General features: G+C 71.7%; 41 protein-coding genes (1 of these 41 running past the window's edge). 20 read left to right on the plus strand and 21 right to left on the minus strand.

Translation table 11 applies throughout. The annotated features are described in order from the left end of the window. Positions 1–124: 124 nt before the first annotated feature. Together ACZ7GJ_RS20100 and ACZ7GJ_RS20105 are read right to left on the minus strand one after the other, a co-directional pair. Positions 125–331, minus strand: a complete 207-nt coding sequence (locus ACZ7GJ_RS20100) for a tautomerase family protein (protein WP_393819669.1) — start codon at positions 329–331, stop codon at positions 125–127. Positions 332–386: 55 nt separating this feature from the next. Then, positions 387–1121 (minus strand): SDR family NAD(P)-dependent oxidoreductase, encoded by a 735-nt coding sequence (locus tag ACZ7GJ_RS20105; protein WP_470753373.1) that lies wholly within the window; start codon positions 1119–1121, stop codon positions 387–389. 115 nt (positions 1122–1236) lie between these two features. Between ACZ7GJ_RS20105 and ACZ7GJ_RS20110 the strand changes: the two genes are divergently transcribed. Further along, the gene (locus ACZ7GJ_RS20110; RefSeq protein ID WP_470753375.1) at positions 1237–2145 is read left to right on the plus strand and encodes a LysR family transcriptional regulator; all 909 of its coding nucleotides are present in this window, start codon (positions 1237–1239) and stop codon (positions 2143–2145) included. Here ACZ7GJ_RS20110 and ACZ7GJ_RS20115 read toward each other — a convergent pair. The 3 genes from ACZ7GJ_RS20115 to ACZ7GJ_RS20125 form a co-directional block, all read right to left on the minus strand. Continuing rightward, entirely contained in the window at positions 2142–2693 is a 552-nt protein-coding gene (locus ACZ7GJ_RS20115) for a DUF6817 domain-containing protein (RefSeq protein WP_470753376.1), read from the minus strand. The two genes, ACZ7GJ_RS20110 and ACZ7GJ_RS20115, sit on opposite strands and share 4 nt — an antisense overlap. A gap of 120 nt (positions 2694–2813) precedes the next feature. Then, on the minus strand, positions 2814–7091 hold the full coding sequence (locus tag ACZ7GJ_RS20120; RefSeq protein ID WP_470753378.1) for a ricin-type beta-trefoil lectin domain protein: 4278 nt from the start codon (positions 7089–7091) through the stop codon (positions 2814–2816). A 450-nt stretch (positions 7092–7541) separates the two neighbouring features. Then, a complete protein-coding gene (locus ACZ7GJ_RS20125; RefSeq protein ID WP_470753380.1) occupies positions 7542–7712 on the minus strand; it encodes a hypothetical protein in 171 nt (56 codons plus the stop codon). 94 nt (positions 7713–7806) lie between these two features. On the opposite strand from ACZ7GJ_RS20125, the gene ACZ7GJ_RS20130 reads away from it, so the two are divergent. From ACZ7GJ_RS20130 to ACZ7GJ_RS20140, 3 genes are all read left to right on the plus strand, one after another. Continuing rightward, the gene (locus tag ACZ7GJ_RS20130; RefSeq protein WP_470753381.1) at positions 7807–14703 is read left to right on the plus strand and encodes a polymorphic toxin-type HINT domain-containing protein; all 6897 of its coding nucleotides are present in this window, start codon (positions 7807–7809) and stop codon (positions 14701–14703) included. Between the two features lie 27 nt (positions 14704–14730). Further along, complete coding sequence (locus ACZ7GJ_RS20135) at positions 14731–15123, plus strand: hypothetical protein (protein WP_470753383.1); 393 nt, start codon at positions 14731–14733, stop codon at positions 15121–15123. A 1199-nt stretch (positions 15124–16322) separates the two neighbouring features. Further along, positions 16323–16898 (plus strand): helix-turn-helix domain-containing protein, encoded by a 576-nt coding sequence (locus ACZ7GJ_RS20140; RefSeq protein ID WP_470753385.1) that lies wholly within the window; start codon positions 16323–16325, stop codon positions 16896–16898. A gap of 537 nt (positions 16899–17435) precedes the next feature. On the opposite strand, the gene ACZ7GJ_RS20145 is transcribed toward ACZ7GJ_RS20140, so the two are convergent. The 4 genes from ACZ7GJ_RS20145 to ACZ7GJ_RS20160 all read right to left on the minus strand — a co-directional run bounded on the left by ACZ7GJ_RS20145 (position 17436) and on the right by ACZ7GJ_RS20160 (position 23428). After that, complete coding sequence (locus ACZ7GJ_RS20145; RefSeq protein ID WP_470753387.1) at positions 17436–19331, minus strand: tetratricopeptide repeat protein; 1896 nt, start codon at positions 19329–19331, stop codon at positions 17436–17438. Between the two features lie 90 nt (positions 19332–19421). Beyond that, the gene (locus tag ACZ7GJ_RS20150; RefSeq protein ID WP_470753389.1) at positions 19422–20693 is read right to left on the minus strand and encodes a vWA domain-containing protein; all 1272 of its coding nucleotides are present in this window, start codon (positions 20691–20693) and stop codon (positions 19422–19424) included. Then, entirely contained in the window at positions 20690–21931 is a 1242-nt protein-coding gene (locus tag ACZ7GJ_RS20155; RefSeq protein WP_470753629.1) for an AAA family ATPase, read from the minus strand. The genes ACZ7GJ_RS20150 and ACZ7GJ_RS20155 overlap by 4 nt, the downstream gene beginning before the upstream one ends. Before the next feature lie 93 nt (positions 21932–22024). Next, complete coding sequence (locus ACZ7GJ_RS20160) at positions 22025–23428, minus strand: hypothetical protein (RefSeq protein WP_470753392.1); 1404 nt, start codon at positions 23426–23428, stop codon at positions 22025–22027. A gap of 161 nt (positions 23429–23589) precedes the next feature. On the opposite strand from ACZ7GJ_RS20160, the gene ACZ7GJ_RS20165 reads away from it, so the two are divergent. Then, positions 23590–24657, plus strand: a complete 1068-nt coding sequence (locus ACZ7GJ_RS20165) for a hypothetical protein (RefSeq protein WP_470753394.1) — start codon at positions 23590–23592, stop codon at positions 24655–24657. On the opposite strand, the gene ACZ7GJ_RS20170 is transcribed toward ACZ7GJ_RS20165, so the two are convergent. Genes ACZ7GJ_RS20170 through ACZ7GJ_RS20180 form a run of 3 tightly spaced genes read right to left on the minus strand, consistent with a single transcriptional unit; the run spans position 24654 to position 27768 of the window. Next, the gene (locus tag ACZ7GJ_RS20170) at positions 24654–25493 is read right to left on the minus strand and encodes a sugar phosphate isomerase/epimerase family protein (protein WP_470753396.1); all 840 of its coding nucleotides are present in this window, start codon (positions 25491–25493) and stop codon (positions 24654–24656) included. The genes ACZ7GJ_RS20165 and ACZ7GJ_RS20170 overlap by 4 nt on opposite strands. Continuing rightward, complete coding sequence (locus ACZ7GJ_RS20175) at positions 25490–26647, minus strand: dihydrodipicolinate synthase family protein (RefSeq protein ID WP_470753398.1); 1158 nt, start codon at positions 26645–26647, stop codon at positions 25490–25492. The genes ACZ7GJ_RS20170 and ACZ7GJ_RS20175 overlap by 4 nt, the downstream gene beginning before the upstream one ends. Then, positions 26644–27768, minus strand: coding sequence for a Gfo/Idh/MocA family protein (locus ACZ7GJ_RS20180; protein WP_470753631.1), 1125 nt, complete (start codon positions 27766–27768; stop codon positions 26644–26646). Before ACZ7GJ_RS20180 ends, ACZ7GJ_RS20175 begins: the two co-directional genes overlap by 4 nt. A gap of 286 nt (positions 27769–28054) precedes the next feature. On the opposite strand from ACZ7GJ_RS20180, the gene ACZ7GJ_RS20185 reads away from it, so the two are divergent. Together ACZ7GJ_RS20185 and ACZ7GJ_RS20190 are read left to right on the plus strand one after the other, a co-directional pair. After that, a complete protein-coding gene (locus ACZ7GJ_RS20185; protein WP_470753400.1) occupies positions 28055–29134 on the plus strand; it encodes a LacI family DNA-binding transcriptional regulator in 1080 nt (359 codons plus the stop codon). After that, positions 29131–29934 (plus strand): sugar phosphate isomerase/epimerase family protein, encoded by an 804-nt coding sequence (locus tag ACZ7GJ_RS20190; protein ID WP_470753402.1) that lies wholly within the window; start codon positions 29131–29133, stop codon positions 29932–29934. Before ACZ7GJ_RS20185 ends, ACZ7GJ_RS20190 begins: the two co-directional genes overlap by 4 nt. Positions 29935–29999: 65 nt before the next feature. Here the strand turns inward: ACZ7GJ_RS20190 and ACZ7GJ_RS20195 are convergent, their stop codons facing one another. Then, complete coding sequence (locus tag ACZ7GJ_RS20195) at positions 30000–31151, minus strand: LacI family DNA-binding transcriptional regulator (RefSeq protein ID WP_470753404.1); 1152 nt, start codon at positions 31149–31151, stop codon at positions 30000–30002. A 206-nt stretch (positions 31152–31357) separates the two neighbouring features. Between ACZ7GJ_RS20195 and ACZ7GJ_RS20200 the strand changes: the two genes are divergently transcribed. Both ACZ7GJ_RS20200 and ACZ7GJ_RS20205 read left to right on the plus strand, forming a co-directional pair. Further along, positions 31358–33154: a glycoside hydrolase family 35 protein gene (locus tag ACZ7GJ_RS20200; RefSeq protein WP_470753407.1), complete on the plus strand. Its 1797-nt coding sequence runs from the start codon at positions 31358–31360 to the stop codon at positions 33152–33154. Positions 33155–33248: 94 nt separating this feature from the next. Continuing rightward, the gene (locus ACZ7GJ_RS20205; protein WP_470753410.1) at positions 33249–34196 is read left to right on the plus strand and encodes an aldo/keto reductase; all 948 of its coding nucleotides are present in this window, start codon (positions 33249–33251) and stop codon (positions 34194–34196) included. Between the two features lie 59 nt (positions 34197–34255). Here the strand turns inward: ACZ7GJ_RS20205 and ACZ7GJ_RS20210 are convergent, their stop codons facing one another. After that, entirely contained in the window at positions 34256–35131 is an 876-nt protein-coding gene (locus ACZ7GJ_RS20210; protein WP_470753411.1) for an ABC transporter permease, read from the minus strand. After that, positions 35128–37851: an alpha/beta fold hydrolase gene (locus ACZ7GJ_RS20215; RefSeq protein ID WP_470753413.1), complete on the minus strand. Its 2724-nt coding sequence runs from the start codon at positions 37849–37851 to the stop codon at positions 35128–35130. Before ACZ7GJ_RS20215 ends, ACZ7GJ_RS20210 begins: the two co-directional genes overlap by 4 nt. A gap of 189 nt (positions 37852–38040) precedes the next feature. On the opposite strand from ACZ7GJ_RS20215, the gene ACZ7GJ_RS20220 reads away from it, so the two are divergent. Next, complete coding sequence (locus ACZ7GJ_RS20220; protein WP_470753417.1) at positions 38041–39570, plus strand: ATP-dependent DNA ligase; 1530 nt, start codon at positions 38041–38043, stop codon at positions 39568–39570. 19 nt (positions 39571–39589) lie between these two features. Here the strand turns inward: ACZ7GJ_RS20220 and ACZ7GJ_RS20225 are convergent, their stop codons facing one another. Next, on the minus strand, positions 39590–39955 hold the full coding sequence (locus ACZ7GJ_RS20225) for a DUF1801 domain-containing protein (RefSeq protein WP_470753418.1): 366 nt from the start codon (positions 39953–39955) through the stop codon (positions 39590–39592). An 85-nt stretch (positions 39956–40040) separates the two neighbouring features. Here ACZ7GJ_RS20225 and ACZ7GJ_RS20230 point away from each other — a divergent pair, with 85 nt between their 5' ends. From ACZ7GJ_RS20230 to ACZ7GJ_RS20245, 4 genes are read left to right on the plus strand one after another with little or no spacing between them, the layout of a single operon-like run. Next, positions 40041–40688, plus strand: a complete 648-nt coding sequence (locus ACZ7GJ_RS20230) for a helix-turn-helix domain-containing protein (RefSeq protein ID WP_470753420.1) — start codon at positions 40041–40043, stop codon at positions 40686–40688. A 16-nt stretch (positions 40689–40704) separates the two neighbouring features. After that, positions 40705–40959: a DUF6126 family protein gene (locus ACZ7GJ_RS20235; protein ID WP_470753422.1), complete on the plus strand. Its 255-nt coding sequence runs from the start codon at positions 40705–40707 to the stop codon at positions 40957–40959. 54 nt (positions 40960–41013) lie between these two features. Next, positions 41014–42096 (plus strand): NAD(P)H-dependent amine dehydrogenase family protein, encoded by a 1083-nt coding sequence (locus ACZ7GJ_RS20240; protein ID WP_470753425.1) that lies wholly within the window; start codon positions 41014–41016, stop codon positions 42094–42096. After that, complete coding sequence (locus ACZ7GJ_RS20245; protein WP_470753427.1) at positions 42093–42572, plus strand: carboxymuconolactone decarboxylase family protein; 480 nt, start codon at positions 42093–42095, stop codon at positions 42570–42572. The genes ACZ7GJ_RS20240 and ACZ7GJ_RS20245 overlap by 4 nt, the downstream gene beginning before the upstream one ends. A gap of 118 nt (positions 42573–42690) precedes the next feature. On the opposite strand, the gene ACZ7GJ_RS20250 is transcribed toward ACZ7GJ_RS20245, so the two are convergent. The 4 genes from ACZ7GJ_RS20250 to ACZ7GJ_RS20265 all read right to left on the minus strand — a co-directional run bounded on the left by ACZ7GJ_RS20250 (position 42691) and on the right by ACZ7GJ_RS20265 (position 47832). Next, positions 42691–44334 carry a GMC oxidoreductase gene (locus ACZ7GJ_RS20250; RefSeq protein ID WP_470753429.1) on the minus strand — a complete coding sequence of 548 codons (1644 nt, stop codon included), beginning with the start codon at positions 44332–44334 and terminating at the stop codon, positions 42691–42693. 91 nt (positions 44335–44425) lie between these two features. Then, on the minus strand, positions 44426–45067 hold the full coding sequence (locus ACZ7GJ_RS20255; RefSeq protein ID WP_470753431.1) for a DUF6629 family protein: 642 nt from the start codon (positions 45065–45067) through the stop codon (positions 44426–44428). Positions 45068–45087: 20 nt separating this feature from the next. Continuing rightward, positions 45088–46218: an agmatine deiminase family protein gene (locus ACZ7GJ_RS20260; protein WP_470753432.1), complete on the minus strand. Its 1131-nt coding sequence runs from the start codon at positions 46216–46218 to the stop codon at positions 45088–45090. A 123-nt stretch (positions 46219–46341) separates the two neighbouring features. Beyond that, positions 46342–47832: an MFS transporter gene (locus tag ACZ7GJ_RS20265; protein WP_470753434.1), complete on the minus strand. Its 1491-nt coding sequence runs from the start codon at positions 47830–47832 to the stop codon at positions 46342–46344. Positions 47833–48052: 220 nt separating this feature from the next. On the opposite strand from ACZ7GJ_RS20265, the gene ACZ7GJ_RS20270 reads away from it, so the two are divergent. From ACZ7GJ_RS20270 to ACZ7GJ_RS20295, 6 genes are all read left to right on the plus strand, one after another. Continuing rightward, complete coding sequence (locus tag ACZ7GJ_RS20270) at positions 48053–51619, plus strand: S8 family serine peptidase (protein ID WP_470753435.1); 3567 nt, start codon at positions 48053–48055, stop codon at positions 51617–51619. A gap of 128 nt (positions 51620–51747) precedes the next feature. Beyond that, complete coding sequence (locus ACZ7GJ_RS20275) at positions 51748–52515, plus strand: serine hydrolase (RefSeq protein WP_470753436.1); 768 nt, start codon at positions 51748–51750, stop codon at positions 52513–52515. Positions 52516–52586: 71 nt separating this feature from the next. Continuing rightward, a complete protein-coding gene (locus ACZ7GJ_RS20280) occupies positions 52587–53102 on the plus strand; it encodes a protein-tyrosine phosphatase family protein (RefSeq protein ID WP_470753437.1) in 516 nt (171 codons plus the stop codon). A gap of 84 nt (positions 53103–53186) precedes the next feature. Next, a complete protein-coding gene (locus tag ACZ7GJ_RS20285) occupies positions 53187–54425 on the plus strand; it encodes a cytochrome P450 (RefSeq protein ID WP_470753438.1) in 1239 nt (412 codons plus the stop codon). Between the two features lie 31 nt (positions 54426–54456). Next, positions 54457–55446, plus strand: a complete 990-nt coding sequence (locus tag ACZ7GJ_RS20290) for a hypothetical protein (RefSeq protein WP_470753439.1) — start codon at positions 54457–54459, stop codon at positions 55444–55446. Positions 55447–55486: 40 nt separating this feature from the next. After that, positions 55487–57175, plus strand: coding sequence for an FAD-dependent monooxygenase (locus ACZ7GJ_RS20295; protein ID WP_470753441.1), 1689 nt, complete (start codon positions 55487–55489; stop codon positions 57173–57175). Here ACZ7GJ_RS20295 and ACZ7GJ_RS20300 read toward each other — a convergent pair. Then, on the minus strand, positions 57172–57671 hold the end of the coding sequence (locus ACZ7GJ_RS20300; RefSeq protein WP_470753442.1) for a GntT/GntP/DsdX family permease. 898 nt of this gene lie beyond the right edge of the window; only the last 500 of its 1398 coding nucleotides appear in the window; its start codon lies beyond the right edge, outside the window; the stop codon is at positions 57172–57174. The genes ACZ7GJ_RS20295 and ACZ7GJ_RS20300 overlap by 4 nt on opposite strands.

Below are 57671 nucleotides of genomic sequence, written 5' to 3' on the forward strand. Positions count from 1 at the left end.
CCCCCCCCCCCCCCCCCCCCCCCCCCCCCCCCCCCCCCCCCCCCCCCCCCCCCCCCCCCCCCCCCCCCCCCCCCCCCCCCCCCCCCCCCCCCCACTGCCGTACGTCGGACGTCGCGCTCACGACCTACGCACGGTTGCGGCGGCGGTACTCCTCCGTCGGGACGCCGCCGACGCCCCAGTCCTCCAGGTCGACCTCGTCGATGAGGACGAAGGTGGTCGCCGGGTCCTTGTCGAGGACCTTGACCAGCAGATCGGTGACCCCTGCGATGATCTCGGCCTTCTGGGCGGCGGTGGCGCCTTCACGGGTGATCTTGACGTTGACGTACGGCATGGCGGTGAATGTCCTTCTGGAGGAGGTGGGTCGGGGGTGCGTGGGCTGATGGGGCTTACGCGCGGCCGGTGACGTGGCCGCCGTCCACGCGCAGGGCGTGCCCGGTGACGAACGTGGCGCCCGCGAGGTAGAGCACCGCATCGGAGATCTCGGCGACCTCGCCGACCCGGTTGAGCAGGGCGAGCCCGCCGAAGGAGTCCACGTCCGAACCCGCGTGCAGCGGGGTGCGGATGATGCCGGGCGATACGAGGTTGACGCGGATGCCGTCGGCCGCGAGCTCGGCGGCCAGGCTCGTGGTCAGCGCGTGCACGCCCGCCTTGCTGACCACCGGCGCGGAGGCCGGGAAGCCCGCCAGCGCGTGGTCCACGAGGACGGTGCCGATGTTGACGATGCTGCCGCCGCGGCCCTGTGCGCGCAGCGCCCGTACGACCGCCTGGGTGGTGACGTAGGTGCCCTTGAGGTTGCCCGTCAGGAACCCGTCGAGCTCCTCCTCGGTGACCTCGGTGAAGGGCTTGGAGGCGAACGTACCGGCGTTGTTGACCAGGACGTCGATCCCGCCGAAGCGGTCGAGGGCGGTGCGGACGAGCGACTCGCCGGTCTGCGGATCGGCGATGGCGCCCGCGACCCACGCCGTCCGCTCGGGGTGGCCGAGGTCGGCCGCGGCCTTGGCGAGGCGGTCGGGGTAGCGGCCGTTGAGGACGACGTTGGCTCCGCTCGCCAGGAAGGCGCGGGCGATGTCGAGGCCGATGCCGCTGGAGGAGCCGGTGACGAGGGCGGTGGTGGCAGTCATGGGTGTGTGCCTTTCGGGGCGGATGGATCAGTCGTCTCTGGGCGACACCAGGAACCTACGAGCCCTCAGCCCATAAGACCACGACGGAAATTGGAGCATGTCATAATCCAGGGTTATGGATGTGGATCTGCGTGACCTGGAACTTCTGCACGCCACCGCCGACGCGGGATCGCTGACCGCCGCCGCCGAGCGGCTCTACGTCAGCCAGCCCGCGCTCAGCCAACGCCTGACCCGGCTGGAAGCCCGTCTCGGCATGCCCCTGTTCGACCGCAAGGGCCGCCGCCTGATCCCCAACGCGGCGGGCCGCCGGCTGCTGGTCGCGGCTCGCCAGGTCATCGGCGAACTGGAGTCGGCCTCACGCGACTTGATGGAGATCCGCGACGGACGCGACCGGCGGGTCCGCTTCACGGCGCAGTGCAGCACCACCTTCCCCTGGCTGCCGCCCGTACTGCGCGCCTTCCGCGAGCGCGAGCCGGACATCGACGTACGCATCGAAACCGTCGCCGACGACGCACCGATCCCGGCGCTGCTCGCCGACCTCGTGGACGTGGCACTCGTCACCAAGCCCGACCTGCAGATGGAACGGGTCTCCCTGACGCGGCTGTTCGAGGACGAGATGGTGGCCGTGGTGCCTGCCGGACACCCGTGGGCGTCCCGCGAACACCTGACAGCCCGCGACTTCGACGGCGCCGACCTGGTCCTCTACGACTTCTACGACCAGAAGCGCGTCCCGTCGATGCCACTGCCGGTCCCCGCCGGTGCCCGGCCCGGGCGGATCACCACCATGCCCGTGGTGACCGACCTGGTGGTCGAGATGGTGGCGGGCGGCCAGGGCGTGACGGTACTGCCCAACTGGGTGGCCGCCCCGTACGTGACCTCGCACGCCCTCGCGCTGGTCCACATCGGCGCGCAGCCGCTGACCCGCACCTGGTTCTGCGCCACCCGACAGGGCCCCCGGCCGCCGCATCTGGACACCTTCGTCGAGGAACTCATCACGAACCTGACGGCCCCCCGCAGCAGTTAGTGACGCGTCAGCACGCCCGTGCAGTCCTGCCAGGCGGAGGGGCTGAGCAGCGGCTTGAGCGACGTGAACAGCGCGAGGAGGTCGGCGCCCCGGGCTGCGCGGAAGCCGGCGTCGATGCGCGCGATGTCCAGCTCGTTGGCGGCGGTGAGCTCGGCGAAGTCCTTGCGCTGCTGGAGGGTGGGCACGAACGTACGGCCGCTGAACCGATCGCGGAAGCCCGAGCCGGGCCGGGGGAGCCCGGGGTAGGAGGCGCCGCGGTCGCAGCTGGCGTAGAGGTACACGATGGATTCGGCCTCACCGCCGATCACGTCCACGAGCCGGCCACGCTGCGCGAGGGCCAACGGCGCGACGGCGAACCCGTCGGTCCCGTAGAACGCGTGGCACAACCCCGCGAGCTGAAGCGCGGGACGAGCCCCCCACTCCTCCAACTGCCCCCGCACCCGCCGCAGATGCGCCCCAAGCGTCCCCCCGGGATGCTCCACACCCGCACCCCCGAGCTCATCGAGCAGACACAACGCGGCGGCGACATGGTCAACCGGCAGCACCATGATCCCCCTCCCTCCTCGAAGCGCCCCAGCCTCACAAAGCCGCAACCCCCAGGTCAATCCCCGCTCCCGCTTGCCCACCCCCAAGCCCCACCTTGGGCCCGTCCGGTCTCGGATGGTGGGTTACGGGGTGGGGAGGGGCAGCGGGGCCGCGTTCAGGGTGGGGATGGTCCAGCGCTGGGGGCTGGTGCGGTTGCAGTCCCAGAGGTAGAGCTGGGTTCCGTTGCTCATGTTGCTGGCGTCGACGCAGCGGCCGGAGGCCGGGTTGTAGATGCTGCCGTCAGCGCGGGGCAGGAACTGCTGCGCCGGGTGGTTGTGGCAGGTGGTGAGCTGGATCAGGGTGCCGTTGGCAGTGCCGGCGTTGGAGGCGTCGAGGCACTTGTCCTGATGGCGGATGGTGCCGTCGGCGCGGATGTCGAACTTCTGGGCGGTGCCTCCGCTGATCTCGTTGCAGTCCCAGACCTGGATCTTGTTGCCGTCGGTGGTACTGCCGCGGTCGTTGTCGAGGCACTTGGCGGCCGAGGCGGTCAGGCTGATCTTGCTGGTGGTGGCTGGGGCGACGACGGGGGCAGTGTACGGGTAGACGGCGAGGTTGCTGATCCCGCCGGTGAAGCCGCCGAAGAGGTCGGGCCTGCCGTCGGACTGGTATCGGCCCATCACGAGCGGGCCGACCGGGGCCGGGCTGGTGGAGGCCTGGTGCTGGCCGGAGGCGGCGAGGACGCCGTTGACGTACAGGCTCATCAGGCCGGTGTCGGCGTTGTAGACGGCGGTCAGGCGCTGCCAGATGCCCGGGGTGTAGCGGGCGGCATCGTTGACGGCGTCGGCCCAGTCGTAGGGCCAGCCTCCGTCGTCGGCCTTGGCGAGGGCGAAGCGCCAGTTGTTGTTGGCCGGGTCGGCGTACAGGGTGAAGGCGCTGTTCCTGGCGCCGTCCTGGCTGGCGATCAGCCCGCCCTGGGCGCCGGGCTTGGCCCAGGTGCTGATGGTGAAGCTCTTGCGGGTGTCGATGGCGGCCTTGCCGGTGGTGATGGCGGACCCGGCGCCGTTGAAGGCGGCGTACGCGGCGTCGCGCCCGCCGATCTTCTCGGTGGGGAAGGTGATGCTGGTGGCTGTGGCGGGGTTGCTGCCGTTCGGGTTCGCAGCGGTGGCGCCGACGGAGTCAGGGGTGGTGGTGCCGCTCTGGCCGGTCAGCTTCCACTGGGCGGTCGGCATGTTGAGGTTGCCGAGGACGACCACCGCCGGGTCGATACCGGTGACGGCCGGGAAGGGCGCGGCGCTGCCGGTTCCACTGAAGGAGACGAGCTGCTGGTTGGTGTCGACGGCCCACAGGTCGGGGATGCCGTCACCAGTGAGGTCGCCGTCGGAACCCACGCGCGGGTAGGCCTTCGGGTCCAGCTTGCCGGCGATCAGGCCGGCGGCCGGGTCGGTGAAGCCGGTGAGGTCGGGTGCCTGAGCAGTGCCCTTCACCGAGAAGGCGTGCAGAGTGCCGTCCGTCTTCGAACGGGCCCACAGCGTCGGGAAGTCGGTTCCCTGCGCACGACCCGGGTTGATCAGGTCGTAGCCGTCCCAGCGGGTGTCGTTGGCGGAGAGCAGGATCGCACGGGTGGAGAGCTGGTTGGTGGTGCCGGACGTGCTCAGCCAGAGGCGTCCGCTTTCGACGAAGAGCAGGGACGTGCGAGGCAGGGTGTCCGGGGTGGGGCCGCTGTCGCCCGTGATGGAGCCGAAGGCCGCGATCTGGGTGACCTTGGACCAGTCGGTGCCGTAGCCGTTGGTGGCGCAGTCGATCGCGGTGTAGCTGGTGGTGACGCATTTGGCAGGCTTGTTGACCTGGTTGGGGTCCTTTCCGGCGAACCAGCCGCCATTGTTGTCGTTGGTGTAGAGGTAGAGATTGGGCCGCAGCGCTTGGTGGGCGAAGAGGTCGTCGACGGTCTTGCGCCCCGGGCTGCCGCGATGGCTGATCTGGATGTCGTTCCAGTTGTTGGAGTTGTCGGGGGCGGCTTGCATCTCCGCTGTGGGCGCACGGTGGGGGTCGTCGCCACCCGCGATGTTGCGCAGGTTTCCGGCTGAGTCGGGCAGGACGACGTCAGACTTCCGGTCGTTGTTGATGTCGCCGAAGATCGGGGCGGGGCTGTTCGGGTTGGAGGGGGCGTAGTAGCTGTAGACGACGGGCTGGGACATGTTGCCCGCCACGTCCTGGGTCTGCAGGTACACGTAGTTGGTCCCCCAGCGCGGCGGGGTGACCTTGATGGTTTCCGTGCCGCCGGTCAGCTTGACGATGCCGGGTGTGGCGTCGGTGCACTTCCAGCCGGTGGCGGCGGCCTTGACGGGGTCGGTCGTCCAGCGGGCGCAGGCGATGCCGGAGGTCCGGCCACCCGCGACCGGCGCCAGGTCGGTGCCGGTGAGAGTGAACGTTCCCTCTTGGCCGACGAGCTTGGGGTGGGCGCCGATGGTGCCGGATTCGGGGAAGTCGGTGGAGGTGACGGCCGCCGTGGGCGGGGTGCTGTCGACCCGGAACATACACGGATCGGTGGTGGCGCTTCTGAGTGTGCCGTCCGAGGTGTTCGACCACCAGCCGTAAAGGCGGCCGTCGGTCAGCCGCCCGATGTCGACGGTGTGGTCGCCGCTGTTCAGCCAGCCGGTCTGGGCGAACACGGCCTGGCCGTTGTTGTCGACGTCCCAGTACTGGAAGTTCGTCTGGAGCTGCTGACCCACGGCTGAGTTGGCGGCCACTGTAAGGGTGACATTGTTGTTGGCGCCGACCCAGCCCGCGTTGTCGGCAGGGTTCGGAACGCCCGGAGTGTTGCAGGCGGCGTAGGACGCGGTGTTCGCGAAGCCGGGCGTCGGGCGGGTGCGGGGCGAGCCGATCGTGGGGGTGACGTCGTACGTGACCGTGATGCGCGGGCTGTTGCTGAACCGCTGCCGGTAGTCCCTGTCTGATTCGTTGTCCGGCGCGAAGGCGAAAGTGAAGTCACGCCACCGGTCCCTGGCCGCGTTCCTCATCTGGGTCGTGACGTCGTACTGCACGTCACCGGTGCCCGAGATGTTGATACCGCCGATCTTGGTGCAACCGCCCATGTGGGAGAGGCGGTCACAAGGCTGGTTCCGCCAAGTGGTGGGGTTGCTGATGGGTCCTGTCCAGTAGAGGCCCATCGGAGTGGCCGTGGTCGGGCTGGAGGAGGAGACGACCGTGGCGTTCAGCCTGGCGTCGATGACCTCGGCGCCATGGATGGCGGAGTTGATCCCGACCTGGAAGTAGGCGCGCTCCTTGCCTTTCCTCTCACAGTTCGAGTAGCCGCAGTACCCGGCGGCGGGCTTGTCCTGACCGTCGACGGTGCCGTTGTACTCGTTGGTGTCCTCGTAGGCCTCCTGGACCTGGGACCAGGCCTGGGTCCCGTTGTCGGCCGTCGGGTTCCAGCCCGGGTCGATGTACCAGGGCCCGGTGCCCTGACTGAGCAGAGCGGCGTCAGGGACGAGCTGGATGCTGTTGGCAATGACGCTCGTGGCGATCCGTTCGACGGTGGCACCGGAGCCGGGCCCGTCGGAGCTGGAGGTGGCAGGTGCTTCCCCGGCCGCTTGGGCTGCCGCCGGGGCCGACTGCAGGCTGCGTGCACCCGCTGACTTCGCGGCCGATGATGGTGCCGACGTCGAGGTGCTCGCGGAGTCCCACATGATCGGAGTGGGGGCCGAGAACCGCGTCTTGCCCTGGGAGTCAGCGGCCTTGAGATTGCCTGCGGTGTCCGCGGAGACGGTCAACCCCTGGGTCTCGAAGGAGAGCTGGAGCTTCTTCACCGCAGGGTTCGCAGCGGCTGCAGTTGTCCGGACGATCAGGACCTGGCGCCAGCCGCCGACCGGGGTGGCGGTCAACTCGAGGTCCACGTCAGGGAGGACGGCCTGGTAGAGCGCGCTGTCCTTGTTGAGCACCGGCTTGGGCAGCGAGAAGGGGGCCTTGAGGGCCAACTGCTTGCCGTCAGCGGTGGTCATGGTGGCCATCGGACCGCTGCCGCCGCCGGAAAAGCTCACCTTCGAAGCCGCCGCTGCGGGAATCACGGTGCCGTCGGGGTTGGCGTGCAGGGTGGCGTCGAGTTTGCGCCAGTTCCCGTCCGCGCCCTTGACCCGTTCCGGCACGGGCGTGGTGTCACTGGTGAGGGTGCCGTCGGGGTTGGCGAGCGTCTGGGAGTGGCCCGTGGTCAGGTGCCCGATGGCCACGGGCTTGCCGGTGCTCCCGGCCTGGGCCCGGGCGTCGTCGACTGCCTTGTCCTCGGCGCTGGGAGCGGGCTTGGCCGTAGGAGCGGGCCAGTTGGTGGAGGCCGGGCCGTAGGCGCCCGTGCCATCGGCGAACGCCGGTGGACCGGTGAGGAGGCCAGCTCCGAGGGAGAGCACGGCGGCTCCGACGGTGGGAAGCACCAACGTTCTGGCGACCCGCCGCTTGCGGGGGGCCGCCAGCCTGGGCAGGAGTGATGGGAGTTTCGGCCTCATGGCGGAGGTCCTCGCTGTGAGCGGTGAGTGATCAGAAGTCAGGCGCACAATCCATTGCTGTCTGCAAAGTTGTCAACGGATTTTCAGATCCGGGTGTCCGATTCATGGCATGAAATGCCAACTTGTCAAAGGGGTGACATTGGTCATGTAGGCGGGTTTTGAGAATCCCCATGCGTTCCGAACGAGCGTTCCCATAGGGTGCGTTCGATCCGGTCTCACAGGTCCGGTGTTCATGTTTCCTGTGTCCTGTGGGGGGATTCAGTTGTCTCGTAGGGTTCGGTTCGCTGTGCGCTCCAAGCGCCGGCGGGCGAGTGTCGCGGTGGTCGCCGCGTTCACGGTGATGTTCTCTGGCCTGGGGCTTCCCATGGTCGAGGCGGCTCAGAAGCCGCCCAAGGTATGGGTGCCACCGAAGACGCCGCTGCCGGCCTCGAAGTCGGTGAGAGGCTCGGACGCGAAGGTCGCCGCCAAGCAGGCGCCGACTGGCCTGAGGTGGACGCCACCGGCGAACGCGAAGGCTCCGTCCGGCAGCGCCACCGTTGATCTGAACAACCAGGTCACATCCTCGACCGTGTTGGGGCCGCGTCCGGTTCAGGCCGGGTCTCTGCCTGTATGGCTCGCATCCGGGAATGGCGCAAATCATTCGGTGAAATCGTCATCCTCTCTGGCGGCCGGTGACAGCCGTGCCGCCGCCGACCGGGGCACACTCAAGGTCGAGGTGAAGGACGCGGCCAAGACCCGGTCCGCCGGAGTCAACGGCGCGCTCGTTGCCCTCATCGACGACGCGGGTACCGCCCCCGCGGGCAAGGTGCAGGTCGGCTTCGATGTCTCCTCCTGGGCGAAGTCCGCGGGTGCCAACTGGGCCGACCGCGCCCGACTGGTCCAACTGCCCTCCTGCGCCCTGATCACGCCGGGCGCTGCCGGCTGCACGACCCGTACGCCGGTCGCTTCGCACCGGGACACCACCGGACGCCTGGTCGCCGAGGTCGACGTACCGAAGAGCCCAACGGCTTCCACCTTCGCCCTGAAGGCGCAGCCCGGGGCGAAGTCCGCTCCTGCGGCGGCCCCGCAGATGCTGGCCCCGCAGGCCGTGGCCCTCGCTGTCGAAGCGGGCCCGTCCGGCTCAAGCGGTGACTACACCGCCACGCCGCTACCGCCCTCCGCCTCCTGGCAGGCAGGCGCCAACGCCGCGAACTTCACCTACGGCTACACGGTGGAACTCCCCTCGTCCATCGCCGGCGGCGCACCGAGCCTGGCTCTGAGCTACGACTCCTCCTCCATCGACGGCCGCACGGCGTCCGCCAACGCTCAGGCCGGCCTGTTCGGTGAGGGCTGGGATTGGAGTCCCGGCTCGATCTCGCGGTCGTACAAGGGCTGCAAGGATGCCGGTATCGCGGGCTCCGGCGACGAGTGCTGGTCCGGCGACATCCTCTCCCTGAACCTCGCCGGGCACGCCGGTCAGATCGTCCGGGACGACACGACCTGCGTCTACCGCCTCCAGGGCGAGGACGGCACGAAGATCGAACGCCTGACCGGCCAGCGCAACTCGGCCTGGAAGGGTGAGGCCTTCAAGGTCACCACCAGCGACGGCACGCAGTACTACTTCGGCTCCAACCGTCTGCCCGGCGGTGACGGTACCGACCCGGAAGCCAAGTCCGTCTCCACGGTCCCGGTGTACTTCAACAGCGGCCAGGACAAGTGCCTGGGCGCCGAGACTCCGGCGAACGGCTCATGGGCGCAGCTGGGCTGGCAGTGGAATCTCGACTACGTCGTGGACCCGCACCAGAACCTGATCACCTACCGGTACGAGCAGGAGGACAACCACTACGGGCGTGGCGGCGGCCAGAACAACGGCACCGGCACGACCACGAAGTACCAGCGCGCCGGCTACCCGACCTGGATCGGCTACGGCCAGCGCCTGCCCGACCAGATCGCTGCCAAGGGTACGGCCGAGCCCGCCGCCCAGGTGTGGCTGCGTACCGAGGAGCGCTGCTTCCCCGAGGGCTCCACGTGTGCCCCGGCCCAGCGGACGAAGGCGAACGCCACCCTCTGGCCGGACACCCCGGTCGACCAGGAATGCCCTGCCTCCGGCCAGTGCCTGAACCTGTCTCCGACCTACTTCACCACCAAGCGCATCAAGGCGATCGACACCGAGGTCCGCGACGGCACCAAGTGGCGCCCCGTCGACTCGTACGCCCTCAACCAGCGCTTCGAGTCCCCGGGTGACGGAACCTCGCCCACCCTGTGGCTCGACTCGATCGTGCGCACGGCCTCCAACGGCAAGACGCCGCTGTCGCTGCCGCCGGTCACCTTCGCACCGCTGCAGATCGCCAACCGTGTCGACGGCGTGGTCAAGCGCCCCGACGGCACCGAGGCCTCCGCGCCCCGCTACAACCGGCCCCGCATCCAGACGATCACCACCGAAACAGGTGGCCGGATCAACGTCGTCTACAAGGCTGCGGAGTGCTCGCGTCTCGCGGGCACCATGCCGTCCTCCGAGGACGGCAACACGATGGCCTGCATGCCGGTCAAGTGGTACCTGCCGGGCCAGTCCTTCCCGGACCCGGTCAACGACTGGTTCAACAAGGTCGTCGTCCAGTCCGTCACCCAGCAGGACACCGTCGCCGGCCAGGTCGCCGTCGTCACCGACTACGAGTACGGCGGCGGCATCGCCTGGCACCGCAACGACTCCGAGTTCACCGACCCCAAGACCCGCACCTGGGACCAGTTCCGAGGCTTCGCCACCGTCACCACCCGTACCGGTAGCGCCAACGCCGCCGACGCCCCGCGTACCAAGTCCGTGGCCACGTACCTGCGGGGCATGGACGGCGACACCCTCGCCAACGGCAGCAAGCGCAGTGTCACCGTCTCGGACGCCCAGGGCGGTTCCATCAAGGACGAGGACGTCCTCTCCGGTTTCGTCCGCCAGACGCAGACGTACGACCGGGATGGCGGGACGGTCGTCTCCGACGAGGTCACCACCCCCTGGATCGGCGCCGTCACCGCGACCCGCGCCCAGTCCGGCGGCATGCCCGCCATCACGGCCCGTGCGATGAACACCCTCAAGGTCACCAGCCGGGCGAAGCTGGCCAACGGCACCTGGCGCACCGGCGAACGCAGCTCGAAGTACGACGACACGCTGCTGTCACGGCCGACACAGGTCGATGACCTGGGAGATGTGTCCCGCCCGGCTGAGCGCCTGTGCACCACCTTCGAGTACGCCACCGGCCCCGGGGGCGCGCTCACCGAACTCACCTCCCGCACCTTGGTGATCTCGGGTGGCTGCGGGCAGACCCCGACCACGGCGAACACCGTCGGTGACACGCGCTCGTACTTCGACAACCTGCCGTACGGGCAGACGGGCGCGACCGCCGACGGCACGGGCACAGAGGTCCTGGAGAAGTACGACGGTGCCGGCAAGCCGGTCTACCGCCTCAACTCCACCTCGACGTACGACGCCTACGGCCGTGTCACCAGCAATACCAACCAGACCCGCAAGGACGCGGCCCACCCGGGCGGCGCCGTGACCAAGACGGAGTACACCCCGGCTACCGGTGCCCTGGCCAAGGAGGTCACCCACACCAACCCGCTCGGCTGGAAGTCCGTCAACACCCTCGACATCGGCCGCTCCCTGCCACTGAAGACGACCGACGAGAACGGCCACGTCGCGGAACGCGACTACGATGCCTTCGGCCGAGTCATCTCCGTGTGGCAGCCGGGTCAGAACCGTACGAGCAACGACCCTCCGGTTCGCAAGTTCTCATACGCCATGAACGGCACCAACGCACCGAGCTTCGTTCTGAGCCAGACGCTCATGAGCAATAACTCGTACATCTCCAGCTACACCATCTACGACGGCCTGGGCCGTGTCCGCCAGACCCAGGCGCGTACCCCCTCCGGTGTCGCCGGAAGGATGATCACCGACGCACTCTTCGACTCGCACGGGTACCAGGTCAAGACCAGCTCCGCCTATTACAACAACAGCCCTGACGGGCCGTCCGGCGCCCTGTTCCTGCCCAACGGCGGAGTGAACCCCGACAGCCAAATCCCGTCCCAGACCGTGTCCGTCTTCGACGGCCTGGGGCGCACCACTGCCTCCGTGTTCCAGTCCTACGGTGTCGAGCAGTGGCGTTCCACGACCGAGTACGCGGGTGCTGACGAGGTCCGCCAGATCCCGCCGAACGGCGGTTTCGCGAAGGCCACCATCACCAACGGTCTGACCACCGCCGTCCGCCAGTACAAGAGCAACACCCCCACCGGCGAGTACGACGAGACGACCTACCTGAGCAACACACAGGGACAGGAGCTCTCCCGCAAGGACTCCGCCGGCAACGAGTGGACCTTCACCTACGACCTCCTCGGCCGTGTCGTGAAGACCACCGACCCGGACGTCGGTACCGGTACCACCGTCTACGACGACAGCAAGAACCTCACCACCGCTACCGACGCCCGAGGCAGGAGCACGACCTCTGTCTCCGATCTCCTCGGTCGGCCTGTCGCTAGCTATGAGGGCGCGGCCGTCGACCCTGCCAAGCAGGTCAGTGCCACCACCTACGACAGCAAGGCCCTCGGCAAGCCGACCACCACCACCCGTTACGTGGGTGGGGCGGCAGGTGCTGCTTACGTCTCGGAAGTCACCGGCTACGACGCCGGCTACCGCCCCCTCGGTACCAAGGTCACCATCCCCGCGGCCGAGAAGGAACTGGCCGGCGTTTACACGACCACGAACACCTACGACAAACACGGCAAGCTCACGAGCAGTGACCTGCCTGCCATCAGCGCCGCCGGTCTGGACACGGAGACGCTGACGTTCGGTACCGACATTGCCGGCAACCTCACGTCGCTCGACGGCACGACGGGGCCCTTCATTACGCCCTACCTCGTGGACGTGCGCTACGACCCGTACGGCCGTGCCGTCCGCTCCACCCTTGGCGATACCGGCCTTCAGATCGTGTCGACCGTCGACTACGACGAGGCCACCGGCAAGGTCATCCGCTCCACCCTGGACAAGCAGACCGCGGCTACTGCCAGCGTCGACGTCAACGACTACACCTACAACCGCGCCGGCCAGATCACCTCCATCGGCAACACGCAGGACGGCGCCACGCGCGACCTGCAGTGCTTCACACACGACTACCTGGGCCGCCTCACCCAGGCGTGGACCGACACCGGCACTCAGGCCACCGAGCCCGAGCCCTCCGTCCGCGGTATCGGCAACTGTGCCAACACCGGTGGCCCGGCGGTCGACAGCGCTGGAAAGCCGAGCGTGGGCGGCCCCGCCCCGTACTGGCAGCAGTACGAATACGACAAGCTCGGCAACCGCAAGAAGCTGGTCCGCAAGGACGTCACCGGCGACGCGGCCAAGGACACTACGATCACCCAGACCTTCGGTATCGGCCCGAACGTCCCCTCCTCCGACCCGAAGACGGGCGGTGGTACGGGCGGCCCGCACGCCCTCATGACCTCCACGGAGACCGGGCAGGCCGGCACGAAGGTCACCTCGTACACCTACGATGCCGGCGGCAACACTGCCTCCATCACCAGCACTCCTGGTACCAAGACGCTGACATGGAACGCCCAGGGCAAGCTCGACAAGGTCATCGGGACCGGTGAGAGCGCCGGAACCAGCTACCTGTACGATACGGGCGGCAACCAGCTGATCCGTCGAGACCCCGGCAAGACCACCCTGAATCTGGGTCCCGACCAGATCGCCCTCGACACGGCCACCGGCAAGGTGTCCAACGTCCGTTCGTACGGCGCCCCGGGCGGCCTGTCCGTCACGCGCACGACCACCGGCGGCAACTCGACGCTCACCTACCAGGCCTCGGACCACCACGGAACCAACGGCGTCCAGTTCAACGCCACTGACCTCGCACAGGCCCGCCGTCCCGCGGACCCGTTCGGCAACGAGCGCGGCCCCCAGCCGACCCCGGGGACATGGGCAGGAGACAAGGGCTTCGTCGGCGGCACCAAGGAGAAGGCCACCGGCTTCACACTCCTCGGCGCCCGCGAATACGACCCCACCACCGGCCGCTTCATCAGCCCCGACCCGCTCATCGACGCAGGCGACCCCCAGCAATGGAACGCTTACAGCTACGCGAACAACAGCCCGATCAACAAGTCCGACGCGACGGGTCTGGCGCCTACGTGTGAAGGCTCGCAGAACTGTGCATCGGAACGGAACTGGTGGAGGGCGAGGCAGGGGTACGCGCCGGCCAATGTGACGCCTCCCCCCACCGGGGGCGACGACGCCGGCCAGGCTCTGGTTGACGAGGCCAACAAGAAGGTCAACGAGGCCAAGAAGAAGCGCGACCACCTCATAAGCCAGGTCGTCGACCTGATCGGCGACCTGATCGGCTACAACGACGCCCGGGACTGCTTCACCAAGGGCGACGTGATGGCCTGCATCAACACGGCCCTCAACTTCGTCCCGTTCGGCAAGATCGCCAAGGCCATCAAGGTCGGCATCAAGGCCTTCAAGATCTACAAGGAAGTCAACAAGGCCTACGACGCCGTACACGCGGCTGAACGAGGGGCCAGCGAGGCACTCAGCGCCTACACGCGCAGCAAGAAGGCGATAGCCGAAGCCCGAGCGGCGGAGGCCAAGGCAAGCCAGGCGGCAGCGGAGAAGGCCGGCGCAGAGTCGGCCACCGACGCGGCGGGCACCGAGGCCCAAGCGGTCAGATCCGAGGCCGACGACGCTGCTGCCGAGGTCGGGGTGGCATGCGCGAAGAAGAACAGCTTCCCCACTGGTACCCGAGTCCAGATGGCCGACGGCACGACCAAGGCAATCGAGGATGTCAGGGTCGGCGACAAGGTCCTGGCGACCGACCCTCAGACGGGCGAGACCGCACCCAAGACCGTAACCGCCACCATCACCACCCCTGACGACAAGGAATTCACCGACCTCACCCTCACCGACGAGGCCGGCCCCCGCGGCCCGCCGGTCGAGATCACCTCGACCTACCACCACCCGTACTGGAGCGAAAGCCGCCACCAGTGGGTCGACGCCGGCGAACTCACCCCCGGCGAGCAGCTCCGCCAGCCCAACGGCGACACGCTCACGGTCCGAAGCGCCCGCAACTACCCGCGAGCCGTCACCACGCACAACCTCACGGTCGACGACCTCCACACGTACTATGTGCTCGCTGGCAGCACCCCAGTACTGGTTCACAATTGTGACACCCGGCCGGACTTCAACTCAGATCAGTCCGCTGGCGCTCACTACGCAAAGCACGTCAAGGGCGTTGATTTCAGAATAAAGAAGGGTGTGCCGCGCGAGCCGCGCGCGACGGTTATCGACATGCCCGAGTTCAATGGCCCCGGCGGGCGTAAGGCATATCGTGAGGCCGCAAGGGATTTCATGGCTGGGGATGGCCCGGACGGGGCTATCAGTGTCACAACCAGCAGTGGGGGAATGCATCGCTTTGATCCGGCCACCGGATACTACGGATACCTCAATAGCGGTGGAACTATCTCCACATTCTTCCGCCCCGAGGAAGGCCTTTCGTACTTCCGTCGCTCGGTAATGAAGTACCGCTAGCAAGCAGGTCTGCCAACGGAGGTCAAGTTGCTGCTCGTCGAGCTGTTCACAGAGGCACTTAGGGGCTCCGGGCGGCGCCACCCAGAGACCCCGGGGCGTGCACTCGAAATATGGTCCGATTTCGTGGAGGACTGCGAGGAAGGCTACTCGGCAAGCCTCTTCGAATACTGGGACGATCTGTCAATCAGGAGATTCCTGCAGACTGTAATTGAGGTTCCGGGCGCCAAGGACTCACCTGATGTTGCATGGTTTATCGCGGAGGTGCTCGAAATCGATCTACGCTTCAAGGCGGTGCTGGAGGACGGCTTCACCGTCCCTGGGGGCTGGGGATGGTGGGACCAAAAGATTCCAAGGTTCTCAGGCGAGGACATGGCGCGCGATGTAAAAGATCAGTACCGTTTCGAGATGGAAGTGATCTAGCGTTCCACGAATCTCGATACTGAGGATATTTGAGGCAGTGATTAGTTAGATCTCCTGACCAGGGGCCCCGCTGGAATGATTCAGGCGGGGCCCCTGCAGTCTCTGACGGCAGTAGTTGACGGCAGCGCCATAGGACGAGTGCTGATGCGGCCAGGTGATGGGAGTCGTGAGGAACTCCGCAGCAACCGCACCACCAGTCCGGCCAGCAGCGGAGCTGTTCAGAGTTTCTTTACTTGATCAAGGCGGCTCGCTGACGCGGCCCGCGCGCGCTCCGGCCCCTCGGGGCCGCCGTCCGCTCCTGTCTCCGCCCCGCCTGCCGGAGGCCCCGCTGGTCCGGGCGCGCAACAGCCGGCAGCGTGGGTTGTTCTGGGGCGCTGCCGCAGGCCCCGGCCCTCTCTCCAATAGCCCGTACACCTCGTGGACGACTAGTCCTGAGGTTGCGCGAAGTTCGCCATGGGGATGCGTGAAGGGGAAACTCCAGGCGTGATTCTCAGAATTTCACTTCCAACCCCAGGCAATTCACTCCGCCAAATGGCCCTATATGGAGAAGGTAAATGGGGCGAGAGTGAAGTTCTCCTGGAGAATCTTGTGCAAGGTGCCAAGGTATTCGATCTGCGCTGACTATCGATCAGGTAGACATCAGGGACGGGAGTCACATGTCGATGGAGATTGACGGGCCCGCGGCTCGCCGCATGCTAGGCACACTTGCTGGCTCGGGTTGGGTCTCTGCCCGACGCGGGCTAGAGATCTTGGCCCGCCTGAACGGGTTCTCCTAGCACGCTGCCTCGGCAGCGAGGCGCGATGTGGAGGCGCTCTATTCGTCCCGTGCGGCAGGACTCCAGGGAGGGGGTAGTGAGCCGGAGGAACTCGACAGGTTCTTTGAGGCGATTCGAGGTAGCTCCCTGACGGAAGTTCAGGTCTTCTCGGTCTCACGTGGCGACTGGTCGTGTGTTTGTATTGTCGCGCCTAACCTGAGAGATGTTGTCGGATCGACCGCAATTCGCATTGGGCAGGCACCCTGAAATGGTCTACGAATAATGGGCTGGCGCCTATGATTCACCCGAAGCCCCTAGGGGATTCCTGATCAAAAAGCGTTTCGTTGAGGCTTCGAGTTCAGCAAGTCTTGAATAGAAAAATGTCGCCGGGGAGTGCATGAATGCACTCCCCGGCGACGGCTGTCATATGGTCAGGAGGGGGCCTTGACGCTGACGTTGAAAGGGCAGGGTGACAGCGGGCGTTGGCGGTGCTACATCCTCGTCATGAGGTATGCGGATGGCGGCGGTTTGACCGACGTGGGGCGGGCGAAGCGTGAAGCGGTGCGCTTTGAGGCCGCGGAGATATTCGGGCAGGGGGTGCGGCCGCCGGAGGTGGCCTCCCGGTTACGGGTGACGCGGAAGTCGGCGTACGCCTGGCACGCAACCTGGCGCTACGGCGGCAAGTCGGCCCTGTGCTCCAAGGGGCCTGGCGGCTTTCCCTGTCAGCTCAACGATGACCAGGCAGAACGGCTACAGGCCGAGCTGGATGCCGGCTCTGCAACGCACGGCTGGAGCGAGGACCAGCGGTGGACCCTCGCGCGCGTGGCCGAGCTGATCCACAGGCTATTCGGGTACCAGTACACGCCTCGTGGGAGGTCGTATCTGCTGCACCGGCTGGGCTGGTCACCGCAGGTTCCCGCGCACCGGGCGGTCGAGCGCGACGATCAGGCCGTCGAGCTGTGGCGGACGGAGCAGTGGTCACGGATAAGAGGACGGCCCGGCTCCTGGGCGCGTGGATAGTCTTCGAGGACGAGGCCGGGCAGGACCTGAAACCCGGCAAGGACCGGACCTGGGCACGGCGGGGCAGTGCGCCGCTGGTCAGAGTGACGGGCAAGGGTTCGGCCGGTCCGGATGGCCGGGATGATCTGCGTCAGACCGGGTCGTGAGACCCGGCTGATCTACCGGACGTAGACGTACCGAGGCCGTACCGGAAAGAAGAAGGGCTTCCGGGCGTCACCGTGTTCCCGATCCGCGACTCAGGTGGGGGTGCACAGTGAGCACATCCAGGAGCTACGCGGGCCGCATGCATCGCGGCGTAGGTCGTGGAAGGGGTCTGTCCAGTTGCTTGCGTGATACTCCCGGTCCGGAGGGTGAGTCCGTGCAGCGTGGCGGCGGTTGCCTTGGGCGGTGGTGAGAAGACGGTGGCGTTCGGCGGCTGTGAGTGGTTCGGATCGGGGTGGGGGAGGTGAGCGCAGCGGGGCTGCCTTGTGCGGACGCCGCGGTTGGTGGGGACGCTCTGCTGGGTGAGCTCCCGGCGTGCAGTTGCTGGGCGGGGATTTAGCGGGGGCGGCCGAAGAGGCGGGATAGGAGGGAGCGGGGTTTGCGGGGATGGGGGGTTGTGCGGGAGGCCAGGGCCGCCGTGATTTCTGCTTGGCGGGCTGCGGCGTCCGGGGCGGGTTGGGCGTGGAACTCCGTTGCTGCCGACAGCATTCTGGCGGCCAGGTCGAGGAAGGTCGGCTGGAGCCACGGGCAGGCCAGCACCAGGTGGCAGAGCGAGGCGAGGATCGTCGCGTCGCGGTCCTGCCAGGCTTTGCCCACCGCCATCATGCGGTCGACCAGGCGGGCCCCGATGTCCTCGCGGCTCGTGGGGTCCGTCCAGGCCGTGGCGAGGAGGGCGAAGCCCGCGGCCTCGTTGGTCCAGTCCTCCGCGCCGAAGAGGAGGTCCAGGAGGACGGCCCTGCGGCGGGACTCCGTCCAGGGCTCGTCCGCGCGGTGGTGAGCCAGGCCCAGGCACGCGAAGGTCTGCACCGCCCGCACCCACATCTCGGGCCGGCGGCCCAGCAGGTACGCCCCCTGCTCGTCCTCCCGGGGCAGTGGCGGGTGCACGCACACGGCCAGCAGGTCCTCGGCGGACAGCCCGGCGAGCCGTACGGCGTGGTCGTACGCGGCGCCCGGCGCCGACCAGCTCAACGCGGCGACCTGGCGTACGAGTTCCGCGGCCTCGGGCGACGGCGGGTCGACGGCGGGGCGGGCGTCGAGGCCGTCGAACTGCCACAGGGCGGTGTCGACGCGGTACTGCGCAGCCCGCGGATCCGGCGCGGGCAACGCCTGGTAGTCGAGCTTCGAGCGCGGGAAGCCCATGCGCAGGGCCAGTCGCGTGCTGGGCGCCTCCAGGGCGGAGCCGAGCAGCTCGATCTCGTGGTCGCGGGCGCTCTCGGGGTTGGCGAGCATCTGGTGCAGCACGTTGACGCTCGCTTCGAGCGCGTGGTGCACGTGCCCGAGCCACGGCGCGTCGTCACAGAGCCCGTTCAGGAGGTGGGCGGCGTAGCCGTGGTCGGGGTGCGCGCGCAGGTGGTCGGAGAGGGCGAGCAGATGCTCCGTACCGCCGTCGACGGCGTGGCGCAGGGCGAACGCGGCCGGGGCGGCTTTGGGATGGTCGGGCTCCGCGGCCAGGGCGCGGTCGAGCCAGGCCAGGCCCTCGGCGGGGCGGCCGGTCTTCCCGTAGAGCTCGGCGACGTCCACGTACAGGTGCAGGTCGGAGGGGTCGCGGGCGAGCTCCGCCTCCCAGACGGCGAGGGCGTCGTCGGGGCGACCGGCGGCGTTGAGCGCGGAGCCGAGGATGACGGCCTGCGTGTGGCCCGGCTCCAGCTGCTGGGCGCGCTCGGCCCAGGCGACGGCGTCGGCCGTGTCGCCGAAGCGGCGGGCCAGGGCGGAGGCCATCGCGTGCAGCAGCGGGTGCTCGGGCCGGGCGGCGACGCACGCTCCGACCAGCGCGTAGAACGGCCGGACACCGTCGTGGAGCTGCGGTGGCAGCGGATCTGGCAGGTTGCGGGAGAGCCCGGCGACGGCCCGGGTGACGGCGTCCGGTGAAAGGCGGCCGGGCAGGGCGGGGTCGGCCAGCCAGGCGACCTCCGCCCAGGGGCGTTCGGGGTCGGCGCCGATCACCGCGGTGAGCGCGGCGAGGGCCGGCTCCCACTGCCCGGCGGCCGCGTGGAGCTGGGCCACGCAGGCGATCGAGCCGATGTAGGGCTCGTCCTCGGGGAACAGTTCCAGGGCGGCGACCGGACCGCCGGCGGCCGCGGCGAGTTCGCTCAGGGCCTCGTAGGCGTCGGGACAACGCGGGTCGGTGGTCAGCGCGTTGCCGAGGTGCTTCGCCGCATGCCCCAGGTCCCCGCTGTCGATGGCGAGGCGGGCAACCGCCACTTCGCCTTCGGCTTCGAGCCGCTCGTCCATCTCTCCGTCTCCCCCTGCCGTGGTGATCGGTACGAAGGTAGCTCTTGGCATGTCCGGTTCGAGCAGCGGGTCCGGCCGAAGCCGGGGAGGTCACCGAGCGGCGGGAGCGGACCCGATCTCGACGACCCGTGCCCACTCGGGCGGCCTGTCCGGCACGTAATCGGGATCGTCCTCGTCCCAGGACCCGGCTGTCCGCCGCCGGGGGAACAGGCCCACCACCGTCCGGCACGGCGGCCGCTCGTCCGGCCAGGCAGTCTGGCCGTCCGTCAGCACCACGATCACGTCCGGCCGGGGCCCCGCCCGCAGCGCCTTGGCGAAGCCCGCGCGCAGGTCCGTACCCCCACCGCCCAGCAGCGGGATGCCCTCGCCGCGGCACAGCGGATGCACCACACGGGCCGCCGCGTCACACGGCACCACCGTGATCAGGTCGCGCCGGCCGCCCAGGGCCTGGGAGATCGCGGCGACCTCCAGGAGCGCGCTGCCCAGTTCGGCGTCGCTGACCGACGCGGAGGTGTCGATGACGACGCTGACCCGCGGCGGCTTGCGCCGCAGGCTCGGCAGGACGATGCCGGGCAGCCCCGCGGAGCGCCGCGAAGGCCGGCCGTACGTGTAGTCCTGGCCTGCCCCCGAGCCGGAGGTCGCCGAGCGCAGCGCCGCCCCGAGCAACTCCCGCCAGGGCTGCGGCGGGTGGAACGCCTCCTCCGCCCAGCGCTGCCACGCCTTCGAGGCCCTGCCCGGCCGCCCGGTGATGCCCTGCGCCACCCGGAACCGGACCGCGTCCCGTTCCTGCTCGGTGAGGCCGTGCGCACCGTCCGGCCCCAGGTCCCACTCCCGGTCCAGCCCGTCGGCCCCGCTTCCGCAGTCCAGCCAGACCAGGCCGTGCGTACCCGCCCCGAGGCCGAACCGGGAGAGGTAGTCCTCCATCAGCTCCCCCTCGGGCAGCCCCAACGTCTCTGGCAGGACGGCCCATTCGGGGCAGACCAGCCCGTCGCCGAAGGCGTCGTCGTTGATCTCGCAGTCCGCCGCGATGTTCATCCGCAGCCGTTCCCCCGCCCCGGTGAGCCCGCGCTCGCGCGCGATCCGGTCACTGCGCCCGTGGTGGTCGCGCAGCAGGTGTGACACCTCGTGCACCCACACCGCGGCCAGCTCCTCCACCGACGTACGGTCCACGAACGACGGCGATGCGTAGCACCGCCAGTGCCGGTCCACGGCCATGGTCGGCACCCGCCGCGACGCCACCGTGTGCAGGGCGAACAGGGCCGTCGCCAGGTACGGGCGGACCCGTACGGCGAGCAGCCGCGCGGCAAACAACTTGTCGAGGTCCAGTCCCAGTTCCAGTTCCCCTTGTGCGGCAGCGCTCATCGGCCGGCCTTCGCGCCGACCGCCGCGGACCGGGCCGCAGCCTCGTCCGCCCGCCTCGACAGGGTCACCGCTCCGGCCAGCCGCTCGATCGACGCCGGTACGTCCCAGTCCTCGCGGCGCAGCGAGGCGAGCGTCGTCGCGGGGACGACCACCAGGTCCGGGGCTCCGGTTTCGAGTGCCCGGACCAGCACCGCCCACGCCGCGTCCCAGCGGGACCGGTCCGGGCGCGCACGGACGGCCGCCACCACTGCGTCGAGCACGACCTGGCGCAGATCGCCCCGCTCGGGCAGTTCGGTACCCGCCGGGTCGGCGAGCAGCGTCTCGGGGTCCGGCAGGTCCATCCGGTCCAGGCTCGCCAGCAGCTCCAGCCCCGGACCGTCGCCCACCGTGCCCCTGACCAGCAGCGACAGCACTTCCCGGGAGGATCCGGCCGAGGTCGCGAAGGCGATCAGCCGCAGGGTCATCTCCCAACTGCGCGGGGACGGCCAGGGTCCGCCGCGGCGCGTCTCGCTGGTGGGCAGCTGGTGTACGAGCTTGGGGCGGGCGGCGAGGAGCCCGCACACCGCGCGCCGCGCGAACTCCACGGCCTCCGGCAGCTTCGCCGGGTCGAGCCGCGGGAGGGTCGCCCGGGGCCAGGTCCCGCCGAGGCCGCGTACGACGACCTCGTGGTCGTGCGTCCACTGGAGGTGGACGAACCGGTTGGCCAGCGGCGGGCTCAGCTCCCAGCCGTCGGCCGCCGAGGACCGCGGATTGGCGGCGGCCACGATCCGCACCCCGGGCGGCAGTTGCAGCGAGCCGATGCGCCGCTCGAGTACGAGGCGGAGCAGCGCGGCCTGCACGGCCGGGGGAGCGGTGGACAGCTCGTCGAGGAACAGCAGCCCCCGGCCGGCCCGTACGAGGCGCACGGCCCAGTCCGGCGGTGCCATCGGAACGCCCTGCTCCGCGGGGTTGTCCCCGACGATGGGCAGGCCGGAGAAGTCGGACGGCTCGTGCACGCTGGCGATCACGGTGGTCAGCGGAAGGTCGAGCGCCTCGGCCAGCTGCGTCAGGGCCGCGGTCTTGCCGATGCCCGGCTCGCCCCACAGCAGCACGGGCAGGTCGGCGGCGACAGTCAGGGTCAGGGCCTCCAACTGCATGTCGGGGCGGGGTTCGGTGGTGGAGTCGCGCAGCAGGGCCAGCAGCTCACCGGCGACGTCGAGCTGCGAGGGGTAGGCGTACGCGGTCATGGGCGCAGGCATGGACATCGACATGGATTCGGGCATGGGCATGGGCACGGACACGGGCATGGGCATGTTCGATCACCTTTGGGTTTCGTGGTGGGTGAGCTCAGGTCAGCGAGCGGTCGTGTCGCGCGGATGCGACCGGTGGTGCCGGGGACGGCCGGCGCCGGGAAGGATGCGGTGGGGTGCGCGGCCCGACAGTCCCGCCCGGAACAGACCATGGGTGATGCGCTGCCGCGCAGCCGCCTCCAACTCATCGCGCAGAGCGCCGCTACGCAGCAGCGCCCCCGGTCCCAGCAGGCCCTCCACGACGGCCAGCGCGCCGGCGGTATCCCCGTGGTCCAGGCGTTCGCGGACGCCGGTGAGGCAGTCGGGACGGCGGTGCGCCTCGTCGATGGCCTGTAGGCAGGGGAGCGGGGTGCCGGTCAGCGCGACCAGTAGTTCCTCCCGGCGGATCTCGGCCGGGTCGTGGTCCAGCGGGGCCAGGACCCCGTTGACCAGGCCGATCCGGTGCCGCGCTCCCCGGCACTCCACCAGCCGCGGTTCACCTGCTCGGTCCGGAGCCGGGTACGGACCCCCGGTCGGTGCATGGTCCGGTACGAGGGCCGACGCGACCAGCGGGTGGAGCCGATCGGCCTCGATGGCACCGGCGCGGAGGAGCTCCAGGTCGGGCAGTACCCAGGTCGCGGCGTCGGGCAGCACCGGCAACGCGGCGGTGTTGCCGTGCGTGGGCGCGGCCGAGATCCGTACGGAGGGCGGTTGCCCGGGCTGGTCCGGGTGCACGAGCAGCCGGTGCCGGGACCCGATCCGCACGATGACGGGCCCGGTGGAGCGCCCTTCGGCGCGCAGCAGTATGCCCGCCTCGGCCGCCCACCGGTTCACGGCGCACCGCTGCCCGTGCGGGGCGGCCCCCGGCAGCTCCGGGTCCAGCGGGGGCGGTCCGTCGCCGTGCGGCCGATCCGCCCCGGACCGGATCCGCAGCTCATCTGCCCTGCGGGCGTCCCACAGGTGGCGGTGCAGGTCGAGGCGGAACCGTGGGTTGGGGCGCGGGTGCGGATGCAGGGAGGCGCGGGCCTCGGAGTCGGGGTCGGATGCGTCCCACAGGGCGAGACTGATCCGCTGACCGGCGTCCGCCCAAGCCGGCGCGGTCCGGGCCACGAGGTGCACCGGACGTACGCCGTCATGCCCCGCGGCTTCGTACCGGGCGAGCGTGAGGCTCAGCCCCGGGCGCAGCAGTCCGTCGGGTGCGATGCGCGGCATGTGCCAGCGCAGCAGGTCGGGCGCCAGATGGCGCAGATCGGACCGGACTTGGGCGGCCAGCCCCTGCCCGTGCGTACGTGCCACGAAGCGCAGATTGAAGTCGACGTCGATGCCTGCGGCGGCGCACGCCCCGCCCCAGTCGCCGACAGCGCGGCGAACGGTTGCAGTCTCGATCATGGAAGGCGGGACGGCGAACTCGCGCACGCGCAGCCAGAAGGGAAGGCGGGAATCCCCGTTCACGGTCTCAGTGAGCATCAGCACTCACCTTGCGTGGACGGGACCCCCAATCTGTGAACAGCCTGAGTGATCATCACGGTGACGGTATCGCGCCCGCATACGATCTGCTAGGCATTTTCCGATCAAGTGCTCGTCGGGGTCGGCATGATTCGTGGGTTCAAGAGCGGGGGAGAGAAGGCGTGGCCGTGTTCGCGTGTGCGGGGTGTGGTGCCGTGCTGACCACCTCGGTGTCGCGGATCGCGCTTCCGGTGCAGACCCATCAGCGGTACGGACACGAGATGCTCCCCTCGCTCATGGAGCCGGGGACTTACGCCGTCGACCCGGAGCCTTTCGGTCCGCCGTGGCGGCTGTGGGACGAGATCGGGGTGGAGGAGGCGGAGGCCCGCGGGGTCTTCGCGCCGGTTCACGCCCTGTCCCTCGGGGCGCCGGGCGCGATCGTCGTCGCACCGGGCGACACCCGTGGCACCGTGCTGATCCCCGAGCGGTGCGACGGCTACTGCCTGGGGCTGGACGGGCGGGACGGTCCGAACCTGGCCTGTGCGCGGTGCGGGCAGGCGGTGGCGACCCGCATCGACGACTGCACCCTCTGGCAAGCGGTATGGCTCGACCCGCATGCCGTACGCCGCCTCCCCGCCGAGGCCCCGGTCGGCCGGACGGTGGACTGGGAGGCCCTGGCGCAGGAGGGGCAGGGCACGCCGCCCATCGAGCAGCCCGGGGCCTGGAGTCCGCGATGGGAGGCGGCCGTCGGGGAGGCACTGGCCCACCTGCTGGCGGCCTCGGCCGGCGCGCGCGTGGCCGTACCCGGCGGCCTCGTCGCGGACACCTTCGGCCGCGCGCTCGACGCGCTGCTCCCACCGGGGCCGCCGGAGCCGTCGGCGCGGAAGGTGGCCCTGGCGGGACCGGGTCTGCCCGTCGAAGACCTCGCCCCCGACATCGCCCTGGTTCCGCGGCATCCACGGACGGGGGAGGTCTGGCCGCTGTCCCGGGCCGCTGACGTCGTGCCGGTGGCCGCCGATGTGTGGCTGTATCTGGAGTCCCCCTCCGAAGGGCTGCCGTTTCCCGCGACCGGCGGAATGCCCGACGGCGTGCTGCGCGACGATCCGCTGCCGATGCATCCGTGGAGGCTGTTCCGGCCCGACTCGGGCGTCTTCCTCCGCACGCTGGCACGGTTGCCCGCCGTCCGGCAGCCGTGGCTGCGCCAGATCTACGACCAGGTGATGGAGTTCCCCTACTCCCGCCCCTTCTAGGCGACGTGCTCGCGGTAGGCATCGATCACCTCCCGCAGTACTTCCGCGCCGTCCCGGGCCCACAGCTCCGGCTGGAAGATCTCCACCTCCACCGGGCCCTGGTACCCGGCCGCGTCGGTCAGCTCGCGGAAGCCCCGCAGATCGATGGAGCCCTCGCCCAGCTGGCCGCGGCCCAGCAGTACGCCCTCGGGCAGCGGAGTCACCCAGTCGGCAACCTGGACGGACACGATCCGGCCTCCCTCCCCGGCCCGGCGCAGATCGGCCGGCAGCCGCTCGTCCCACCACAGGTGGTAGGAGTCGACCACCACCCCCACCTCGCGCGCCGGGAACTGCTCGGCGATGTCCAGGGCCTGACCGAGCGTGGAGACCACGCAGCGGTCGGAGGCGAACATCGGATGCAGCGGTTCGATCCCCAGCCGCACCCCCAGCGCCGCGGCCCACGGTGTGAGCTCGCCCAGGATGTCGGCGATCCGGCGGCGCGCCCCCACCAGGTCCCGGTCGCCGGCGGGCAGGCCGCCCGACACCAGGACCAGGACGTCGGCGCCCAGTTCGGCCGCCTCCTCCACGGCCCGGCGGTTGTCGTCGAGGGCGGCCGCGCGGCCCGCCGGGTCGGCGGCGGTGAAGAAGCCGCCCCGGCACAGCGAGCTGACCCGCAGTCCCGCTTTGGCGACCAGCTTCGCCGCCTCACGCACCCCGAAGCCGCGCACCGGATCGCGCCAGAGCCCGATGGCGCCCACCCCGGCGGCCGTGCACCCGGCGACCAGCTCGGGCAGTGACCACTGCCGGATCGTCTCCTGGTTCAGGCTGAACCTGGCCGGAGCCGGGGCCCGGCTCATGACGCCACCCCGTGCACCGCGAGCAGCTGCCGCATCCGGCCCTCGGCGAGCTCGGGGTCCGGGAACAGGCCGAGCCCGTCGGCGAGTTCGTACGCGGTGGCCAGATGGGGGAGTGACCGGGCCGAGTGCAGGCCGCCCACCATGGTGAAGTGGTCCTGGTACCCCGCCAGCCAGGCCAGCAGCACCACCCCCGTCTTGTAGTAGCGGGTCGGCGGGGCGAACAGGTGCCGCGACAGTGCCACCGTCGGATCCAGTAGTTCCCGGAAGCCGGCCGGGTCGCCCAGGTCGAGGGCACGTGCCGCCCGGGCCGCGATCGGGGCGATCGGGTCGAAGATGCCCAGCAGTGCGTCACTGGCCAGTTCCCCGTCACCGGCGATCAGTTCCGGGTAGTGGTAGTCGTCGCCCGTGTAGCAGCGCACTCCCGCCGGCAGCTGCCGGCGGATGCCGACCTCGCGCTCCGCGTCCAGCAGCGAGACCTTGATCCCGTCCACCTTCTCCGGGCATTCGGCAATGATCTTCAGGAAGACCTCCGTGGCCCGGTCCAGGTCCTCGTGCCCCCAGTAGCCGGCCAGCTCCGGGTCGAACATCGGCCCGAGCCAGTGCAGGACGACCGGCCGGGCGCTCTGCCGCAGCAGTCTCCCGTACACCTCCTGGTAGTCCTCCGGGCCGCGCGCCGACGCGGCCAGGGCCCGCGAGGCCATCACTACGGCCCCGGCCCTGCACTCCTCGGTGTGCGCGAGCTGTTCCTCATACGCGGCGATGACCGCGGCCAGGGAGTGCACCACGCCCGCCGCGAGCTGGTCGGTGCCGGCGCCGCAGACGATCCGGCCGCCCACCGACCGGGCCTCGGCCGCCGAGCGGCGGATCAGCTCCGCCGCCGTCGGCCAGTCCAGGCCCATTCCGCGCTGGGCGGTGTCCATGGCCTCGGCCACCCCGAGCCCCTGTGCCCACAACCGGTGCCGGAAGGCCAGCGTGGCCTCCCAGTCGACCGCGGGCCCGGCTTCGGCCGAGGCGGCGAGCGGGTCGGCGACCACATGCGCGGCCGAGTAGAACACACGGCTACGGGCCGGGCCGCACTCCAGCGGCGCGAGCGGTCGGGTACCGGGACGGTACGGGCGGAACCCGCCGTCCGCCGAAGGGAGTCGGATGCTCACAGCGACACCTCCGGCACCGTCAGCCGCCGGCCCTCGGCGGAGGAGAGCAGTCCGAGCTGGGCGAGCTGCACCCCGCGGGCCCCGGCCAGCAGGTCCCACTCCCAGGGCTCCTCCAGCACCACGTGTCGAAGGAAGAGCTCCCACTGGGCCTTGAAGCCGTTGTCGGCGGGGGAGTTGTCCGGTACCTCCTGCCACTGGGACCGGAAGTCGTGGGTCTGCGGCAGATCCGGATTCCACACGGGCTTCGGCGTCGCCCCGCGGTGCTGGATCCGGCAGCCGCGCAGCCCGGCGACCGCCGAGCCGTGCGTCCCGTCCACCTGGAACTCCACCAGCTCCTCGCGGTGCACGCGGACCGCCCAGGAGGAGTTGATCTGCGCGATCACTCCGCCTTCCAGCTCGAAGATCCCGTACGCCGCGTCGTCCGCGGTGGCCTCATACGGCTTGCCGTCCTCGTCCCAGCGCCGGCCGATGTGCGTACGGGCCAGCGCCTGCACCGTTCTGACGCGGCCGAACAGCCCGTGCAGCAGGTACTCCCAGTGGGGGAACATATCGGCGACGATGCCCCCGCCGTCCTGCGCCCGGTAGTTCCACGACGGCCGCTGGGCGGGCTGCCAGTCGCCCTCGAAGACCCAGTAGCCGAACTCCCCGCGCACGGACAGGATCTCGCCGAAGAAGCCGCCCTCGATCAGCCGCCTGAGCTTCAGCAGCCCCGGCAGGAACAGCTTGTCCTGGACCACGCCGTGCTTGACCCCGGCCTCCGCGGCCAGGCGCGCCAGCTCCAGCGAGGACTCGAAGCTCAGCGCGGTCGGCTTCTCGCAGTACACGTGCTTGCCCGCCGCTATGGCCTGCCGGACGGCCGCCTCCCGGGCACCGGTGACCTGCGCGTCGAAGTAGATCTCGACCTCGGGATCCGCCAGCACGGCCGCCAGGTCCGTGCTGACATGCTCCAGCCCGTGCCGCTCGGCGATGGCCCGCAGGGCCTCCTCGCGGCGCCCCACGAGCACCGGCTCCGGCCACAGCACCGTGCCGTTGCCGAGGTCCAGGCCGCCCTGCTCGCGCAGGGCGAGCAGGGACCGGACCAAATGCTGGCCGTACCCCATCCGCCCGGTCACGCCGTTCATAGCGATCTTGATCGTCCTGCGCTCCACGGGGTCCCCCTCTTCAGGCTCGGATCCGGCACCGGATCCAGGATCGGATCGGAAAGCGGATAGAAAGCGCTTTCACTCCGATCAGGCTAGGGTCGCCCATCGATCCTCTGCAAGACCCTTTTGGGTGATAGAAAGCGCTTCCTCAATCCGGGAGCATGTGGAGGGTACGGAGATCCACACACCGGATGAGACGATGAGCCCGAGCAAGCGATGAACGCCCGAGCGAGCACGGCGCGGGCCGGCAGGAGGAGGGGTGGGGATGGCGGTGACCCTCGCCGAGGTCGCGGCGCACGCAGGCGTGTCGCCCGCGACGGTCTCGCGCGTACTGAACGGCGGATATCCGGTGGCCGGCGCCACCCGGACCCGCGTGGAGCAGGCCGTCGAAGACCTCGGCTACATCGCCAACGGCCCCGCCCGCGCGCTCGCGGCCGCCACCTCCGACCTCGTCGGCGTCCTCGTCCACGACATCGCCGACAGCTTCTTCGGAATCCTCGCCGGCTCCTTCCAGAGCGCACTCTCGCCCACCGGCCAGGCGGACGCCCGACGCCTCGCCGTCGTCTGCAACACCGAAGGCGCCGCCGCGACCGAGCTCGCCTACCTCACGCTCCTGGAGGGCCAGCGGGCCGGCGGGGTCGTCCTCACCGGCAGCGCCGTCGAGGAAGCGGAGCATGCCCTCGCGCTCGCCGCCCGGGTCGCGCGGATCGCCGCCACCGGCGCCCCGGTGGTGCTGTGCGGACGCCCCCCGCTGCCCGTACCGGCCGGGCTGCCCGTCGCCACCATCATGTTCGACGACCGCGGCGGCGCCTTCCGCCTGGCCGAGCACCTGCTCGCGCTCGGCCACCGCCGCATCGCCTACGTCGCCGGCCCGCCCGGCCTGAGCACCACCCGGGAGCGGCTCGCCGGGCACCATGACGCCCTGACGCGGCACGATCCCGCCCTGCCCGAGAGCTGCGCCGACCTCACCGTCCACGCCGGCTTCCAGCGCTCCGCCGGGTACGACGCCGCCCGTGAACTGCTGCGCCGCGGGGCCCCCTTCACCGCCGTCGCCGCGGCCAACGACACGGTCGCCACCGGGGTCGCCGCCGCCCTGCGCGAGGCGGGCCTGCGCATCCCCGAGGACGTCTCCGTCGCCGGCTTCGACGACCTGCCCGTCTGCGTGGACACCGCGCCCGCCCTGACCACCGTCCGCGTGCCGCTGCGCGAAGCCGGCGTGCTCGCCGCGCAGTTCGTCACCGGACGCAGACCGCTGCCCCCGGGCGGGATCACCACGCTGCCCGCCGATCTGATCGTGCGCGGCTCCACCGCGCCGCCGCCCTCGGCCGGAGGGAGCCGCCCGTGAGGTACGCGTTCTCCACGCTCGGCCTGCCCGGCACGCCGCTCGCGCGCAGCGCCGAACTCGCCGCCGCCCACGGGTACGAGGGCCTGGAGCTGCGCGCCCACCCCGAGGAGCCGCTGCACCCCGGCAGCCCGGCCGTCGACCGCGCCGCGGGACTGCGGACTCTCACCGCCGCGGGGGTCCGCGTCCTGGGCGTGGCCGGGTACGCCCGGGTGGCCGCCGCCGGTCCGGACGAGCCGGTCCTCGCCGAGGTCCGGGCGCTGATCGAGCTCGCCGCCGACCTGCGAGCCCCCTACGTCCGCGTCTTCCCCGGAGGCGGGGACCAGTCAGCCCCGGCCGCCGACGACCACGCCGTACGCCGACTGCTGGCCGCGGCCCCGTTCGCCGAGCGGCACGGGGTGCGGATCCTGCTGGAGACCCACGACTCGCACCGCACCGCGGCCGCGACGGCCCGCGTGCTCGACCGCGTCGCACATCCCGCCGCGGGCACACTGTGGGACGTACTGCACACCTGGCTCGGCGGCGAGGCCCCGGCCGAGTCGCGGCGCGCCCTGGCCGCGCACTTGGGCTACGTACAGGTGAAGGACGTGGCGTCGGCGGGGGAGCTGACCCCGCTCGGGCTCGGTGCCGGAGTGCTGCCGCTCGCCGAGGCTGTGGCCGTCGCCGCAGCCGCGGAACCGGACGGCTGGCTCTGCTGGGAGTACGAGAAGCGCTGGTACCCCGGCGCCGCCGAGCTGCCGGGGCAGTTGGCCGCGGGCCGGGAGTACCTGGCCGGCCTGGTCCGCGCCCACCGCCGGGAGTGAACGCGCAGTTCGATCGGAACGGTCACCGGCCCTGATCCGCCCCCGTCCATCGGCCCCCCCGCGCTCTACGAGCGGATCGTCAGCCGCGGAAGCAGTTCCAGGTGCTGGCGCGGGCTCTCGTACGAGGTCCCGCCCGCGAGCCGGTCCAGCAGCAATCCCGCGGCCCGCGCGCCCACCTCGCCCTTGGCCGGCGCCACCGCCGACAGCGGGACATCGGCCAGCCCCGCCACCTCGTCGTCGTACGTGATCACCGCCAGGTCCTCCGGCACCCGCACCCCCCGCGCCTGGAGCCGCGGGATCAGCATGATCGCGTCGGTGTCGCTGTGGATCAGGGCGGCGGTCACCCCGCCCTTGGTCACCGCCTCGTGCAAGTAGTCCAGGGTCCGGGCGAACGCGTCCGCGTCGGACAGCGGGCCGGGCCCGGCCGCCGGCCACGCGGGCGCGGGCTCCAGCCCGAGCGCGGCCACGGCCGCCTCGTACCCCGTGCGCAGCCGCGCCGTCGTCGGTGTCTGACGGCTGGCCAGCGCGATCCGGCGGTGCCCCAGTTCGACCAGGTGCTGCACCGCGCATGCCGCGCCGTGCGCGTGGTCCGAGGTCACGCGGTCGAGCGCTGACGCCGCATGCCCCGGCGGGGCCCACCGCTCCACCAACACCGTCGGAACCGGCAGTTCCGCGGTCCACGCCCCCTCGCCGGGGCCGGGCGAGCCGGTGTCCCAGTTCGGAGTCAGCAGCAGCCCGTCCGCCCCCGTGGACAACAACCGGTCCGCCTGGGTCCGGTCCTCGCCCGGCAGGTACCGGGTGAGCCCCACGGTCAGCCGCGCACCCCGCGCCTCGACCACCTCGCGGGCCCCCCGTACGACTTCGGCGTAGTAGTACTCGGTGGTCGGCACCACCATCCCGATCACCAGCCCGTCGGCCCTGGCCGCCGCCCCGGAGGACGCGACCGCACGAGCCGCAGATCCGGCCGCAGCCCCCGCAGCCCCGGCCGCAGCCCCCGCAGCCGGCCCCGCGGCGACCGGGGACCGACCGGCCTCCACCCGGCTGATCACCCCGTGCATCCGATGGATCTCGCCCCGCGCCGCCATCGCCTCGATGTCCCGCCGCAGGGTCACGGGGGAGACGCCGAGCTCCTGCGCCAGGTCCGCGACGCGCACGCTGCCGCGCGCCTGGACGAGCGCGAGGACGTGGGCCTGGCGCTGGTCTACGTGTGGTCTCAAGGAAGGTCCCCCTGCGGTCTGCGCACGGCCGTGGCCGCGGCTGCGGCTGTACGAGCTCTGTCCGTCCGGGCCATCATAGAGAACAGGTCCGATCGATTCGATCGATTCCGATCAACTGGTCATTGACGGCGCGGACCGCGCATTCATATATTCGGCGGCGTCCCGCACCTCACGGCAGCATCTCGACCTCTCCCGGGAGTCAGCGCATGCTCACGCACGACCAGGACGGCTTCCGGCGCGCAGACCGCCCCCACCGCATCGTCTCGGGGGCCCTGCACTACTTCCGCGTCCACCCCGACCTGTGGGAGGACCGGTTGAAGCGGCTGCGGGCCCTGGGCGCCAACACCGTGGACACCTACGTTCCCTGGAATTTCCACGAAACGGCCCCCGGCAAGGCCGACTTCACCGGCTGGCGGGACCTCGGCCGCTTCCTGCGCACAGCCCAGGACCTCGGGCTCGACGCCATCGTCCGCCCCGGCCCGTACATCTGCGCCGAATGGGAGTTCGGCGGCCTCCCCGCCCGGCTGCTGGCCGTCGACGGCCTCCACCTGCGCTGCTCGGACCCGCGGTTCGAGGCCGAGGTGGACGGCTGGTTCGACCTCGTCGTTCCCGAACTGCTGCCCCTGCTCGCGAGCCGCGGCGGACCGGTGGTCGCCGTACAGATCGAGAACGAGTACGGCTCGTACGGCAACGACACCCGCTACCGGGCCCACGTGGAGCAGGCCCTCGTCGAACGCGGCGTGGACTGCCTGCTGTTCACGGCCGACGGCCCCGAGGACGCCATGCTGCAGGGCGGATCGGTCCCGGGCCGGCTGGCCACGGCCACCTTCGGCGCCAAGCCCGCCGAACGCCTCGCTCACCTGCGCCGCTACCAGCGGACCGGTCCGCTCGCCGCGATGGAGTTCTGGATCGGCTGGTTCGACCACTGGGGCGAGGAGCACCACGTCCGCGACGTCGAGGAGGCGGCGCAGTCGCTCGACGAACTCCTCGCCACCGGCGCCTCCGTCAACCTCTACATGGCCCACGGCGGCACCAACTTCGGCTTCTGGGCGGGCGCCAACCACACCGGATCCCGCCCCTGCGACCCCGGCTACCAGCCGACCGTCACCAGCTACGACTACGACGCCCCCATCGGCGAGGCCGGCGAACTGACCCCCAAGTTCCACGCGTTCCGCGAGGTCATCGGCAAGTACGTCCCCCTGCCGGACGGCCCGCTGCCCGAACCGCCGCCCCGGATGACGCCCGCCCTCGCCGTCCCCGCGGGCACCGCGCCGCTCCTCGCGCACCTCGACGTACTCGGCGGCCCCCCGGTGCTGCGCCCCGCGCCCGAGTCCATGGAGAAGCTCGGCCAGGACCACGGCCTGATCCACTACCGCACGACCGTCACCGGCCCGCGCCCCGCCATGCCGGTGAAGATCGACGGCCTCGGCGACCGCGCGTACGTCTTCGCCGACGGCGTGCCCCTCGGCATCCTCGACCGCAACACCCCCGACCAGGGCCTGGACCTCCCCGTCGGCGAGGCCGGAGTCGTCCTCGACATCCTGGTCCGGGCGATGGGCAGGGTGAACTACGGCCCGCTGATCGACGACCGCAAGGGCATCTGGCGCGCCGTGCGCCACGGGCACCAGCACCTCTTCGAATGGGAGATACGGCCGCTGCCGCTCGCCGACCTGACGGGCCTGACCTGGTCGGCGGGGGCCCCCGAAGCGTCCGAAGAACCCGAGCCCGCCTTCCACCGCTTCACCCACACCCTGGAGGAGCCGCCCGCGGACGGCTTCCTGGACGTATCGGGCTGGGGGACCGGTCTGCTCTGGCTGAACGGTTTCCTGCTCGGCCACTACGACACCCCGCGCGGCCCGCAGCGCGCCCTGTACGCCCCCGCGCCCCTCTGGCGGGCGGGCTCCAACGAGATCGTCGTACTCGAACTGGAGCGCCCGGGCGCCGAACTCCCCCTGCGCGACCGGCCCGACCTCGGCCGCCCCACCATCGTCACCCTCCAATAAGAGGGCCGCCCGCCCGGCAGCCCTGGGGTAACTTCACTGTGATCGTCAGCGGTCAACAGTCCGCAGTTCGTTCGTGAGTGGAGGAACGGAACCCATGCGCCATCTCCCCCTGGGCAGTTCAGGTCTACGGGTGTCCGCCGTCGGCCTCGGCTGCAACAACTTCGGCGGCCGCCTCGATGCCAAGGCCACCCGCGCCGTCGTCGACGCCGCCCTCGACGCGGGCATCACCCTCCTCGACACCGCCGACATCTACGGCGGCCTCGGCGGCTCCGAGACCCACCTCGGCCAAGCCCTCAAGGGCCGCCGGGACCAGGTCGTCCTCGCCACCAAGTTCGGCTTCGCCCGCGCGGACATGGGGTACGGAGCCGCCGCCGGCTCCCGAGGCGGCCGCGCCTACATCCGACGGGCGGTCGAGGAGTCCCTGCGCCGCCTGGTGACCGACCACATCGACCTCTACCAACTGCACAGCCCCGACCCCACCGTCCCCGTGGCCGAGACCCTGGCCGCGCTCACCGAGCTCGTAGCCGAGGGCAAGATCCGCTACATCGGCCACTCCAACTTCAGCGCCTGGCAGCTCGCCGAAGCCGCCCACGTCGCCCGGGAGACCGGCGCGGCACCCTTCGTGTCCGCGCAGAACGAGTGGTCACTGCTGGAGCGGTCGGCGGAGCGCGAGCTGGTCCCGGCCGCCCTGCACTACGGCGTCGGCGTGCTCCCCTACTTCCCGCTCGCCAACGGCCTGCTCACCGGCAAGATCCGCCGGGGTACGCCCGTGCCGGCTGGCTCCCGCCTCGAAGGACGCGACGCGTACCTCACGGAGGAACGCCTCGACACCGTCGAGGCACTGGCCGCCATCGCCGAGAAGCACGGCCGCACCGTCCTGGAACTGGCCATCGGCTGGCTGTCCGCCCAGCCCGGCTGCGCCTCGGTCATCGCGGGCGCCACCTCGCCCGAGCAGGTGCGCGCCAACGCGGCCGTGGCCGACCGCCCGCTGGAGCCCGAACTGCTCGCCGAGATCGACGCCGTGGCGCCCGGGGCCGCCTGACGCCGCGCCGCGCCGGAGCGCCACCCGAAGACTCAGGAGGGCGCGCCGCGCGCGGCGGCTCAGGACACGATGTCCTTGCGGGAGAACCCCCGGAACGCGAGGGCGAACAGCACCACGGCGTACGACACCGACACCGCGACCCCCTTGACCATGCCGCCCCACTCCAACTGCGGCTGAAGGGCGTCGGCCCAGGCGAACTGCCAGTGCGCCGGCAGGAACTCCCGCCACGAGCCCAGCGCGGTCACCGCGTCGAGCACGTTGCCCACGATCGTCAGCCCGACGGCCCCGCCCACCGCGCCCAGCGGCGCGTCCGTACGCGTCGACAGCCAGAACGCCAGCCCGGCCGTGACCAACTGCGACACGAAGATGAACGCGACGGCCAGGGCGAGCCGCGGCACCGTGTCCCCGGCCGCCAACGAACCGCCCATCGGCAGCTTCAGCGGCCCCCACCCGTACGCGGCCGTGCCCGCCGCCAGCGCCACCACCGGCAGCAGCACCATGGCCGCCAGGCTGAAGCCGAGCGCGACCACCAGCTTGCTCCACAGCAGCCGCGCCCTCGGCACCGGCGAAGCCAGCAGGTAGCGCAGCGAGGACCAGCCGGCCTCCGAGGCGACCGTGTCCCCGCAGAACAGCGCCACCGGCACCACCAGCAGGAACCCGGCCGACACGAACAGGCACGTGGCGGCGAAGTTCGCCCCCGAGGCGGTCGCCGTGTCGATGAGCGTGATGCGGCCGTTGCCGCCCGGGCCGCCGTCCGGCCCGCCGCCCACCGCGAACGCGATCATCAGGATGAACGGCAGTGCGGCTAGCACCCCGCCCATCACCAGCGTCCGCCGCCGCCGCCACTGCCGCAGCGCCTCCACGCGCAGCGGCAGGGTCCGGCTCGCGTGGTAGCCGGGGGCCACCTCCTGGACCTGCGCCCGGACCGTACTCACGCCGCACCTCCGATCAGGGTGAGGAACGCGTCCTCCAGCCGGCGGTGCGGACCGACTCCGCTCACCGGCACCTCCAGCCGCACGAGTTCCGCGATCAGCCCGGCGGCCGTCGCGCCTTCGAGCCGTACGAGCAGCCCGTCCTCGGCAGTCACCACCGAACCCACTCCCTCCAGCGCCGCCACCTTCTCCACGGTCACCTCGTCCACCGGGCCGGCCAGCGTCACCAGGAGGGTGTCCCCGCCGCCGGTGATCTCGGCGACCTCGCCGGCCGCCACCCGCTGCCCGCGGTCCATGACCACCAGGTGCGTGCAGGACTGTTCCACCTCGGACAGCAGGTGGCTGGAGACGATGACCGTCCGCCCGCCCGCCGCGTACCGGATCATCACGTCCCGCATCTCGCGGATCTGCGGCGGGTCCAACCCGTTGGTCGGCTCGTCGAGGATCAGCAGGTCCGGCATGCCGAGCATGGCCTGGGCGATCGCGAGCCGCTGCCGCATGCCCTGCGAGTACGTGCGCACCGCGCGCTCCAGCGCGTCGCCGAGCCCGGCGATCTCCAGGGCCTCGGCCATGTGCGAGTCCTCGGCCGGGCGGCCGGTGGCCTGCCAGTACAGCTCCAGGTTGGCGCGGCCCGTCAGGTGCGGCAGGAAGCCGGCACCCTCCACGAACGCCCCGACCCGCGACAGCACCGGAGCCCCGGCCCGCACCGCGTGCCCGAACACCCTGATCTCCCCGGCGTCCGGCGAGATCAGGCCCATCAGCATCCGCAGCGTGGTGGTCTTGCCGGCCCCGTTGGGCCCGAGCAGGCCGAGCACCTGGCCCTTCTCCACCCGGAAGGACAGGTCCCGCACGGCGTAGCGGTCCTGCGCCTTCGCGTAGCGCTTCGTCAGCCCGGTGATTTCCAGTGGTACGTCGGCCAGCGCGGGTTCGGGCTGCGATTCTCCCGCCCGGACCCGACCGCGGCCCCCGCCGGTCCTCCGGACTCCCAACAACCCCGCGGCCAGCGCCAGAGCCGCGAGGGGCAGCCCCCAGGTCCAGGCGGGCAGCCCGGCGGCAGCCGTCCGCACCCCGTCGGCGACGGGCACCGCCAGCGGACCCTGCGCGGAGACGGTGTACGTGGCCGGCGCGGCCGGGGACGCGTATCCGAGGTCGGTGGCGGCCACCACGAGCCGCAGCCGGTGCCCGGCCTCCACGGCATGGTCGATCGCCGGGAGCCGCAGCTCGACGGTCGCGTCCTGCCCGGCGTTCTCCACCCGTACCGGGGCGACGAGCTGACTCGGCAGCACCTGCTGGCGGCCGTCGGGCCCGACGTCGTAGACCTTGCCGAACAGCACGGCCGAACCGTCCGCAGCCGTAGACCTCACCTTCAGGGTTACGGTCGGGGTCCCTGTGATGCGCAACCCGGTGTCCAGCGGCTCCGTCTCGAACCGGGCGTTCTGCCCGGGGAAGTCCAGCGAGAGCCCGGCTCCGAAGGCCGCGAGCTGCCCGCCGATGCCGGGCAGTGCGGACAGCGCGGGCGGAGCCCCGCCCGCCGGGTTGCCGAAGCCCTGCTCCCGTCCGGCCAGGGCGAACTCGCGCGGGCCCGACCGCAGCCCGGGGTAGCCGTCGCCGTCGGCGCCGCGCAGCTTGACCTCGCCGTCGGTGGAATCGATGCCGCCGGAACGCGAGACGCGGAACGCTGGTCCGGTGGCCGTTGCCTCGTCCCCCTTGAGGTAGCGGTCGAACCAGGCCTTGATCCGGGACTCGACCCGGTCGGCCTCGCGCATGCCGCCGTCGTGGCCGCCCGCCGCCCAGTCCACGGACACGGGTGCGCCGTTCGCGGCGATGGCCCTGGCCATGGCGTCGGCCTGGTCGAGCGGGAAGAGGGAGTCGTCCTGGCCCTGTACGACGAGGGTCGGCACCTTGATCTTGTCGCCGACCGCCGACGGACTGCGCTGCTCCAGCAGGGCGCGGGCCTCGGCATCGGGCTTTCCGGCCACCGCGACGCGTTCGTACATGGCGCACAGCTCGGGCTGGAAGCGGCCGCAGCCGGGGGCGGCGGGCGGAGCGGCGGCCCCGGGGCCCGACGGGGCTCCCGCCTGACCCGCCTGCCCTGCCTGCATTCCGCCCGCGGATCCGGTGGTGAAGAACAGCCCGGCCCACAGCTTCTTGAACACGCCGTTGGGGAAGAGGGAGTCCGCGAGGTTCCAGTAGGTGATCGTCGGGGCGATGGCGTCCACGCGCGGATCGTGTCCGGCCGCGAGCAGGGAGACGGCCCCGCCGTAGGAGCCGCCGGTCACCCCGACGCGCGGGTTGCCGTCCGCGTCGAGCCGCACCTCGGGCCGGGTGGCCAGCCAGTCGATGAGCCGGGAGACGTCCTTGACCTCGTATTCGGGGTCGTTCAGCCCGATCCGGCCGCCGGAGCGGCCGAAGCCGCGCGCGGACCAGGTCAGGACCGCGTACCCGTCGCGGGCCAGCCGCTCGGCCTGCTCCCGGACATCGTCCTTGCTGCCGCCGAAGCCGTGCCCGATGAGCACGGCGGGGCGCCTCTCGCCGCCACCGGAGGTGAAGTACGAGGTGTCGATCGCGGCACCGGGCATGTCGAGCACCTGGTCCTGGCGGTGCACGGACGCGGAGTCACCGGCCGCGGTGGCCGTCAGCGTGCCGGCTCCCGCGACGACGGCGAGTGCGGCCGCGCCCGCGAACAGGCGGCTTCGGCGGCGCCGGGGCAGTCGGAGCTTCATACGGGAACCCTAAACGCCCGGGCCCCGCCGACCGCGCCCCCGCAGGCTGAACTCAGCACCTTCTCGAGGACTACGCCGCAGCCCCCCGCGTACCGCGCCTGCGGTACACCGGCGTCGCGGGGCAGCCCCGCCGCGCCGGAGGTTGCCGCCCGACCTGCGCCCTGCGCCGACCGGCGGGAGGATGGCCGCATGCTGCTGGCCGAGGTCGCACGCGTGTCCCGGGAGGTCGCCGAGGCCTCCGCCCGGTCCCGCAAGAGCGCCCTGCTCGCGGAGCTGTTCGCCGCTGCCCCGGCGGAGGAGGCCGCGCTGGTGATCTCCTACCTCGCCGGGCGCCTCCCGCAGGGCCGTCCCGGGATCGGATGGCGCGCGCTGGCCCGGGAGAGCGAACCCGCCGCCGAGCCCACCCTGACCGTGACCGCCGTCGACGCGGCGGTCACCGAGCTCGCGGCCGTCGCGGGCCCGGGCGCGCAGGCCGAGCGGTACCGGCTCGTGGACGCCCTGCTCGGTGCGGCGACCGAACCCGAGCAGCGGTTCCTGCGCAGCCTGATCTCCGGCGAGGTGCGCCAGGGCGCGCTCGACGCGGTCGCGCTGGAGGGCGTGGCCGCCGCTGCCGGGGTGCCGGCGGCCGAGCTGCGCCGGGCCGTGATGCTCGACGGTTCGCTGCCCCGGGTGGCGGCCGCCGTCCTCGCCGACGGGGCGCAGGCCCTGCGCGATGTCACCTTGCGCGTGGGGCAGCCCGTACAGCCCATGCTGGCGAACACCGCCAAGTCGGTGGCCGAGGCCCTGGCGGCGCTCGGGCCCGCGGCGCTGGAGGAGAAGCTCGACGGGATCCGCGTACAGGTCCACCGCGAGGGGGACGACGTACGGGTGTACACGCGGTCCCTGGACGAGATCACCGACCGGCTGCCGGAGGTGGCCGAGCTGGCCCGGACGCTGCCGGCGGAGCGGTTCATCCTCGACGGCGAGGTCATCGGGCAGTCGGCGGACGGCCGTCCGGTGCCCTTCCAGGAGGTCGCGAGCCGGGTGGGTTCGCGCGTCGACGTCGCCGCCGCCCGCCAGGCACTCCCGGTCGTCCCCTACTTCTTCGACGTACTCGCGGCGGGCGACGAGGTGCTGCTCGACCGGTCGGTCCGCGAGCGCTACGAGGCCCTGGCGGCGCTCGTACCCGAGGACCGTCGCGTCCGGCGGCTGGTCGTCGAGGATCCGGTGGGGCAGGCCGTTGATGCCGAGGAGTTCTGGACCGAGACCCTGCGCCGCGGCCACGAGGGCGTGATGGCCAAGGCGCTCGACTCGGCCTACGCCGCCGGGCGGCGCGGCAAACACTGGCTCAAGGTGAAACCGGTCCACACCCTCGACCTGGTGGTCCTCGCCGTCGAGTGGGGCCACGGGCGGCGCACCGGGCTGCTGTCGAACCTGCACCTGGGCGCGCGGGCCGCCGACGGCTCGTACGCCATGCTCGGCAAGACCTTCAAGGGGCTCACCGACGAGATGCTGCGCTGGCAGACCGCCCGACTGCTGGAGCTGGCGACCTCGGACGACGGTTACACCGTGCGGGTCAGGCCCGAACTGGTCGTGGAGATCGCCTACGACGGTCTGCAGCGCTCCCCGCGCTATCCCGCCGGGGTCGCGCTGCGGTTCGCGCGGGTGCTCCGGCACCGCCCGGACAAGCGCGCCGAGCAGGCGGACACCGTGGAGACGGTGCTGGCGGACGGACCCTGAGGCCCCCGCACGCGCGGGGTCAGCAGACCGTGCCGGGGCGCGCCGCAGTGGCCCGCAGGAGGTCCCGCAGCAGGTCGAAGTCGATGTCCTCGGGCTTGCGGAACCGCAGGCAGCCCTTGCCCATGTCCTGTCCGGCCAGGCGTTCCGCGAAGGCCTCGCGGACGTCGCCGCGCATCAGATAGAAGGAGACGTACTGCTTCTGGGAGGCGAAGGCGATCTCGGCGGCGCCGTCCCGCTGGTAGACGGGCATTCCGTAGGCCATGACCTCCTCGAAGCCGGCCAGCTCCGCGCGGCACAGGTCCCGCATCCGGGTGAGGGCCGGCCTGCGCCCCTCGGGCGCCTCCGCCAGATAGCCGGGTACGTCGTTCGCCTCGCTGTGCACCATGCCACGAGGCTAACCGGAACCCGCGTGATTTGCCTCAGAGGCAAGGCGGATTGCCTGACGGGCAAGAATCTGGCTCAATCGGGGCATGACAACCGGTCCTGCCCCCGGCCCCGAAGACGCGGCCGACCCCGACGGCCCGGTGGGGGAACTCCCCGCCGTCGCCCCGCAACTTCGCGAACTGCGCCGCCGCGCCGGACTCACCCTGGAGGCGGCCGCCGCGCGGGCCCGGCTCTCGCCCGCCCACCTCTCGCGACTGGAGACCGGCCGGCGCCAGCCCTCGCTGCCCCTGCTGCTCGAACTCGCCCGCACCTACGGTACGACGGTCTCAGAGCTGCTCGGTGAGACCCCCGCCGTCGCCGACCCCATCGTACGGGCCGGTGGACCGGGGGCCCGCGAGGCCGACGGATGGACGTACTGGCAGGCCGGGGGCTCGGGCCGGGGCATGCAGGCGCTGCGCGTGCACGTGCCGCAGGGCCGCGGCCCGGGCGAACTGGTCCGCGTACATCCCGGCGAGGAATGGCTGTACGTGCTGAAGGGGCGGCTGCGGCTGCACCTGGGTGAGACCGAGTACCTGCTGGAGCCGGGGGACAGCGCGCACTTCGACTCGCTCACCCCGCACCGGATCGGCGCGGCCACCGCTGCCGGATCCGACCTGCTGTTCGTCCACACCCTGCTCCAGAGCAGCCTCGCCGGGCTGTGCCTGGGCGGCGGGGCAACCACGCACCACCGATAGGCGAGGAGACGTACCCATGTCCCAGCGAGAGACGCTCGACTCCACGACGGAGCCGACCGACTCCACGACGGAGCCGACCGACTCCACGACGGAGCCGACCGACCCCACCCCCGCGCCGACCGAGCCGACCCCCGCGCCGACCGGATTGCGGCGCATGGAGTCGAAGTTCCCCCGAGGTCTCGTCATCCGGCTGATCGCCTACTTGTTCGTGGGCCACCTCTTCGCCTTCTTCGTCTACCTCCTCTTCGTCCTGGGCGCCCAGAACCAGTGACGCCGGGGGCCCGCGGCTCTGGAAACCTGCAGGTCCTGTCGCTACCCTCCGCGCATGATTTCCACGGTTGTCTGGGGTACCGGCAACGTCGGCCGATTGGCCATCCGTGCCGTAGAGGCCCATCCGGCGCTGAAACTGGCCGCCGTCATCGTCCACAATCCCGACAAGGTCGGCCGCGACGCGGGGGAACTCGGTGAACTCGACTACGAAGTCGGCGTAGCGGCCACCGACGACATCCAGGCGGTCCTGGCCGCCGATCCGCAGGCGGTCGTCTACGCGGCGTCCGGCGACGTCCGCCCCGACGACGCGCTCGCCGACATCACGCGCGCGATCAGGTCCGGCGCGGTCGTCGTGAGCCCGGCGCTGTACCCGCTCTACGATCACCGCAACGCCCCGCCGGAGTTCCGCGACCCGGTGGCCGCGGCCGTCGCGGAGGGCGGCGGCTCGCTGTTCGCCTCCGGAGTCGACCCCGGCTGGGGCAACGACGTACTGCCCCTCCTGCTCAGCGGACTCGGCACACGGATCGACGTCATCCGCTGCCAGGAGATATTCGACTACTCCACCTACGACCAGCCGGACTCGGTCCGCTACCTCGTCGGCATGGGCCAGCCCATGGACTTCGAGCCGATGATGCTCATGCCGTCCGTACCGACCATGGTGTGGGGCGGACAGATACGGATGATGGCCCGCGCCCTCGGGATCGAGCTGGACGACATCGTCGAGACGGTCGACCGCCGGGCCCTCGACGCCACCGTGACCACCAGGACGATGGGCGAGTTCGAGGCCGGCACCCAGGGCGCCATCCGCTTCGAGGTGCAGGGCATCGTCGAGGGCGAGCCCCGCATCGTCATCGAGCACGTCACCCGCATCCACGCCTCCTGCGCCCCCGACTGGCCCTCGCCGCCGGACGGCGGCGACGGTGCGCACCGGGTGATCATCGAGGGCCGCCCGCGCATCGAGGTCACCATCGAGGCGACCGACGAAGGAGAGAACCGCTCCGCGGGCGGCAACGCCACCGCGGTCGGCCGGCTGGTCGGCGCCATCGACTGGCTCGTGGACGCCGAACCGGGGCTCTACGACGCCCTGGACATCCCCTTGCGCCCCGCCATCGGCAAACTCGGAAGGAAACAGCCGTGAACATCGACATTCCCGAAGGACAGCACCCGATCGAGTACGTGTGGGGTGACATGGTCCCCGGCATCGGGATGGCCGCCGCCAATTTCTCGCTGTCGGTGTACGCCCACACCACGCTGGGGCTGCGCGAGTTCGAGGCCGCGCGGTTGCGCGTCGCGCAGATCAACGGGTGCATCTTCTGCCTGGACTGGCGCACCGACCGGGACGGGGAGAAGGTCGAGAAGGAGTTCTCCGACGCCGTCACCGACTGGCGCACCACGGACCGCTTCGACGACCGCACCCGGCTGGCGGCCGAGTACGCGGAGCGGTACACGCTGGACCACCACGGGCTCGACGACGAGTTCTGGGACCGGATGAAGGCGCACTACAGCCAGTTGGAGATCGTGGAGCTGACGATGAGCATCGGCTCCTGGCTGGCCTTCGGCCGGCTCAACCACGTGCTGGGCCTCGACAGCGTCTGCATGCTGCCGAACCACTGACGGGGACACGGGTCCGGGGCCGGTCGGTGAATCCGACGGGCCCCGGGTTCTTCAGGCTGTTCCGGTTCTGCCGTCCGCACTGGTCAACGGCCACTGGCGATCTGGCCGTTGACCATGCCTACAGGTCGGTGGCGATGATCTTCTCGATGTTGCGCTCGGCGAGCGCGGTGATCGTCACGAACGGATTGACGCTGGTGTTTCCGGGGATCAGCGCTCCGTCGATCACGTACAGGCCGGTGTAGCCGTGCAGGCGGCCGTAGTTGTCGGTGGCCTTGCCCAGGACCGCACCGCCGAGGGGGTGGTAGGTGAGGTGGTCGCCCCAGATCTTGTTGGTGCCGAAGAGGTCGGTGCGGTAGATCGTCCCCTCCTTCGAGTTGATCTTGTCGAAGATGGTCTTGGCCATGTCGATGGACGGCTGCTTCCACGCCGTCTGCCAGTCCAGGTCGACCTTGTTCGCGGCGGCGTTCCAGGAGAACCGGGCCCGGTTCGGGTTCTTGGTGATGGACAGGTAGAAGGAGGCGTACGTCTCGATGCCAGTCGGCAGCGGCGCGACCTCGGCGAAGGCGCCGCCCGCGTCCCAGTTGTCGATGCCGCCGCAGGGGATGGAGGCCTGGACCTTGCCGGTGGGGTCCCACATGTGGTTGGCGCGGCCGCACATGACGTTGCCGTTGTCGCCCCAGCCCTTGCCGATCTCCTCGTTCAGGTTGGGCAGCGCGCCCGTCGCCTTCAGCCTGACCAGCAGCTTGCTGGTGCCGACGCTGCCGGCCGCGAAGAACACCCGGTCGGAGGTCACGCTCTTGGCGGCCGCGACGCTGCCGTCGGTGTTCAGCTGCTCGATGGAGACCGTGTAGCCGCCGCCGGAGGCGGGGGAGACCGAGGTGACCCGGTGCAGGGGCGAGATGGTGACCTTGCCCGTGGCCCTGGCGGCCGCGATGTAGGTCTGCTGGAGCGACTTCTTGCCCGCGTTGTTGCCGTAGAGGATCTCGCCGGCCACCGCGGACTTGGGGACCGTACCGGCCACCTCCGCCTTCATGTAGTCCCAGTCGTAGACGTCGGGGACGAAGACGAAGGGGAAGTTGGAGCGCTGGGCGTGCTTGCGGCCGACGCGGGCGAACTGGTAGCAGCCGACGGTCTCGAACCACTCCGGGTCGATGAGGCCCACGCCGAGCCCGGCGTTGGCCCGCGGGTAGTAGGTGTTGTACATCTCGTCGGCGTCCACCGTCGGCAGGATGGCGCCGAAGTTCTGCCGCTTGGGGGTGACGGCCATACCGCCGTTGACGAGCGAGCCGCCGCCGACGCCGCGGCCCTGGTAGACGATGATCCCGCCCATCTCCTCGGCGTCCAGGATGCCCGTGTACTTGGGGACGTCCTTGTCGATGGGGAATCCGAGGAAGTTGCTGAGCGGGGCCTTCGTCCGGGTGCGCAGCCAGTACGACCGGTAGTCCGGCGCCGTGGTGTTGGCGAAGATCTTGCCGTCGGTGCCCGGGGTGTCCCAGGCCATGCCCATCTCGACCATGTGCACGTTGACGCCCGCCTGCGCGAGGCGCAGCGCGGCGACGGAACCTCCGTACCCCGTGCCGATCACCAGGACCGGCACGCGGGCGCCGTTCTGGATGGGGTCGGCGGCGACGGCTGCCTGCGCCTGTGTCGAAGCGACCTGACCGGCGAGGGCCATGGCTCCAACAATGGAACTTGTTCTAGCGATGAATCCGCGACGCGATATGCCCTTGGAGCCGTTTCCGTGCAGGGACTTGCCACTCATGTGACGTTCCTCACTCTCGGCGGAATGGGAACGAGTTCTACTGCCGGGTGCGTGTGAAGTCACTACATACGTCTAGGTAACTTTTGGCCGATCACGTAACAGAGGAGGCCGGTTTCCGGCGCCGTACCCAGCCCAGGACCAGCACCGAAGCGACGGCCGCGAAGGCGCACCAGGTGGAGGCGAATTCCAGCCTCCACAACGCTGAGCAGGCCAGGGCCCCGACGGTCAACACCGCGCCGAACACCCTGAGGTGCCGGTCGCCGGAGATCAGCAGCACGCCGAGAGTGGCGAACAAGTAGCCCGCAAGAACCAGCGGCGTCCACGGAATATTCACACCGTAGCCAACAATGTGGCCGCGGATCTCGGCGCTCACCGGCCGGGTCGCCAGGCAGTACGAGAGGTACGCGCCGGTCGCGACACCGGCGACGGCGGGGGCCCACAGGCGGCGCCGCTCGCGCGGCCCGGACATCGGGGGCGCGGTCGCGAGCAGCACGCCGAGCGGTACCCACAGCGGCAGCAGCGGCAGGGCGATCACGGCCCACGCCGTGGTGGCGGGGCCGCAGCCGCCGCCGGAGCGCCAGACCGCGGCCTCGACCAGTTGGTGCACGCCGAGCAGCAGCGGAAGCGCGGCGACGGGCAGGTCGCGCACCCGCCGCACGCGCATGACGCAGACGACCCCGGCGGCGGCGATGACCGTACCCGCCGTCAGATCGGCCGTCGCGCTCCAGCACATGGCGCTACATCACCGGGTGATCACTGTGCGGCCGGCTGCTGCATGGTCGAACAGTGGATGCCCCCGCCGCCGCCCATCAGGCGGTCCACGTCGAGCTGGACCACGGTGCGGCCGGGGAACGCCGCCGCGAGTGCCTGCTTGGCCCCCGCGTCCTTGGCCCGGTCGCCGAACTGGGAGGTGATGACCGCCCCGTTGACCACGTGGAAGTTCAGGTAGGAGTCGACGAAGTCGGGGTTGTCGGAGCGCAGGGTGTCGGGGCCGTCCACCTTGATGACCTGGAGCCGGCGGCCCTTGGCGTCGGTGGCGGCGGACAGGATCGCGAGTTGCTGGCGGGCGTCCTTGGCCCAGATGTCGGTGCGGTCGGCGGGCGGCACCTGGACCATCACCACGCCGGGGCGGATGAACCGGGAGGTGACGTCGATGTGGTCGTCCGTGATGTCCTGGCCCTTGATCCCGGGGGCCCAGATCATCTTGTCCGCGCCGTAGGCGGCGAGCACCTCGGCCTCCACCTGTGCCCGGGTGAGGCCCGGGTTGCGGTTCTTGTTGACCAGGCTGCTCTCGGTGGCCATCAGCGTGCCGTCGCCGTCGGTCTCCACCGAGCCGCCCTCGCCGACGAAGGCGGTCGCGGTGAAGGGCAGCGACTCGTGCGCGGCGAGCAGCCCGGCCACCTTGGCGTCCTTGCGGTGGGTCTGCTTGTTGCCCCAGCCGTTGAAGTTCAGGCCGATCGTGTCGACGGCGCCCGCGCCGTCGCGCCGGAAGACGGCGCCCGTGTCCCGCATCCAGAGGTCGTCCACCGGGATGGTGGAGATGACGGTGACCGTGGAGCCGCAGCGGGCCCGGGCGGTGGCTGCCGCGTTCTCGTCCGCCGCGCACATCAGTACCGGTTCGTAGCGGGCGACCGTCCTGGCGATCAAGACGATGTCCTGCTGCACTCCCGCGAGGTCGGAACCCCATATCGAGCGGCTGGACGGCCAGGCCATCCAGGTGCGGACGTGCCGTACGTCGTCGAGGGGCACGGTCATCCGGCGCGCCGTCGCCGACGCGACCGTCGTCTGCCCGGCCCGTGCCGACTGCGTGGTGAGGGCTCCGAGGGCGAGGCCCGCGGCCCCGGCGCCCGCCGAGCGCAACACGGTTCTGCGGCTTGGGTTCATGTGAACCTCCGAAGGAGGGTGGATGAGAGGTAGCCGCACTGTGGCATTGACTGAATTTTCAGTCAAGGTTCCTCTCCTCCTCTTTCACCGTAGGTCTTCGCGGAAAAGGGCGCCGGACGGACGTCAGCGCTCCGCCTCACGCGGGGGTTCGAGGGGCGGAGCAGCCATCGCGCAGTGGGTACGGCACTCCGGGTGGCAGTCCCCGGGCGCGGGGGAGCGTACGGTCGCCCAGGCCAGTGCGGCGCCGACCACCAGCGCCCCGGCGCACCAGGCCATGGCCCGCCCGAAGGCGGCGTCGAACCGGTCGGCGGAGAGGTACGCGTCCGGGCCCATCCCGGACAGCAGCGGCAGGGCGGCCACCGCGAGCAGTCCGGCGGCCCGGGCGGCGGCGTTGTTGATGCCGCTGGCCAGACCGGCCCGCCCGGCGTCCACCGAGGACAGCACGGTCGCCGTCAGCGGAGCCACCAGGGCCACCATGCCCATCCCCATCACGACCAGTGCGGGCAGCACGTCCCGCACGTACGGGGCGCCCGGCCCCACGCGCAGCATCAGTAGCATCCCGGCCGCGCACAGCAGCGGTCCGACCGTGAGCGGGACGCGCGGCCCGATCCGCTCGCCGAGCTCCCCCGACCGGGCGGACAGCAGCAGCATCAGTGCGGTGGTCGGCAGCAGCGCGGCCCCGGCGGCCAGTGCCGAGTAGCCGGCGACGACCTGGAGCTGGAGCACCACGAGGAAGAAGAAGCCGCCGAAGGCCGCGTACACGCACAGGGTGACCAGGTTGACGGCGGTGAACTGCCGGGAGGCGAAGATGTCCGGGGGCACCATCGGGTCGGCCCGGTGCCGCTCCACGTACACGAACGCCGCCCCCAGCAGCACACCGCCCACGGCCGCCCCCACCACCAGGACGGTGCCGGACCGGGCCTCGATCAGCGCATAGGTCAGCAGCGCCAGCGCCGCCGCGCCCAGCACGGCCCCGGCCACGTCGAACCGCCCGTGCGCCTGCGGATCCCGCGACTCCGGTACGTGCCGCAGTGCGACCGGCACGCACAGTGCAGCCACCGGTACGTTCAGCAGGAACACCCAGCGCCAGCCGGGCCCGTCCACCAGCCAGCCGCCCAGGAACGGCCCCACGGCCGCGCCGACCCCGCCGAGCCCGGACCACAGGCCCACGGCCCGGGCCCGGTCGTCGCGGTGGATCGAGCCCTGAATCAGTGCCAGCGAGCCGGGCGTCAGCAGCGCGCCGCCGATGCCTTGCAGGGCTCGGGCGGCCACCAGTACCCCGGCGTTCGGCGCGATGCCGCACAGCAGCGAGCCCACCGCGAACCACACCACGCCGAGCACGAAGATCCGGCGCCGCCCGAACCGGTCGCCCAGCGCCCCGCCGACCAGGATCAGCCCGGCCAGGGTCAGCAGGTACGCGTTGACCGTCCACTGCAGGACGGCAAGGTCGGCGCCGAGGTCCCGCCCGATGCGGGGAAGGGCCACATTGACCACGGTCGAGTCCAGCAGCGCCATGCCCGACCCGAGCACGGTGGTCAGTACGATCCACCGGCCCTGCACGGTGTCGAGCCGCACGGCGGGGGTGGACGCGGCTTCGCCGGAGGACGCGGTCATGCCTTCAGGCTGGCGCGCGCGAGCGGGAAGAGCCACCGGGAAGAGCCGGGAAGGGCCACCGGCAACGGCCGCCGGAAAAGGCCACGGGGAAGGGCGCCACCGGCCGCCGTGGCCCATGAGGCCCTCTTGTAATGGTCATGACTACTCCTTCACCATGACCCGCGCACGTCACGCACTCCCTTCCCGCACAACCTGCACACGGCGTACGAGGAGACAACACGTGGCCCAACGCAACCGACGACGATCCTTACGAACGGCGCTCGCCGCTCTCACCTCGGTCCTGCTCCTGCCCGTCGGCGCGGGCGTGGCCGCGGCCGCACCGGAACCCGGCCCCGCGCCCAGCGCGGCCGAGCGCAAGATCGAACCCAAGCTCCGCGCCCAGCTCGACGACTCCGCCAAGGCCGTCTTCTGGGTCTACCTCGACACCGCCGCCGACCTCACCTCCGCGGGCCGGCAGCAGACCCGCGCGGCGAAGGCCGAGACCGTGCTCCGGCTCAAGAAGGACCACGCCGCACGCAGCCAGGCCGAGGTGATCAAGGCCCTGGACGGTGCGAAGGCCGACTACACCTCGTACTGGATCGTCAACGCGGTGCGCGTCACCGGCAGCGAGAAGCTCGCCGGAACCCTCGCCCAGCGCCCCGAGGTCTCCCGGATCGACGCCGACGACCAGGTCACCCTCCCCGAGCCCGCCGAGGGCAGGCGCGAGAAGGCAGCCGCCGACGCCGTCGAGTGGAACATCGACCGGATCAAGGCCCCGCAGGTGTGGGACCAACTGGGCGTGCGCGGCGAGGGCATCGTCGTCGCCAACATCGACAGCGGCGTCGACTACACGCACCCCGCCGTCAACAACCAGTACCGCGGCAAGAACGCGGACGGGTCGTACGACCACAACTACAACTGGTTCGACCCGGGCGGCATCTGCTCCACCGCCGCGCCCTGCGACAACAACGACCACGGAACCCACACGATGGGCACGATGGTCGGCGACGACGGCGGCGCCAACAAGACGGGTGTCGCGCCGGGCGCCAAGTGGATCGCGGCCAAGGGCTGCGAGACCGGCTCCTGCTCCGAGGCCTCCCTGCTCGCCTCCGGCCAGTGGATCGTCGCCCCGACCGATCTGAACGGCCGCAACCCGCGCCCCGACCTCGCCCCGCACATCGTGAACAACTCGTGGGGCAGCGCGGCGCACGACGACTGGTACCAGCAGATCGTCGACGCCTGGCGCGCGGCCGGCATCTTCCCGGCCTTCTCGAACGGCAACTCCGGCCCGGGCTGCGCGACCAGCGGCTCGCCCGGTGACTACGCGAGCTCCTACAGCTCCGGCGCCTTCGACGTCAACGGCGCCATCGCGTCGTTCTCCTCGCGCGGCGCCGGCCCCGGCGGCCTCGTCAAGCCGAACATCTCCGCCCCCGGCGTGAACGTCCGCTCCTCCGTCCCCGGCGGCGCGTACGAGTCGTTCTCCGGCACCTCCATGGCCTCGCCGCACACCGCCGCGACCGTGGCCCTGCTGTGGTCCGCCGCGCCCGCCCTGGAGGGCGACATCGCGCAGACCGAGGCGCTGCTGGACGGCACCGCGCAGGACACCGACAGCAGCCAGTGCGGCGGCACGGCAGCCGACAACAACGTCTTCGGCGAGGGCAAGCTCGACGCGCTCGCCGCAGTGACGGGCGCCCCGCGCGGCGCGATCGGCGCCCTCGGCGGCACCGTCCGCTCCGGCTCGGGCGACCCCGTCGCCGGAGTCAAGGTCACCGCCGACGGCCCGATCGACCGTACGACGACCACCGCGGCCGACGGCACCTACAGCTTCCGCTCCCTGTCGGTCGGCGAGTACGCCCTGACCGCGTCGAAGTTCGGCTACGGGCAGCAGACCGGGACCGCCACGGTCACCGAGAACGCCACCGCCACGGGCGACTTCACCCTCGCCCAGGCCGCCTCCGGCAAGCTCACCGGCACGGTCTCCTCGGCCGCAGGGCCCGCCGCGGGCGCCACCGTCACCGTCGCGGACACCCCGGTGACCGCTACGGCCGACGCGCAGGGCCGCTTCGAGGTCACCCTGCCGTACGGCACGTACGACGTGAACGCGACCCATTCCTCGCGCTGCGTCACCGGCGGCACGGCCAAGGCCACCGTCGCCGGGGACACCACCGTCGCGGTCAACCTCCCCGAGCGCACCGACGGTTACGGCTACGCCTGCGCCGCCGCCGGCGACCGCCCGTACCCGGCGGGGGACCGGCAGCTCGCGCTGACCGGCGACAACACCACCGAGCGCGTCGACCTCCCCTTCCCGCTGCCGCTGTACGGGAAGACGTACGGCCAGGCGTGGATCGGGACGAACGGCACGGTCAGCTTCGGCGGCAACAACACCGGTGACATCAACGGGGACATCCCGAGCACCGCCACACCGAACGCGGCCCTGTACCCGTTCTGGGACGACCTCGTCGTCGGCGCCGCCGGCAGCGGCTCGGGCGTCTTCACCTCCGTGACCGGCACGGCGCCGCACCGCAGCTACGTGATCGAATGGCGCGCGGTCGCCCACTGGTCCGCGCAGACCGACAAGTTCTCCTTCTCGGCGGCGATCGGCGAGGACGGCACCGTTACGTACTCCTACAAGGGGACGGGCGGCACCGGCATCAAGGGCGGCTCCACGGCCACCGTGGGCGTGGAGAACGCGACCGGGACCGACGCCTTCAAGTACTCCTTCAACACCGCGGTCATCACGGACGGCCTGTCCATCGCCTTCCGCACCACCAAGAGCGGCGTCGTCGCGGGCCGGGTGCTCGACGCGAACGACGGCAAGGGCGTCGCCGGCGCCACGGTGACCGTAGGCACCGGGGACACGGCGGTGTCGGCGACCACGGCCGCGGACGGCGGCTACGTCGTCCAGAGCCCGTCGGGCTCGAAGACGGTGGCCCTGGCGGCCCCCTCCTACGAGTCCGCCACGGCGACCGTCGACATCAAGCCGGCCGACGTCACGCCGGTCACGCAGTCCCTGCGCACCGGCAAGGTCACCGCCTCCAAGCCGGCCGTGGAGGCCGTCCTCCCGCCGGACCAGAAGCGGACCCGGACGCTGGAGCTCACCAACCCCGGCCTGGGCACCGACTTCACGGTGACCGAGGACGCGGCCTGGCTCACGGCCACGCCCGGCAGCGGGAACCTCCCCACGGGCGGCAAGTCCGCGCTCACCCTCACCGTGGACACGGCGGGCCTGCCCCCGGGCACGGTCCTGACGGCCGATCTGAAGATCACGTCCGCCAGCGGCCGCACCCCGGTGCTGAGCGTCCCGGTCAAGGTCGTGGTCCCGCGCTACCAGGTCGCCCTGGACGCCGGCTCCGACTACGCGGGCACGGACGCGCTCGGGGACAGCTGGTCCCCGGACCGCAAGTACACGGCCGGCTCCTACGGCTACCAGGGCAGCAGCTCGGTCCAGTCCACCGGCCGCACGATCGCCGGAACGGACGACCAGCGGCTGTTCCGCAACGCCCGTGAGGGCATGTACGAGTACCGCTTCGACAACGTCCCGAACGGGACCTACACGGTGGAGCTGGGCTTCGCGGAGCTCTCCTCCACCAAGCCGAACAAGCGCGTCTTCGACGTCCTGGCGGAGGGCACGCAGGTCCTGCCCTCCCTGGACATCGCCCTGGAGGCGGGCACCTACAAGGCCGTCAACCGCACGTACACGGTGACGGTCACCGACGGGGTGCTCAACATCCGCTTCGTCACCCACAGCGGCTTCGGCAAGCCCTTGCTGAACACGCTGCGCGTGACGGACCGCCCCGACAAGGGCTAGCCGGGCGGGCGGGGTGCCATGGGCGCCCCGCCCCTTCGGATGGTCGTACCGGCAATCGGGTGGCGCGGTACGACCGCACCGCGCGACGCGCGGAACCCGCCGTACGGGCGGCCGTAGCGTGGCTGAACATGACGCTCCGGAGCGAGGACAGGGCAGACGACCGGACAGGCGACCGCGCCGCCCGCATCCGCGCACTCGTACGCTCCGCCGACCCCGGTGCCGCCTGGGCGGTCGGCGGTCCGGACGGGGTGCACGAGGGCGCGGCCGGCCCCGGCGTCGGCGCCGCGCCCGACGGTACGTACGAGGTGGACGGGCTCGCGGCCGTGCTGGCCCTGTGGCCCGTCATCGGGACCCTGGTCGAGGCGGGGGAGCTCGGCCTGCACACCCCGCTGTCGGCCTACGGCGAGGGCCTCGCCGCAGCGGCCCCCGCCGGGACCACCACCCACCACCTGCTCACCCGGGACGCGGTGGCGCAGCCCGGCACGCTGACCCGCCTCGTGGAGCACCTCAGCGGCAGACCACTCGCCGCGTACGCCGCCGAGCGGATCTGGACCCCGCTCGGCATGACCGGCACCGGCTTCGCCCCCGACGGCACCCTGCACGCGCCCCTCGCCGACCTCGCCCGCTTCCCGAGCCACCTGCTCTCCCCGGCGGACCATCCCGTCAGCCGCGCCTGGACCGCCGACTCCCTGCGGATCCGCACCGGCGAGCTCACCCCCGCCCGCGGCCTCCTCTGGCACCCGGCCCCGCACGGCGCCTGGTCCCACGGCGACGCCCCGGCCCTGTGGATCGCCCCCCGCCTGCGCCGCTGGGCCCTCCTGCTCCCGACCCGTCCCCCGGGCCCCTTCCGCAGAGCCTTCCGTGACGCGGCACTCTCGGCAACTGCCTGTCCTTGAGCTCCCGTTGACGGGCAACGGCCGCGGCCCGCCCGTGCGACCGCGACCGCGACCGGGGAGCCGTGATCCGCATGAAGAAGACCCGTCAACGAGACCGCGAAGTGCCCGGCCCGCAGGCCCCCTGGGGCGAGATCACCCCCGGACTCTGGATGGGCGGCCACTGGTGGACCGACGCGGCCGGCGAACTGCGCCCCGTCGTGGTCGAGGACGAGTTCGACCTCGTCATCAGCCTCTTCACCCGGCCCGGCCACGGTCCGGGCCCGCGCGCGGAGCACCTGGTCGCCGAGATGCCCGACGCCGCTCTCACCGCCGATCAGCTCCACACGGCCCAGCGCCTCGCGGCGGCGGCCTCGCGCGGGCTCGACGCCGGGCTCGTCACCCTGGTGCGCTGCCATTGCGGGTACAACCGCTCAGGGCTCGTAGTCGCCCAGTGCCTCGTCGACCGCGGCCTCGCGCCCGCCGACGCGATCGCGCTCGTACGCCGCCGGCGCTCCCCCTGGGCCCTGAACAACGAGGCCTTCACCGCCTACCTCGCCTCCGGGCTGGACACGGCCGCCCTGCTCACGGGGCTCGCCCCCCTGCCGTAGTCCTCGGAGCGCGCACCCTCCGGGAGCGACGTACGGTGATCCCGATGTCACCGACCGTCGTCCACGGCTGCGCGGAGGTACCGGATGCGCACGGTCCACGAGGCCGCTCTCGACACGCTGCGAAGTCCCGCCGCACGGAGCGGCGGCGGGCGGGCCGATGCCGTGCGCTTCGCCGCCACCCACACCCTGCCCGTCCTCGTACGCGGCTTCGTGAGCGGCGGCCGGGTCCGGGCGACGCACCCGTACGCCGCACCCGCCCGCCCGGGCTGGTCCGCCGCCGCGCTGCGCGCCCTGCGCGTACGGCACGGGGGCGCCCCCGTCCTCGTACGCGGCCTCGCCGGGACCGTGCTCGTCCTGCTGGACCCGCAGGACCTGCGCCGCTTCCACACCGAGCCGCCCGGCGGCCCCGGCGCGGCGCGCCGCCGGCTCCACGACGAAGTACTGGCCGCCGGCGCCCCCGTACACCCCTCGTGCGGGCCGTTCCTGGCCGCCGTCGCAGCCGAGGCCCCGCTCCTGACGGCCGCCGCAGGCCTCGAACTGGCCCGCGCCCGCCACGCGGTGGCCCGCATCGCGCGGCGGATCGTCCTCGGCGACGCCGCCGCCGGAGACGAGGAACTCGCCGCACTGCTCGGCCACCTGCGCAGCGGCCGCGCCCGCGGCTCCCGTACCGTCCGCGACAAGGCCGTGGCGCGGATCCGGCAGTACGCCGCCCAGGCCGCGCCGCACACCCTCGCCGGCCGGGCGGCCCGCCACGGCGACCCCGTCGGCCCGGCCCAGCACTGGCTCGCGGCCATGGACGCGGTCCCCGCGACCCTCCTGCGCACCCTGCTGCTGCTCGGGGCCCACCCCGCCGAACAGGACGCGGCCGCCGCCGAAGCCGCCGCCGGTGCCCGCGGCGAACTGCCCCGCCTGCGGGCCTGCGTCCGGGAGTCGCTGCGGCTGTTCCCCGTGGTGCCCGACCTGGTCCGGGTCACCCGTACCGAGACCGAGTGGCGGGGCGAGCGCCACCCGGCGGGCACCACCGTCCTGGTGCCCGCCGCCTTCCACCAGCGCGATCCCGAACACGTACCGGCCGCGCACGTCTTCGTACCGGGCCGCTGGAAGACCCCCGACGCCGACCGCGACATCCGGATGGCCCCCTTCGGCCACGGCCCGGGACGCTGCCCCGGCAGCCGGCTCGGACTGCTGCTCACCGCCGCGCTCTGCGCCGAGGTGCTGCAAGGCCACCGCGTCGAGTCCACCCGTCCGGTGCTGAACCCGACGGGGCCGCTGCCCCTGACGCTGGACCCGCAAGGAATCAGGCTCACGCTCCTCCACCGCTGACCCGACACCCCCACTGCAACGCGAGGAACCCATGTCCGACGCCGTCACCTCCGAGTCCACCGACCCGGACGTCGACCTGCTGGGCGCCGTGTGCCGCGAGCTCGCGGAAACCGCCGACGCCGTCGGCGAGGCCGCCCGGCACGCCTCCGAACTGGCCCTCGGCGCCCGCCTGCCGGCAACCGCGCTCGCCCGGGGCAGGCGCCGCAGACCGGCCTGGCGCACCCTGCTGCGCACGCTCACCGACCCGGCGGGCCTGGGCTGGGCCCCGCGCGGCCGGGGAGTGGCGGCGGCGGGCCGGCTCGCCGGGATCCTCGCCGGGCGCGAGAGCCTCGCCGTCAGCATCGCCGTGTGCGGGCTCAAGGCCCGGATCCGGGCCGCGAGCGCCGGCCGGCCCGAGCTGGCGGCGGACCCGGACGCGGCCGCCGTGCTCAAGGCCGTCGAAGAGGACCGGCAGGGCGAGGCCGTCCGCGCGTTCCGCGCGATCATGCGCGACCGGGGTACCGAGTACGCCTTCACGCTGCTCTCCCCGGCCTTCGCCGATCTGCTCGCCTGGCACGCGCTGACCGACGACAACCCGTTCAACGACCACGCCGGCTGGCAGGTGGCCACCGGCCGGGCCATGACCGCCGAACCGCTCCTCGGCTTCGGCGCCGCCTGCCGGGCCTTCTTCGACCGCGGCCCCGGCGACCCCCTACCGCCGGGGACCGCCCGCCGGATCACGGCGGCCCGGGCGGCCGCGGCAGACCGGGTCACGGCCACCGGCGTCGTGGCTGCCGTCCCGCCCGCCGCCGCACCGGTGCGCGCCCCGGCCCAGACGCCCGCCTCGGCACTGCGCTCGCACGCGGCCGGGCTGCGCTCGCACGCCGTCCGGCTGCGCGCCGCCGTGGTCCACCTGCGCTGGCCGGGGCCGAAGGGCGAGGCCTTCCGTACCGAGGTCCGCGGGTTCGCCGACCGCTGCGCCGTCGCCGCGAACGGCTTCGCGCTGGCCGCGGCCCAGCTCGACGCGGCCGGGTCGCCGTAGACGGCACGCCACGCGACGATGGACGCGGAGGCGACGCCACATGGTGCACACCGACACTCGGGACGTACTGATCGTGGGCGCCGGCCCGGTCGGCCTCACCGCAGCGTTGGAACTGCGCCGGCGCGGCGTGGACTGCCGCCTGATCGACCGGCTCCCGGAGCGGCTGCCGTACGCGAAGGCCGTCGGCATCCAGCCCCGCACCCTGGAGATCTGGGACCGGATGGGCCTCGTCCGCTCCGCCCTGGACGCAGCCGTGCCGCTGCTCGGGCAGTTGCTGTACGTCAACGGCGTGGAGCAGCCGCGCATCGAAATGCGGCTCCCGCCCGAGGTCCCGTACGCCTTCGCCGCGCTCCCGCAGTACGAGACCGAGCGGATCCTGGAGGAGCACCTGGCCCGGTACGGCACCCGGATCGAGCGCGGCACCGAACTGGTGTCCTTCGCCCAGGACGCCACCGGGGTCACCAGTCGGCTGACGACGGCTTCCGGGGCCGAGGAGGAGGTCCGGTCAGGCTTCCTGGTGGGCTGCGACGGGGCGCACAGCGCGGTCCGCAAGGGGCTCGGGCTCGCGTTCGAGGGCGGCGCCTTCCCCGAGGAGTACATGCTCGCCGACGTGCAGGTCGACTGGGACCTGCCGCACGGCTACGGCGTACGGGCCATGCACCGCGACGAGGACGGCGCCGTCGACGACGTGCTGGTCTGCATCCCGCTGCCCGGACCCGGCCGGTACCGGCTGTCGATGCTGGTCTCGCCCGAGGTGTCCGCCCGCGGCCGTGAGGGCGGGGCCGCGGACGGCGTCGCCCACGGGCTGGACACGAGCCGCGGCCCCGCACTGGCCGACGTACAGCAGGTCCTCGACCGCCTGTCGCCGCAGCCGACGGTCGCCTCCACCCTGCGGTGGTCCTCGGTGTTCCGCATCAGTCACCGGATCGTGGACCGGTACGGGGAGGGGCGGGTCTTCGTCGCCGGAGACGCGGCCCACATCCACCCGCCGACGGGCGCGCAGGGCATGAACACCGGGATCCAGGACGCGTACAACCTGGCCTGGAAGCTGGCGCTCGCCGTCGAGGGCGCCGCCCACCCGGCCCTGACGGCGAGCTACGACGCGGAACGCCGGCCCGTCGGCGAGGAGGTCGTCGGCCGCACCGTCCGGCACGCGACGCAGGGCGGCGTACAGGCCGATCCGGCGGATCCGGCGACGATGATGCTGCGGGAGGCGCAACTGCTCGTCGGCTACCGCGGGAGCCCCGTCGTCGGCGCGGTGGCGGACGCGGACGCGGCGCCGCGGGGCGCGCAGGGCCCGCAGGCAGGGGACCGGGCACCGGACTGCGGGGGCCTGACCCGGGCCGTCACCACTTACCCGCTGCGCCTCTACGACCTGCTGCGGGACCGCGCTGGCCATGTGCTGCTGCTCTACGCGGACCCGTCCGGGGACGGGGCGTTCGGCGAACTCGCCGCCACCGCCCGGGCCTTGTCGGGCGGCCGGGTGGAGGCCTGCGTCCTGCTCGCCGACGGTGCACCGGGCGTACCCGCCGACTCCGACTCCGACGGGGCGGGGCCGCTGCCCGTGTACCGCGATGCCCGCGGGGAGTTCGCGGGGGCCTACCGCCCGCAGGGCCCGACGCTGTTCGCGGTGCGCCCGGACGGCTACCTGGGTGCCCGGTGCTCCCCGCCGACGCCGCAGGCCCTGGCGGCGTACCTCGCGGAGGTGTTCCGCGTACCGCTCCGCTAGAGGACCAGTGACAGCAGGAGCACGAAGCCCAGGCCGACCACCGAGATGATGGTCTCCATCACCGACCAGGTCTTGAGGGTCTGGCCGACCGTCATGCCGAAGTACTCCTTGACCAGCCAGAATCCGGCGTCGTTCACATGGCTGAAGAAGAGCGAGCCGGCTCCGATGGCGAGGACGAGCAGGGCCGTCTCCGACGTCGACATGCCGGCGGCGAGGGGCGCGACGAGGCCGGCCGCCGAGATCGTGGCGACCGTCGCCGAGCCCGTGGCAAGCCGGATGGCCACCGCGATCAGCCAGGCCAGCAGCAGGGCCGGGATGGACCAGTTCTCCGAAAGGTCCAGGATCATCCGGCCGACGCCCGCGTCGATCAGGGTCTGCTTGAAACCGCCGCCCGCGCCGACGATCAGCAGGATGCCTGCGATCGGGGCCAGGGACTTCTCCACCGTCGACGACAGCCGCTCCCTGGTGAAGCCCGCCGCCCGGCCGAGGGTGAACA

The sequence above is a fragment of the Streptomyces sp. NPDC037242 genome (assembly GCF_055604165.1).

Bases quoted from the DNA above. Each gene is read 5' to 3' on its own strand.
- ACZ7GJ_RS20100 (WP_393819669.1), bottom strand. From the start codon at position 331: ATGCCGTACGTCAACGTCAAGATCACCCGTGAAGGCGCCACCGCCGCC.
- ACZ7GJ_RS20105 (WP_470753373.1), bottom strand. From the start codon at position 1,121: ATGACTGCCACCACCGCCCTCGTCACCGGCTCCTCCAGCGGCATCGGC.
- ACZ7GJ_RS20110 (WP_470753375.1), top strand. From the start codon at position 1,237: ATGGATGTGGATCTGCGTGACCTGGAACTTCTGCACGCCACCGCCGAC.
- ACZ7GJ_RS20115 (WP_470753376.1), bottom strand. From the start codon at position 2,693: ATGGTGCTGCCGGTTGACCATGTCGCCGCCGCGTTGTGTCTGCTCGAT.
- ACZ7GJ_RS20145 (WP_470753387.1), bottom strand. From the start codon at position 19,331: ATGGACGAGCGGCTCGAAGCCGAAGGCGAAGTGGCGGTTGCCCGCCTC.
- ACZ7GJ_RS20150 (WP_470753389.1), bottom strand. From the start codon at position 20,693: ATGAGCGCTGCCGCACAAGGGGAACTGGAACTGGGACTGGACCTCGAC.
- ACZ7GJ_RS20155 (WP_470753629.1), bottom strand. From the start codon at position 21,931: ATGCCTGCGCCCATGACCGCGTACGCCTACCCCTCGCAGCTCGACGTC.
- ACZ7GJ_RS20160 (WP_470753392.1), bottom strand. From the start codon at position 23,428: ATGCTCACTGAGACCGTGAACGGGGATTCCCGCCTTCCCTTCTGGCTG.
- ACZ7GJ_RS20170 (WP_470753396.1), bottom strand. From the start codon at position 25,493: ATGAGCCGGGCCCCGGCTCCGGCCAGGTTCAGCCTGAACCAGGAGACG.
- ACZ7GJ_RS20180 (WP_470753631.1), bottom strand. From the start codon at position 27,768: ATGAACGGCGTGACCGGGCGGATGGGGTACGGCCAGCATTTGGTCCGG.
- ACZ7GJ_RS20185 (WP_470753400.1), top strand. From the start codon at position 28,055: ATGGCGGTGACCCTCGCCGAGGTCGCGGCGCACGCAGGCGTGTCGCCC.
- ACZ7GJ_RS20200 (WP_470753407.1), top strand. From the start codon at position 31,358: ATGCTCACGCACGACCAGGACGGCTTCCGGCGCGCAGACCGCCCCCAC.
- ACZ7GJ_RS20205 (WP_470753410.1), top strand. From the start codon at position 33,249: ATGCGCCATCTCCCCCTGGGCAGTTCAGGTCTACGGGTGTCCGCCGTC.
- ACZ7GJ_RS20215 (WP_470753413.1), bottom strand. From the start codon at position 37,851: ATGAAGCTCCGACTGCCCCGGCGCCGCCGAAGCCGCCTGTTCGCGGGC.
- ACZ7GJ_RS20220 (WP_470753417.1), top strand. From the start codon at position 38,041: ATGCTGCTGGCCGAGGTCGCACGCGTGTCCCGGGAGGTCGCCGAGGCC.
- ACZ7GJ_RS20225 (WP_470753418.1), bottom strand. From the start codon at position 39,955: ATGGTGCACAGCGAGGCGAACGACGTACCCGGCTATCTGGCGGAGGCG.
- ACZ7GJ_RS20230 (WP_470753420.1), top strand. From the start codon at position 40,041: ATGACAACCGGTCCTGCCCCCGGCCCCGAAGACGCGGCCGACCCCGAC.
- ACZ7GJ_RS20235 (WP_470753422.1), top strand. From the start codon at position 40,705: ATGTCCCAGCGAGAGACGCTCGACTCCACGACGGAGCCGACCGACTCC.
- ACZ7GJ_RS20240 (WP_470753425.1), top strand. From the start codon at position 41,014: ATGATTTCCACGGTTGTCTGGGGTACCGGCAACGTCGGCCGATTGGCC.
- ACZ7GJ_RS20250 (WP_470753429.1), bottom strand. From the start codon at position 44,334: ATGAGTGGCAAGTCCCTGCACGGAAACGGCTCCAAGGGCATATCGCGT.
- ACZ7GJ_RS20255 (WP_470753431.1), bottom strand. From the start codon at position 45,067: ATGTGCTGGAGCGCGACGGCCGATCTGACGGCGGGTACGGTCATCGCC.
- ACZ7GJ_RS20260 (WP_470753432.1), bottom strand. From the start codon at position 46,218: ATGAACCCAAGCCGCAGAACCGTGTTGCGCTCGGCGGGCGCCGGGGCC.
- ACZ7GJ_RS20265 (WP_470753434.1), bottom strand. From the start codon at position 47,832: ATGACCGCGTCCTCCGGCGAAGCCGCGTCCACCCCCGCCGTGCGGCTC.
- ACZ7GJ_RS20275 (WP_470753436.1), top strand. From the start codon at position 51,748: ATGACGCTCCGGAGCGAGGACAGGGCAGACGACCGGACAGGCGACCGC.
- ACZ7GJ_RS20280 (WP_470753437.1), top strand. From the start codon at position 52,587: ATGAAGAAGACCCGTCAACGAGACCGCGAAGTGCCCGGCCCGCAGGCC.
- ACZ7GJ_RS20285 (WP_470753438.1), top strand. From the start codon at position 53,187: ATGCGCACGGTCCACGAGGCCGCTCTCGACACGCTGCGAAGTCCCGCC.
- ACZ7GJ_RS20290 (WP_470753439.1), top strand. From the start codon at position 54,457: ATGTCCGACGCCGTCACCTCCGAGTCCACCGACCCGGACGTCGACCTG.
- ACZ7GJ_RS20295 (WP_470753441.1), top strand. From the start codon at position 55,487: ATGGTGCACACCGACACTCGGGACGTACTGATCGTGGGCGCCGGCCCG.